The sequence below is a fragment of the Solidesulfovibrio alcoholivorans DSM 5433 genome (assembly GCF_000702665.1).
Lineage (GTDB): Bacteria > Desulfobacterota > Desulfovibrionia > Desulfovibrionales > Desulfovibrionaceae > Solidesulfovibrio > Solidesulfovibrio alcoholivorans.
Window position 1 is genome coordinate 223,422 of sequence record NZ_JNJA01000004.1, and the last position, 55,260, is coordinate 278,681.

Below are 55,260 nucleotides of genomic sequence, written 5' to 3' on the forward strand. Positions count from 1 at the left end.
CTCTGTCCGAGGTCCCGGGCCTGTCCAATGTCAGCGTCAATCTGGAAAAGGGCGAAGCCACCTTCGACGGCGAAGCGCCCGCCGACGCCATCAAGGAAGCGGTGGACAAGATCGGCTTCATTCCCGGCGCCATCAGCTGACACGATGCGCCGACGCCTTTTCGCAACCGGCCGCCGCGGGATTCGCGGCGGCCGGTTTTTCGTGGCGCTCCTCTGCGCATGCCTGCTCACGCCGGGGCTCGCCCGGGCCGGCGGCGGCGAAATGGTGCGCGTGGCGCAGGTCTTCGACGGCGACACCTGCCGCCTGGCCGACGGGCGCACCGTGCGCCTGGCCGGCATCGACGCTCCGGAGGGAGCCCATGGCGGCGTCCCGGCCCAGTACTTCGCCGCCGCGGCCAAGGCCGCGTTTGCGCGGCGCGTCATGGGCCGGGAACTGCGCCTTGTCCGGGCAGGGCAGGGCGGCGACCGCTTTGGCCGCGTCCTCGGCGACTTCCTCCTGCCGGACGGCGCGTCCGTGGCCGAGGCTCTCGTGGCGGATGGCGCGGCCTTCGTTTTCTGGCACCGCGACCTGCCGGCGGCCCTTTGCGACCGCCTGCTCGCCGCCGCGCGTCAGGCCATGGCCACGGGCCGGGGCTTTTGGCCGCGCCTGCTTGCGCTGTCGCCGCCTGCGCGGCCGTATGTCGGCAACGCGGCCTCGCGCCGCTTTCACGACGCCGCCTGCCCCCAGGGCCGCGCCATAAGCCCCCGTAACCGCGTCGCGTTCCCCGATCTGCGCGCCGCGTTCGCCGCGGGTTTCGCCCCGGCCAGGGAATGCACACCCTGGCCTTTCGCCGGCGGCGGGGAAGGGGCAAGCGCCCGGTCGGAAACGGATAAACCTTGACGCGGCGACTTTTTTAGACCATCCCTAGTTGCCGCAAGAGCCCTTGCGGTCCGCCCTCTCCGGAGACCTCGCGTGTTTCCGTCGCAACGGGGGAAGGGCGTAAAACACCACCTGGAGGCAGCATGTTTTTTCCGAGCCTGGCGCATGCCATGGGCGCCGCCCCCGCCGGCGGCGAGGCGGGAGGCAATCCCATCACCGCATTTTTGCCGCTGATCCTGATGTTCGCCATCTTCTACTTTCTGCTCATCCGCCCCCAGCAGAAGAAAGCCAAGCAGCACAAGGAATATCTGTCCTCCCTCAAGCGTGGGGACTACATCCTCTCCGGCGGCGGCATCTACGGGCGGATCATGGAAGTGCACGGCGACAAGCTCACCGTGGAGATCGCCAAGGATCTGAACATCGAGATCAACCGCAACTACGTTTCCGGCCCCGGCGACGCCGCCGCCGCCCCGGCCAAGGCCGAACCCAAGGGCAAGGCCAAGGAATAAGGAATTAACGCATCGGGCGGCTTCCGGCCCGCTGCAGGGCGGAGGGCTGCCCCGGCAGCCCTTCGTTTTGACGTCTCCCCTGACGCGCAATCCTCCCAAGGAGAGCCTGGTCCATGTCTGGAAATCTGCGCTGGCGATTGGCCGTCATCGGTCTTGTGGCCTTTTTAGGCCTGATCTACACGTTGCCCTCCCTGGGGACGGTCAAACAGAGCTTTCTCGGCAAATTCCTGCCCGACGACGTCATCAGTCTTGGCCTTGACCTCAAGGGCGGCATCCACCTGACGCTCGGCGTTGACGTGGACAAGGCCCTGGCTAACTCCCTGAGCCAGATGGGCCGTGACATCCGCGACCAGGCCAAGGAGGACGGCATCGCCGTTCTGCGCCCCCAGTCCACGGCCGATGGCAAGCACCTGGAGCTCATCCTGGCCAGCGCCGACAAGCGTCAGGCCTTCGACGACATGCTGGCCAAGCATTTCAGCGTGCTCACCGTCAATAACGTGGAGAGCGACAAGGACGGCCGTTACCTCTACAAGCTTTCGTTCACGCCGCGCTACGCCGCCGAACAGGCCAAGCTCACCGTGGATCAGGCCGTCAAGACCATCCGCAACCGCATCGACGAATTCGGCGTGGCCGAGCCCGATATCCGCAAGCAGTCCGACAACCGCATCCAGATCCAGCTGCCCGGCCTGCACGATCCCGAACGGGCCATCAAACTCATCGGCAAGACCGCCCACCTTGAATTCAAGGTCGTGGACGACAACGCCGACCTGGACAAGGCGCAAAAAGGCCTGCTGCCGCCCGGCGACGAGCTCTCGGTGCTGCGCCACCGCAATCCCGACGGTTCGTACCTCGAACGTCCCATTGTGCTGCGAGCCGACGCGGTCATGACCGGCGAGAACATTTCCGACGCCCGGGCCAATTTCGACAACACCAACCGGGCCTACGTGGGCCTGTCCTTCACCCCGAGCGGCGCGCGCCAGTTCGAGCGCGTCACCGGCGAGAACGTGAAAAAGCGCCTGGCCATCGTGCTCGACGGCAAGGTCTATTCCGCCCCGACCATCCAGGAGAAGATCAGCGGCGGCCGCGCCAGCATCACCGGCAACTTCTCCACCGAGGAAGCCCGCGACCTGGCCATCGTGCTGCGCGCCGGCGCCTTGCCCGCACCCGTCAACATCCTTGAGCAGCGCAGCGTCGGTCCCTCCTTGGGGCAGGAATCCATCCAAAAGGGCGTCTATTCGGCCTTGATCGGCGGCATCATCGTCATCGCCTTCATGGTCGTCTATTACGGCGTGGCCGGGGCCGTGGCCGACATGGCGCTGCTTTTCAACCTCGTGCTCATCGTCGCGGGTCTGGCCGGCTTCGGCGCGACGCTTACCCTGCCGGGCATCGCCGGCATCATCCTCACCATCGGCATGGCCGTCGACGCCAATGTCATCATCTTCGAGCGCATCCGAGAGGAACTGCGCCTGGGGCTTTCGGCGCGCTCTGCCGTGGACGTGGGCTACAGCCGGGCGACGCTGACCATCCTTGACGCCAACGTCACCACGGTCATCGCGGCCATGGTGCTCTACCAGTTCGGCACGGGCCCCATCCGCGGTTTCGCCGTGACGCTCATCCTCGGCATCGTGGCCTCCATGTTCACGGCCATCTTCTTCACCCGCTTCCTGTTCGATCTGTGGCTGTCCCGGCGGCCGGCGGACGCGGGCATTCGCATCTGATCCGAAGGCCCCCGCAAGGGGGCCTTTTTGCTGTCGTTTGACCGAACTCCCCGGCATCCGTACACTGCGCGTGCTTTTCGTTGCGAGGTGATTTCGTGCCAAGGCGCGTCTTTTCTCCGTTCCTGTGGGGGCTTTTCGCCGTGGCCCTGCTGGGGGTCTTCCGGCCGTGCGAAGACGCCGTTGCCGGCGCGCGCGCCTTTACCATCGACGACATGCTGCGCGTGGCCATGTTCGATGAACTGTGTATCGCGTCCGATGGCAGTCGCCTCGCCTTCACCGTCACCCGCGCCGAAGGCGGCGACCTGCGCTCGCGGATCTACGTGGGCGACGCCGCCAAGGGCGTCGCCCATGTCGTTACGCCCGAAGACGCGCAGTGCGAAAAACCGCGTTTCTCGCCCGACGGCGCACGCCTGGCCTACCTCGTCCAGGGCGACGAGGACACGGACCTCATGCTGACGCGCCCGGACGCCGGCCACGCCAAACGGCTGCTGCACGGCCGGTTCGACATCGCGGACATGGCCTTTTCCCGGGACGGCAAGGCCCTGTTCCTGTCCATGGCCGCCCAGGCCAAGACCGCCAACTCCCGCCTCGACGGCTGCGACGCCGAGGTGGAGGTCCTCGACACCTTCGAGGGGAACACGGGTCTTTACCTGTTGCCCCTGACCGGCCATGCCGCGCCGCGCCTGGTCGTCGGCGACCGGGAAGTCGGGGGCTTTGCCGTCTCCCCGGACGGGCGGCGCGTGGCCTACGAGACCATGCCGCCGGACACGCCGCCGCGCGGCCGGCGCGGTGCGGCCGTGCCGGGCGGGGCGGTCGGCAGGGACGCCGCCCAAAGCGACATTGCCCTCGTGGACGTGGCCACGGGCAAGAGCGTGCTGCTTGCGGCAAGCGACGACTCCGAAACCACGCCGTGTTTTTCCCCGGACGGTGCGACCGTGGCCTATGTGGCCACGCAGGCCCCTGGATTTTATTATAGCGCCGCCCGGGTCATGCTCGTGCCGGCGGCCGGCGGCGCGCCCCACGCCTTGGCGCAAACGCCCAATGCCCGGCCCGAACTGCTCGGGTTTTCCGCGTCCGGCGACGCGGTCTACGTGCGCGAGGCCTCGGGCACCGGCGCGGTAATCCTCTCCCTGCCCGTAAACGGCGGCCCGCCGCGCCCGGTGTCGGACACGCCCCATGTCGTGTCGCAGGCGACGCTTGCCGCCTCGGGCAAGGCCCTGGCCTTCGTGCTCACGGACAGCGACCTGCCGCCCGAGGTCTACGTGAGCCCGGTGGGGCGGTTTGCTCCCCGGGCCGTGTCCGAGGTCAACAAGGCGTTTCGCGACTTCCGCCTGGCCAGGACCGAGGTGGTGCGTTGGCGCGCGCCGGACGGCGTCGAGATCGAGGGGCTCTACACCCATCCGGTCGAACCCGGCGAAGGTCCGCCGCCGCTGCTCGTCGAGCTGCACGGCGGCCCGGCCGTGGCTGCGGACCGGCAGTACCTCGGCGCGCTCAACTACTATCCCCTGGCGGTCTTCGGCGAGCGCGGCTACGCGCTTTTCCAGCCCAACGTCCGGGGCTCCGACGGCTACGGCGCACAATTCCGCAAGGCGAGCCTCGGCGACTGGGGCGGCAAGGATTTCGCCGACCTGCAAAGCGGCCTGGACGCGCTCATCGCCCGCAAGCTGGCCGATCCCGAACGCCTCGGCGTCATGGGCTGGAGCTACGGCGGCTACCTGACGGCCTGGGCCATCGGCCACACCGACCGCTTCAAGGCCGCGTCCGTCGGGGCCGGCATCACCAACCTCGTGAGCCAAAGCGGCAGCATGGACCTGCCGGACTTCATTCCGCTCTATTTCGGCGGCGAGGCCTACGAGCGCTTCGACGCCCTGTTCGACCACTCGCCGCTCAAATACGCCGCCGCCATCAAAACGCCCACGCTGTTCCAGCACGGCGTGGCCGACGAACGCGTGCCCTTCACGCAGTCGCTCGAGCTCTACACCGCGCTTTCCCGCCTCGGCGTCACTACGCGCCTGGCCGCCTATCCCCGCAGCGGCCACGACGTCACCGAGCCGGCGTTGATCCGCGACCTCATGACACGAAACCTCGACTGGTTCACCCGGTTCGTGCCTTCGGGACAGGCCGCCGCCGGCAAGCTGGCCGGCGATGCGCCGCTGCCGGCCCGGAACCCTTCCGGGTCCTGAGCCGTGGACCGTGCCATGGGTGCGCGCCGTCTTGCCTGCCTGATCGCCGTGTGGTGGCTGGCCGTGCTTTCGGCGGCGACAGCGGCGGCGCAGGAGGGCGATTCCCGCTTTACGACGAGCGTCACGGCGCGCTCCCTCGGCTTTGCCGGCATGCGCGAACCCTTAAGTTTCACTCCGTCCGCGGCGTTTACGGCCCAGCATCCGGGATGGACCCGGGACTGGTCCGAGCGCCGCCTTTATGCGAGCCTGGCCTACCGCCTCGTGGACGCGGACGCCGTGGCGCTTTCCCCCGGCTTTCACGTAGGCGTCGCCGTGGGCCGTTTCGAGGCCCGCAACAGGGGGCTTGGCTATTACGAAGCCTGGGACACGCGGCCGGCGTTTCTTTGGGGGCCTTCCTGCGAATTGCTGCTGCGCCGGCAGCGAGCAGGGGGACTTTTCGCGCGCCTGCGCTACGAGCTTTTCCTGGCCGCCGCGCCGGAAGGAGCCGAGGAGGTGCGCACCGCCTCGGGTACGGCCACGCCGCCTTCCGCCCGGGACGCGGTTTTCTCCTGGACGAGCCACGAGGCCACGGTCTCCGTGGGCTATGACCTCGGCAAGGCCTCTTTCGACGCCGGCGTCGCCCTGACCGCCTTTCGCCTGGACAAGCGCCTGAGCCATCACATCGACCCGGCCGGGGCCACGGGCAACGCCCTGGCCGCCATCCTGGCCCTGGACACCCAGACCAGCCGCTACGGCTACGAGCCGCAAAGCCTCGTTTCCCCGTATCTCTCCGCCACGTTCCGCCCCCTTGCCGGCTGCTCCCTGGGAGCCTCTTTGCGATTAAGCTCCCGGCCGGACATCGCCCTCCGCCTCGCCGTATCTTTTTAAGAAATTTTTTGATTGTTGTTCTGCGTACATTGTTTCTTGCGGAATTTCCTCTTTAAGTGTTACGATGTCCTCGTTGTTGTGAATTTCTGTGCCGCAAAAATACATTCTGCTGCCGATTCCTGTCGGCGACATCGCAAGGAGGCTTCATGACCCGCGCCATTTCCACCCTTTCCCTCGCCCTGACCGCGGTCCTGTGGGCCGGCCCGGCCCTGGCCCATTTCGGCATGGTCATTCCGTCCCAGGACGTGGTGACGGACAAGAACAAAGCCAAAATCGCCATCACTGTTTCCTTCTCCCATCCCATGGAAGGCAATGGCATGGACATGGCCAAGGCAAAGAGCTTCGGCGTCGTGGACGGCGGCAAGAAGACCGACCTGACCGCGACGCTCAAACCGGCCAAAGTCATGGACCATGCGGCCTGGACCGCGGAATACGAGTTCAAGCGGCCCGGCGTATCCACGTTTTTCGTGGTGCCCGAACCCTATTTCGAACCGGCCGAGGACAAGTACATCGAGCACCTGACCAAGGTCGTGGTGCCGTCCTTCGGCGAGGAGGAGGGGTGGAGCGAACCGGTCGGGCTTGCCGCCGAGATCGTTCCTCTGACCCGGCCCTTCGGCAACTACGTCGGCAACGTCTTCACGGGCAAGGTGCTCGTAGACGGCAAGCCCGCCGCGGGCGTCCCGGTCGAAGTGGAATTCTACAACAAGGACAAGGCCTACGAGGCCCCAAACGAGTACATGACCACGCAGGTCGTCACCACCGACGCCAATGGCGTGTTCAACTACGCCGTGCCGTTTGGCGGCTGGTGGGGCTTCGCGGCGTTGACCGACGCCCCGGAGACCATCGAGAAGGACGGCGCGGCCAAGAAGATCGAGCGCGGCGCCGTGCTCTGGGCCAAGTTTGTTGAACCCAAACGCAAGAAGAAGTAAGGCATTTCGGTTGCGGCGGGGACGTCGCCGTCCCCGCCGGGTCCTTGCCAGAGGCGAACGATGCATATCTCAGAAGGCGTATTGTCGGGGCCGGTACTGGCCGGAGGCTGGGCGCTGGCGGCCGGGGGCGTGGCGCTTGGGCTTAAGCGCGTGGATTACGACCGGCTCATGACCGTGGCCATCCTGTCGGCCGCATTTTTCGTGGCCTCGCTCGTCCATGTGCCCATCGGGCCGGTGAGCGTCCACCTCATCCTCAACGGCCTGCTCGGCGCGGTCCTCGGGCTCGCGGCCTTTCCGGCCATCTGCGTCGCCTTGCTGCTTCAGGCGTTGCTCTTCCAGTTCGGCGGACTCGTCGTCCTTGGCGTCAACACCGTGGACATGGCGTTGCCGGCCGTTGCCTGTGCGCTCGTTTTCGGGCCGATGTTGCGTGCCGGGGGCAAGGCGCGGCTTGTCGGCGCGTTTTGCTGCGGCTTTCTGGCCGTGCTCGGCGCGGGTTTGCTCACGGCCCTGGCCCTGGCCCTGTCGGGCGAAGCGTTTTTGACGACGGCCAAGCTCATTTTGCTCGCGCATGTTCCCATCATGTGCGCCGAGGGCGTGCTGACCGCCATGGTGGTGGGGTTTCTGGCCAAGGTACGCCCGGAGATGCTCACTTCTTCGGGGCTGGCCGGGTAGGGTTCCCCCGGGAGGCTCTTATGTGGAGAAATTTCGTGCATGCGTGTTGCGTCGCGGCGGGGCTATTGTGCCTCACGGTGGCGCATGGGGCGTATGCCCATCGCGTCAATGTCTTCGCCTATGTCGAAGGCGATACGGTGCATGTGGAATGCAGCTACAGCCGTTCTGACCGCGTGCGCTTCGGCGAGATCGATGTGACGAACGCTGCCAACGGCCAGAGCTACCTGACCGGGAAGACGGACGAGCAGGGCAACTTCTCCTTCGTCGTTCCCGAGGCCGCGCGTAATGCCAAGGCCGATCTGCGTATTCTGCTCAAGGCCGGCGAAGGCCACCAGAACGACTGGACCGTAAAATACGACGAATACGCGGCCGCCGCGACGTCGCCTCCGGCACAGCCCGAGGCCGCTGCGGCTGTGCCCGTGGCTGCGCCGCCGCTGTCTCAGGCACCCGCAGCCGCATCGGCGGGAAAAGCCACGCCTGCCGCCAGCCCGCCAACGGCTGTCGCGCCTGCGGACACGGCCGCCATGCGCGCCATGCTGGAGATGACCGTGGAGGCGGCGGTGGAAAAAAAGATCGCCCCCATTCGCAAGATGCTCCTGGACGAGAAGGAAAGGGGGCCTGGGCTTGCCGAGATCGTCGGCGGCATCGGCTGGCTCGTGGGCATCGCCGGCCTGATTGCCTACGTGAAGAGCCGCCACGGCAAGAACGCATGATCGACGAACCACTTTCCCGGGGGCCGAGCCCCGTGCACCGGCGCGATCCCCGTTTCCGGCTCGTCGCCTGCCTGACGCTCTCCCTTGTCGCCGCACTGGCCGCACATCCCGGCACGCCGCTCGTCATCCTGGCCGCCGGCTTGGTGATGACCGGCCTTGCCCGGCTGCCTCTGGGCCTGGTCGCGCGCCGGTTCGCGGCGGTCAACGCCTTTGTGGCGTTTCTTTGGCTCGTGCTGCCGGTTACGACCCCCGGGGTTGCCGCCACAGCCGCGTTTCACGGCATCGCCGCGACCAGGGAGGGCGTCGCCCTGGCCACGCTCATCACGCTCAAGGCCAACGCGGTTTTCTTCTGCGTCCTGTCGCTTCTGGCCACGATTCCGGCCCCGGCTTTGGGCGGGGCGCTGCGGGCCGTGGGCGTGCCGGACAAGTTCGCATTTCTCTTTCTTTTCACGTATCGCTATTTGCACGTCATCAATGAGGAATATGACCGGCTGGCGACGGCGGCGCGCCTTCGGGGCTTCGCGTCGGCCACGACGCTTCACGCCTACCGCACGTATGCCGCGCTGGTGGCCATGGTGCTGGTGCGCGCCTACGACCGCTCGCGCCGGGTCTACCAGGCCATGCTGCTGCGGGGGTTTTCCGGCCGGTTCGCAAGCCTGGACGGGTATCGCGCCGGACGCGGCGACCTTGCCTTCCTGCTTGCCGCCCTGGCCCTGGCCGTGGCCGGCGGCGCGCTGGAACTGACTTTTCGGAGGGGACATGTCTGAACCGCTGCTCGCCCTGACCGGGGTGCGCTATCTCTATCCCGGCACGGCGCGTCCGGTGCTCGACGGCGTGGACTTCGCCTTTCGCCCGGGCGAGCGCATCGGGCTTTTCGGCCCCAACGGTTCGGGCAAGACAACGCTTCTGCACGTAATGATGGGGCTTTTGCGGCCCGACGCCGGGGAGGTGCGCTTCAAGGGCGCGCTTGCCGTCACGGAGAAGGATTTCCGGGCCGTGCGGCGCGGCATCGGGCTTTTGCTGCAAAACGCCGACGACCAGATCATCTACCCCACGGTCCTCGACGACGTGGCCTTCGGGCCGCTCAACTGCGGTCTGTCCCCGCACGAGGCCCGGGACAAGGCCGAGGCCACGCTTGCGCTGCTGGGTCTCGAGGGATTCGGCCCGCGTCTGTCCCATCGGCTCTCCGGCGGCGAAAAGAAACTCGTCTCCCTGGCCGGGGTGCTGGCCATGGAGCCCGAGGCCCTGTTCCTGGACGAGCCCACCAACGGCCTGGACCCGGAAACGCGCGAGCGCATCGTGTCCATCCTGGAGCACCTGGGCAAGCCATGCATCGTCATTTCCCACGACTGGGACTTTCTGGTCCAGGCGACGGACGTCTATTACAGCATCGAGCAGGGCAAGCTCTGCCGCAACCCCGATTTCGTACCGCACCGCCACGTACACGTCCATCCCCTGGGCGACCACGCCCATCATCATCACAGCTGAGCCTTCCCGCAACGAAAAACGCCGTCCGCGCTTCGGCGTGGACGGCGTCCCAATACGCACCCCCAACTTGGAGTTGGGGAAGAATTCTTCCGCTTATCTGTCGTAAGGTTTTCCCTTTCGGGAGGTCCGGGAGGGGCTTCGCTCTTCCTGGCCGCCGGAAGCGCCTCCCCCCTCAACCCTTCCCCTCAGCCCGCACCCCCCGATCAATCGAGACCGAGCTGGGCGAGAAGGTCGTCGACTTCGCCTTGTTTGACCTTGGTCTGCGGCCCCTTGAGTTCCGAAACCTTCTGTTTGACCTCGGCCTGGAGAACCTCCATGTCCTTTTCCGGCGCTTCGGCCCAGGCCTTCATTTGCAGGCCCGTGGACAGGTAGAGGTCGAGCACGATCTGTTCGACCTTCTTGATGGCCTCGATGATGCGTTTGATGCGCTGGCCGGTGAGATCTTGGAAGCTCAAGGTGGTCATGATGCGCATGAGGTCGTCGCCGAGGGCGGCGTTCCCCACGCGAAGTCTGGCCACGGCCTCGGGCGCGGCCTGTCCTTTTTCCAGGGCGTCCAGGTCGCCTGCGGCGCGCGCCTGCAGGTCCATGTGCTTCTCGACGATGTCCATGATTTCGGTGGTGGCCGATTCCGTGGTCTGGAGGATCTTGTCGAGCTGCTGGGCGGCTTCCTGAAAGAGCAGGTCGGCCTGCTGGCGGTCGCCGCGCGGGGTGTGGCCGTTTTCCGTTTTGGCGGCCTTGTTGATTTCCTTGTAGATGTCCTGGAGCCCTTCGCGCATTTCCTGGTTGAGGCGCTGGTGGAACTCGCTTTCGAGGAGCGCGCGGGAAAGTGTCTTGGCCACTTCGCGTTCGATGGTGGCGCTTATGCTGTCGCGCAGGTCCGGGACAACCTCATGCAGGATCTTTTCCAGCAGCCGTTCCACCAGTTCTTCGTCGTTGACCATAAGCGCTCAGTCCCATTTTTTGCCGCGCAGGTCGTCGCGCTGGCTTTGAAAGACGAATTGCACGATGCTTTCCAGGTCGCGTTCACGGATGCGCGTGAAGTCCAGGGCGTATTCCGTGGCGCCGTCCTGAAGCGGGTCCATGCGGATGATGCGCCCAACCGCGCCGGCCATGCGCAGAGGAAAGCGCGCCAGGACGATGATCGCCTCCACATACTGCTCCAGGGCCAGTTCCGTCTGCGTGATGAAGCGGATGCCCGCGCCGCTGATCTCGATGATGCTGATGGTCACCGGGAACTCGGCGGCCAGCTCGTCGCGGCGTTGCAGGGAAAGCAACATGTCGAGCTTGGTGTCGATGGAGCACAGCAGGCTGTAGAGCCCCTCGCTCATGCCGGCTTCGCGCGCGTCGTAGGGGTTGAGGCTCTGGGAGCCGTAAAAGGGGACCTCCCGGAAGACCTGCATGTCGTCGGGTCCGGGCATCAGGCGCAGATGCCCGGACAGACGCGTGGGGATGCGCATGAAGGCGCGTTTTTCTTCCACGGGATCTCCTTGCGCGTGTTACATGACGCCGTTTTCCAGCAGGATGTCCATGGCCGCCACCGGGCACACCTTGGTGCACATGCCACAGGCCGAGCAGGCCTCGTCGTCGAATATCACGAGGCGGGTTTCGATATCGAGCGACAGGGCCTTGGTCGGACACAGCGCCGTGCACACGCCGCAGTGGATGCAGCTGTCCTCGTCGCGGGAGATGCGGTGGGCGGCGGGGGTCACGCCGATGCCCTGGTCGCGCAGGTAGTTTAGGCCCGCTTCGAAGGCCTCGGCCGGGCCGGACAGTTCGAGGGTCATCTGTCCCTCGTGGCGCGGGGTGATCTGCGCCTTGAGGATGCTGAAGTCCAGGCCGTAGACCCGGGCCAGGTCGCAGACCACGGGCTTGTTCGAGCTTTCCGGCGGAAAGGTCAGGTAGACGACCTTGCGCTGTTTTTTTTCAGAAGAGGCTTGCATAGGGAAACAGGCGCTCCTTGCGGTGCTACTTGGGCATCATGGTTTTGGCCCTGGCGGCGAAGGCGGAGTCGGGATACTTGTCGATGACTTCCTTAAACGACAGCTTGGCCGCACCGGCGTTGCCGAGCTTGGAGAACGCCACGCCGCGCTTGAACAGCGCATCGGCGTGTTTGGCGCTCTTGGGGTATTTCTCGATCACTTCCTGATAGGACAGGGCGGCGTTGGCGAAATCGCCGAGCTGGAAATAGCATTCGCCCATCCAGAACAGGGCGTTCGGCATCAGCGGGCTCGATTTGAAGTTGCGGCCGAACTCCTGGAAGATGCCGAGCGCTTCCTGGTACTGGCGGGCGTTGAAGCTGGCCAGTCCCTTGGCGTAGACGGCGTCGGCGGGATTTTGCGCCGTTGACGGCTGCGCGGCGGGCTGCGCGGCCGGTTGCGCGGCCGGGGCGGCGGGCTGCGCAGGGGCAGCCTGCGCTCCGTAGCCGGTCGGGTTGTAGGGCGGTATTTCCGGCTCGTCGTCGGGGCCGGCGCCGCCGGGGGTGGCCTGGGAACCGGCATAGCCTTGCTGGGCCTGACCGTAGCCGCCCTGGGCCTGGCCGTAGCCGCCTTGCGGCTGCGCAGTGCCGGCCTGAGGCTGGGCGTAGCCTTGCTGGGCCTGACCGTAGCCGCCCTGCGCCTGAGCATAGCCGCCTTGCGCCTGCACGGCGGGGGCTTGCGGCGCGGCGGCGGCCTGTGCGCCGCCCTGGTTGCCCAGGTCGATGGCGAGCTGGGAGGCCATGCGGTTCACGTTGCCTTCGAGCCGCGCCACGCGGCCGGCCAGTTCGGGATCGTTCTTGTTGGCCTGGACCTGTTGGGAAAGCTCTTCGACCTTGGCGTTGATGCGACGGAGTTCGCCCTTGGTGTTTTCCAGTTCGGCCCACATGTCCGCGGGCGTGTTGAGCGGCGCGGGCGTCTTGGGGGCGGGCGCGCAGCCGCCGATGAGGGCGGCGGTCAGCGCGGCGGCCAGGATGGACGTATTGCGGGAGCGGGTCTTCATGACGGCTTGCGACCTCGTTTGCGGCCCCAGATCAGATATGCCAGCCCTCCCAGCAGGGGGACGAAGATGGCCAGGAGGAACCAGAACATCTTTTCCAGGTGGGTTGGAAACTCGCGGTGGAAACTTTGCCATATCGCGATGTAATTGGGAAGGATCGCCAGGAGCAAAACACCGGCCAGCATGGCGAGCTGGCCGGCGGTCAGGGGCGGCAGTTCGGGCAGGAGCGGCATCGGAAACCTCGCGGAAAGGCGGCGCGGCCAGGGGCCGGTTATTTGTCCGAAGAAGGGCGGCGCATGCGGTAAAACGCCGCAAGCAGGCCGAGCGAGCCGAGGAAGATGGCGATGTCCGCCACGTTGAACGCCGGCCAGTGGTAGCTTTTCCAGTAGAAATCCAGGAAGTCCACGACCTCGCCGGTGCGGACGCGGTCGATGAGGTTGCCGATGGCTCCGCCCAGGATGCTGCCCAGGGAAAGGATGAGCAGCGTGTCGCCGTCCCGGGCCATGCGCAGCAGGTGGAAGATGATGAGCACGGCCAGGGCCGTGGCCGCGAAGAAGAAATAGGTCTGCCACTGGATGTCGGAGCGGTTCAAAAAGCCGAACGCCGCGCCGCGGTTTAACACGTAGACGATGTTGAAAAAGCCCGGGATGACCGGCTTGGTCGTGTAGAGCACCAAGTGGTGCTGTATCCAGGTCTTGACGACCTGGTCCAGGACGATCAGCAACAACGCCAGGGGGAGGGCGATCTTGAAACTGCGGCGCATGTCCTAGAGTCCTTGCGCTTTAAGTACGGCGGCGCAGCGTGGGCACAGGTCCGGATGCCCGGCCGATGCACCGAGTTCCTCGCTGTAGATCCAGCAACGGCCGCATTTGCCGCCGGGGGCCCGGGCCACGCCGACGAAAGCGCCCGGGACGGCCTCGCAGGGCGTGGCGTCGGCCGGGGCATCGGCGGCTTTGGCCAGGCTGGCCTTGGACACGATGAACACCTCGCGCAGGTCCATGTCCAGTGAGGACACAGCGGCGTGGATGTCTTCCGGCAGGTAGAGCGTGACGGCCGTCTCCAGGGAATGGCCGATTTCGCCGGCCTTGCGTTTGGGCTCGATGGCCCGCGTCACTTCGCCGCGAAGTGTGGCCACCATGTCCAGGCGCTCGCGCATGGCGGCGTCGAGGGCCCAGGACGCGGCGTCGAGCGGCGGCAGCATGAAGACCGAGGCCCCGTCGCCGCGCTGGCAGGCCGGCGTGTGGCGGAAGACCTCTTCGGCCGTAAACGACAGGATGGGGGCCATCTGGCGCATGAGCACGAGCAGGATGCGCCACAGGGCCGCCTGGGCCGAGCGGCGCTCGAGGCTGTCCGTGGCCGAAACGTACAGACGGTCCTTTAAGATATCGAGGTAAAAGGCCGACAGGTCCGTGACGCACAGGTTGTGCAGGGCGTGGAAGACCTTGTGGAACTCGTAGGCGGCGTAGGCCTCGTCCATGCGGGCGAGCTCCCGGGCGGCCGTGTCCAGGGCGTAGCGGTCGAGCGGCAGCATGTCCGCCGGGGTCACGTCGTTAGCCGCCGGGTCGAAGTCGGACAGGTTGCCGAGGATGAAGCGGCAGGTGTTGCGGATGCGGCGATAGGCCTCCACCAGGCGGGAGAGGATCTCGTCGGAGATGCGGATGTCGTCGCGGTAGTCCACGGCCGACGTCCACAGGCGCAGGATGTCCGCGCCGTGCTTGTCGATGATTTCCTGCGGCTCCATGCCGTTGCCAAGCGACTTCGACATCTTGCGGCCCTCGCCGTCCACCACGTAGCCGTGGGTGAGAACTTGGCGGTAGGGCGCGACGCCGCGCGTGCCGAGGGCGGCCAAAAGCGAACTGTGGAACCAGCCCCGGTGCTGGTCCGAGCCCTCGAGATACATGTCGGCCGGGAAGGCCAGCTCCGGGCGCTTTTCGAGCACGGCGGCGAAGCTCGTGCCCGAGTCGAACCAGACGTCGAGGATGTCCGTTTCCTTGCGCCAGTGCGTGCCGCCGCAGGTCGGGCAGGTGAGCCCGGCGGGCACGATGTCGGCCAGGTCCGCCTCGAACCAGTAATCGCAGCCGCGCTCGTGGCCGGCGAACTTCTCCGCCACGGAACGCATCCAGGCTGGGTCGTTGTAGGCCGTGTCGCAGGATTCGCAGATGAGCGCGAGGATCGGCACGCCCCAGGTGCGTTGGCGCGAGATGCACCAGTCCGGGCGGCCGGCGATCATGTTGTGGATGCGTTCCTTGCCCCAGGCCGGAATCCACTCCACGTCGTTTTCGATGGCGGCCAGGGCGCGTCCGCGCAGGTCGTTTTCTTCCATGGAAATGAACCACTGGGTCGTGGCCCGGAAGATGACCGGCTCCTTGCAGCGCCAGCAGTGGGGATAGGAGTGGCGGATCTTGCGCTCGGCGAGCAGATGGCCGACTTCCTTGAGCTTTTCGATGACCTTGGGGTTGGCCTCCCAGACGGTGAGCCCGGCGAAATAGGGCACGACGTCGAGGAAGCGGCCGGCGTCGTCCATGGGCGAAAGGATGTCGAGGCCGTTGCGCAGGCCCGTGTCGTAGTCCTCGCGGCCGTGCCCGGGCGCGGTGTGCACGAGGCCCGTGCCGGCGTCGAGGGTCACGTAGTCGGCGGTGACGATGGGCGAGGGCCGGTCGTAGAAGGGGTGGCGCGCGGCAAGGCCTTCCAGGGCCGCGCCTTTGGCCTCGGCCAGGACCGTGGCGTCCGCCCAGTCGAAGAGCTCGCGCACGCTTTCGAGCAGTTCCCGGGCCAGCACGTACTGGCTGTCGCCCGCGGCGACGAGGGCGTAGTCGAACTCGGGATGCGCGGCCACGGCCATGTTGTCGGGCAGGGTCCAGGGCGTGGTCGTCCAGATGACGGCGTAGGCCCTGGCCGGGTCGGCCATGGGAAAAATAGCCTTGAGTTTCGGGTCGGGCAGGGGGAAGCGCACGAAGACCGAGGGCGAGGTCTCGTCGGCGTATTCCACCTCGGCCTCGGCCAGGGCGGTCTTGCAGGACAGGCACCAGTGGATGGGTTTCTTGCCCCGGTAGACCGAGCCCTTTTCCACGAAATCGCACAGAGCCAGGGCCGTGGCCGATTCGTAGGAGGGGCGCATGGTGAGGTAGGGGTCGTCCCAGTCGCCGAAGACGCCCAGGCGCTTGAATTCCTTGCGCTGGATATCGACGAATTTGGTGGCATAGTCCCGGCACAGGCGGCGCACGGTGACCGCGGGCAGATTCTCCTTGCCCTTGGCCTTGAGCTCCTGGGACACCTTGTGCTCGATGGGGAGCCCGTGGCAGTCCCAGCCCGGGACGTAGGGGGCTTGCCGGCCCGCCATGTGGCGCGATTTGACGATGATATCCTTTAGAATCTTGTTGAGCGCATGCCCCATGTGCAGGTGGCCGTTGGCGTAGGGCGGGCCGTCGTGGAGCACGTAGCGTCCGGCGTTCTCGCGGGCGGCGAGCATCTTGCCGTACACGTCGTTCTCGGCCCAGAATTTGAGGGTTTCCGGTTCCTTTTCCCTGAGGTTGGCCTTCATGGGAAAGGAGGTCTGGGGCAGCTTCAAGGTCTTTTTATAGTCGGTGCTCATGGGGATCGGGTCCTTGGCTTGTGCGCGCGTGTGTCGCGGCGTGCGATGCCGGAGAAACCGCCTGTTTGAAACAAGGCGCGGGGGAAGTCAAGGAAGGCGCCACTCTGGCCCGCAGGCGCGAGCCGGAGTGGCGCGGCGGGCTACGGGGTCATGCCCAGGTAGAGGTCGTTTAGCGTCTCGAAGAGCTTGACCCGGGTTTCCTCGAATTGCCGCATGAGGTCCTCGGCGGCCCGGATTTTCCCCTGTGCGGCCAATTCGGCGATGGCGCGGGCCAGGGTGTGGACGCGCTCATGGTGTACGCCGATTTCCTTGAACTTCGCATTGCCGCCATACGCCCCCAGCCCCTCTCCGTCGTACCATTTGCCGAACTGGCACTGGTGGTGGTCGGAGACCTGGGAGACGTCGAGTCGGGCATGGCCCAGGATGGCGGACTCGAGGCGGGCGCGCCAGGCGAGATGCGCCGTTTTGACGGCCGCGACGTCGAAAGGCGGCTTGCCCAGACGAAACGCTCCCATCTGTTGCGACAGGTATTCCGTCAGCTGACTCAGTTCCCTCGAGCCGGAATTGACCTGCTGGGTGCCGCCGGCCATGACGCCGATGTGCGCGGCAACGGTTGCGGCCCGTTCGGAAATGGCGCGGGTGGCCTCGCGCCCGGCAGCGGCGCGCTCGCGCATCTTCGCCGCGTTGCGGGCGGTATTGGTCAGGTTCTGGGCGATTTCCGCCGTGGCCTGGGAGTGCTCCTCGGTGGCGCTCGAACTCGCGAACACCATGTCCTTGAGTTCCACGACGGTTCCGGTGATGGCCCCGACCTCGCGGCTGCTGTCGCGCATGGCCTGCATGAGGCTTTCGGTTTCGGCGATTTGCCCTTCGGCCAGACGCATGCTTTCTTCGATGGCGGTCACGGCCTGTTCCGTGGCGTTCTGGTTGTTGCGGGCCATGGACTGTATGGACTTGATCGACGTCTCCACGTCCTTGGTGGCGGCCATGGTTTTTTCGGCAAGCTTGCGCACTTCGTCGGCGACCACGGCGAAGCCTCGGCCCGATTCGCCCGCCCTGGCCGCTTCGATGGCTGCGTTTAGGGCCAGCAGGTTGGTCTGGTCGGCGATGTCGGCGATCACGCCCAGGATCGCGCCGATGGACTGGCTGTCGCGGCCGAGGGCGTCCATGTCCTGCTTGAGCGTGAGGGCTTGTCCGCGGACTGCGGCGATGGAGGCGCTGACCTGCCGCAATCCGGCCACGCCGCCCGCGGCGCGGGAGCCGAGGGTTTCGATGCGGTCGGCGTTGTCCCTGGCGGCCTGGGCGGCGCGTTCGGCGGCAAGGCTGGCGTGTTCCATGTTCTCGGCGATTTCGCTGCTGGCCTGACGCATCTGTTCCACGGCGGCGGCGATATCCGACGTGTTGTCGGCGACCTCCGTGGCTGCTGTGTCCATATGGTCCATTTCGTCGGCCAGGCGTCCGGCGTCGCTGTCAATGGCGTCGGCGTCGGCTTTGGCGGTCAGGGCTTTTGCGTTGCTTTGTTCGGAAAGCGCGATGAATTCCCGTGAAAAGGCCGCGATGGTATCCACCGCATTCCTGTTGTTGACGAGAAACGTCCGGGTGCGCGCGAATGCCGCCGTCGGGGCTGCGGGGGAAGAAGAAAGCAGGTCGCCCTCGGCCAGGGACCGCAGGGCGACGTTTTCCGCCTCGGCCTGGCGGGACAGGGGAAGGATGCGTCGCACGTAATGCCAGGCAACGGCCAGGGCGAAAACGCTCCAGCCGGCGGCCAGGGCGGGCAGTAGCCACGGGGCGTCGGCTAGAACTCCGGGATGCAGGGATAAAAAGAGCGTCAGTCCCCAGTCGAGCAGCAAGAGGCTGAAAAGTGGAAACGAACCAATGGAGACGACCCTGATACGAGACGGGTTGGCCATGCGGATTCCTCTTATTGGTAAACAGATTGAGGAACGAGGAGGAAGAGTAGGCGCGCGACACATGAAGAACATCCTGTGCAAAAAAGCACAGTGTCGCATGCGCAAGAGCCGTAGATAGCGTTTCGTGTTGTGGTTGGAAAGTTGGCTGGGGCTTCATTCTCATAGTATCGGTATAGAAAACCCCCTTGGCGTGTCAAGGCCGTTGCACCGGAAACCGGATGCTGCTGTATGAAAAAAACGCTGGATCGTATGCGACGGCGTAAAAAAAGGCCGCCCGTGCGTCCACGGGCGGCCGGCGTATCTGCGGAAAGGGGACGGCTAGGCCCGGCTGAAGTGCCGGTACTTGATGCGGTGGGGGATGTCGGCGTCCGCGCCCAGGCGCGCCTTGCGGTCGGCTTCATATTCCGTGAAGTTGCCGTCGAAAAAGACCGCTTGGCTTTCGCCCTCGAAGGCCAGGATGTGCGTGGCCACGCGGTCCAAAAACCAGCGGTCGTGGCTTATGACCAGCGCCGAGCCGGCAAAGGCGAGCAAGGCCTCCTCCAGCGCGCGCAGGGTGTTGACGTCCAGGTCGTTGGTCGGTTCGTCGAGCAGCAGCACGTTGCAGCCGCTTTTGAGCATGAGCGCCAGGTGCAGGCGGTTTTTCTCGCCGCCGGAAAGCACCTTGACCTTTTTCTGCTGGTCCTGGCCCGTGAAGTTGAAACGGGCGACATACGCGCGGGCGTTGACGTCCTTCGTGCCCAGGCGGATCGTGTCGTAGCCTTCGCCCACGGCCTCGAACACGGTCTTTTCCGGGTCGAGGGTCTCGCGATTCTGGTCCACGTAGGCCAGCTGTACCGTTTCGCCGAGCTTGATCGTGCCGCCGTCGGGCGTGTCCTGGCCGGTGACGAGGCGAAACAGCGTGGTCTTGCCCGCGCCGTTGGGGCCGATGATGCCGACGATGGCCCCGCGCGGCACGGTCAGCGACAGGTTCTCGAACAGCAGCCGGTCGTCGAAGGCCTTGGACAGCCCCTCGACCTCGACGACGTTCTTGCCCAGGCGCTGTCCGGGCGGGATGTAGATCTCCAGGTCCTTGGCCAGGCGTTCGCCTTCCTGGGAAGCCAGGGATTCGTAGGCGCTGATGCGGGCCTTGGACTTGGCGTGGCGACCGCGCGGGGACATGCGCACCCATTCGAGCTCGCGGGCGAGCGTCTTCTGGCGCTCGCTTTCCGATTTCTCCTCCTGGCGCAGGCGTTCCTGCTTCTGCTCGAGCCAGGACGAATAGTTGCCCTTCCAGGGGATGCCGCGGCCGCGGTCGAGTTCGAGAATCCAGCCGGCCACGTTGTCCAGGAAGTAGCGGTCATGGGTGACGGCGATGACGGTTCCGGGATAGCCGTGGAGGAAATGCTCCATCCAGGCGACCGTTTCGGCGTCCAGGTGGTTGGTAGGTTCGTCCAGGAGCATGATGTCCGGCTTTTGCAGGAACAGGCGGCACAGCGCCACGCGGCGGCGCTCGCCGCCGGAGAGCACGGACACCGGGGTGTCCGCCGGCGGGCAGCGCAGGGCGTCCATGGCCATCTCCAGCCGGCTGTCGAGCTCCCAGGCGTCGCAGGCGTCGAGTTTTTCTTGAACCTCGCCCTGGCGTTCGATCAGCGCGTTCATGGCGTCGTCGTCCATGGGCTCGGCGAACTTGGCGTTGATGTCCTCGAATTCCTTGAGCAGGGCCACGGTCTCGGCCACGCCTTCCTCGACCACCTCGCGCACGGTCTTTTGCACGTCCACGAGCGGGTCCTGCTCCAGGTAGCCGATGGTGTGGCCCGGGGTGAGCACAGTTTCGCCCTGGAAGTCCTTGTCCACGCCGGCGAGGATCTTCAGCAGCGTGGATTTGCCCGAGCCGTTGAGGCCCAGCACGCCGATCTTCGCGCCGTAGAAGTAGGACAGCGAGATGTCCTTGATGATCGGTTTCTTGTCGTGGAACTTGCTGACGCGGATCATCGAATAAATGATTTTATTAGGCTCGGCGGCCATGAAACCTCCTGGGAATGTCTGTGCTGTGGCGGCCGCGACCGGCCACAGGCTTCGGGTATGGCAAAAAACGCCACAGAAACGCAAGCGGCCCTCCGCATCCGGCCGATCGGGGTCGGAGGGAAGGCCGCCTGCCTGTCGCGCCGGCTGGGCCGGCCACGGGATGGACTACTTGTTCTTGCGCGCCAGGGCTTCCTGGAGCTTTTCGCCCAGAAGGCCCAGTCCGCCGCCGCCGCTATTCGCGCGCGTGGCCTTTTCCTTCTTGACGTAGTGCTTCCAGTCGTCGTTTTCGCGTTCGCGCTCGCGCTTGCCTTCACGGACTTCGCGTTCCTGGGTGCCGCCGACCGGGCCCAGGGTGATCTTGCGCCTCTCGGCGTCGATCTCTGAAACGATGACGGAGACCGTGTCGCCGGGCTTGGCCTTGTCATAGGCCGCCGGTTCCAGGGCGTCGCGGAGCTTGGACGCGGGGAGGAGCCCTGTCACGCCGGGGGCCAGATTGACGAACAGGCCGTACTGCTGGCGGTTTTCCACCACGCCCTCGACCGTGGAGTCGAGGACGAAGGTTTCGGGTACTTTTTCCCAGGGATCGCCGGCGGCTTCCTTGAGGCTCAAGGAGATGCGGCGCTTGTCCAGGTCGATGTCCTTGATCGCCACGGTGACGGTCTCGCCGGGGCTGACCACGTCGCCGGGCTTGGCCACGCGGCGGGTATGGCTCATCTCGCTCACGTGGATCAGGCCCTCGATGCCCGGGGCGATCTCCACGAACGCGCCGAAGTCGGCCAGGCGCGTGACCTTGCCTTCGACCTTGTCGCCCGCGGCGAACATCTCGCCGACGCTGTCCCAGGGATCGGGGCCGGCCTGCTTGATGGACAGGGAAATGCGGGGGCGGCCCTTCTTGTCGCGGTCAAGCGAAAGCACCTTGACCGTGACGGCCTGGCCCAGGGCCACGGCGTCCTCGGCCTTTTCGCAACGCGACCAGGAGAGTTCGGACAGGTGGACCAGCCCTTCCAGGCCCGGGGCCACCTCGACGAACGCGCCGAAGGCGGCGAACCGCGCGACCACACCGGGGATGACGTCGCCGGGCTGGGCGGATTCGAGGAAACGCAGTTCGGATTCGGCCCGTTCCTGTTCCTGCAGCTTGCGCCGGGAGACGACGATGTTCTTGCCGTCGCGTTCGAAAGTGGTGATGGCGAAACTGTAGGTCTGGCCCACGTGGACTTCGGGGTTTTCCGTGAAGCCCACGTCGATCTGGCTGACCGGGCAGAAGGCGCGATGATGGAGAATATCCACGTCGAAGCCACCCTTGCGCGAGGCCATGACCTTGCCCTCCACGGGCAGGCCGGCCTCGAAGGCTGCGTGAAGTGCCTCCGCCCCGCCCCGGCCCGAAAGCGCCTTGGACAGAGCCACCTCGTCGCCGCGCAGCGAAACGACGTACAAAGTGACCGTCTCGCCTTCGGCAATGGTCAGTTCGCCGTTTTCGTCGAAAAATTCCGCCTTGTCGGCCACGCCGTCGAGTTTGGTGCCGGTATCCACGACGACGGTGGCGTCAGTTACGGCGATGACGGTTCCGGTGATGCGGTCTCCAACGCTGATTTCGCCGCCACGTTCGGCCAGTGAGGCCTCCATAAGCGCGGCGAATTCGCCTTCGGCCGGCATTTCCTTGTTGTCCGGCGTCTTGTCTGCCATGATCGCTCCGAAAGAAAGGGGGTGTGATTTGGGCGCGAACGCGCCGGGGCGCAATGTAGCGCAGCGGCTGGCCTTGTCAAATGCGAAAAAGGCCCTACCCTAAAACTTTTGAACACAGGGCGCTTGCGGAGACCCCATGGACCCAGTCACACACATCGCTGCCGGCGTGCTCATCGGCCAGGCCGCCAAGGACAAATTCCCGGCCGGCCGGGCGCTCGTGCCCCTGGCCGCGCTGGCCGCCTGGATACCCGACGTGGACAACGTCGTCGGGCTTTTCGGCGCGCAGGCCTACATGCGCTACCACCGCGGCTACACGCATTCGCTTCTTGGCGGGGCGCTTCTCGCCTGGCTGCTGGCGCTCGTCGTCCACCGCTTCTGGGGGGCGGCCAAAACGGGCCGGCTCTTTGCGCTCTTTTACGTCTGCGTGCTCTCCCACCTTTTCCTCGATTGCATCACGACCTACGGCACGGGCGTCTTCCTGCCTTTTTCCGAAGCGCGCCTCTCGTTCGCGTCGGTCTTCATCATCGATCCCGTCTACACCCTGGCGCTTCTGGCGCTCATTGCGGCAAGCTACATCCGGCCCGCCGCACGCCGGGCTTTTGCCGTGGCAGGGCTCGCCGCGATGCTCGGCTGGCCGGCGCTTTGCCTTGGCGTGCGCGCCTTCGTCGCGGACAGGGCCGGGGAGCTTTTCGCCGCGCAGGGACAGAAGGTGGACGCCCTGCACGTGCAGCCCGACGCCTTCGCGCCGTTGTGGTGGAAGGTGATCGCCGAGGAAGGCGACACCTACGTCCTCACGGGCATCGACCTCGCCGCGCCGGGCACACTCCTGCCCGAGCGCCGTTTCCGCAAGGCCGGCCGGGAGGAGCTGGAAAGCCTCGCCCGCACGGCCCCGGTCTTTTCCCAGTACGTCTGGTTCACCGATTACCCGGTCGTGGATTCCCGGACGACGCCCGAGGGCACGACCCTGACCTTTAAGGATCTGCGCTTCATGGCCGTCAATCCCATTGTGGCCAAGGTGCGCGGCGACATGGTGCCCTTCACGCTCACGGCTTACCTCGACCCGGCCGGCAAGCTCGTGCGGGCGCTCTTTTCCCAAGTGGGCAAGGCCGAAGTGATCCTGCCACGGCCCTTGGACAGCGGGCCGGGCGTGGCCCAGGCGGGCGGCCGGGGTTGAGCCGACCGCCCGCGCGCTCCTAAGCTTTCGGTTCGAGCGGCACCCGGATTTCCGTGAGCAGCTCCCCGGGCGGCGTGGTCTTGGGGTCGTTGAGGTATACCTCCATGCTGGGCCCGGCCGCGAACTCCCGCCCCGAATCCGGTCCCCACACGCCGCACAGCCAGGCGTAGGCCGGGCCGAGATTCGTGTACGGCCCCTTGACCACGGCCGTGGCGTAGTCCCCGTCGCCGATGACCGCCACGGGCAGGTCGGGCGTGCCGGCGTACCCCTCGGGCACGGTCAGGCAGGCGTCGTAGCGGATTTTTTCCGGCGGCGTGATGCGCGGATCATCATGCCCTACGCCGATGAACCGGGTATCCGGCCCGAAAAGCCCGAGCCGCCCGGCCATCCCGCACAGCTTCTCCCAGGCCGCCTCGCACCGGTCGTACGGGCCGACATGGCGCACCAGGGCCACACGTAGCGGCGGCACGCGCTTGATCGTCACGGCAAGTTCCATCATCGGTTCCTCCCTGGTCACAGGGGGTAAGAGTTCCGTCAGGTCCCGGGGGCGCGTTTGCTCCCGGAACTCCTCGCGCCAGACGGAGGGCGGCATGCCATACGCGGCACGGAAAGCCCGCGTGAACGCTTCGGGGGCCTCGAATCCCGCCGCGAGCGCCACTTCCGTGACCGGCCGGTCCCCGTAGGCCAGCCGGTGCGCCGCCCGGGCCAGCCGCAGCCGGCGCAGGTAGGCCCCGACGCTCTCCCCGGTCATGCCCGTGAAGATGCGGTGGAAATGGTAGGGCGAAAAATGGGCCTCGCGCGCGATGTCGTCCAGGCGCCATTCCTCGTCCAGCCGCGCTTCCATGGCCCGCATCGCCCGCATGATCCGCCGCTGCCATTCCTTTCTCGTTTCCGCGCTCATGTTCCCTCCGCTTCCCTGACTAGCCGTTCCCGCGGCACTTCGCCTGACGGTTCTTGCGCTTTTTTCGCAGCGGCAATATTTGCTGAGTTGCGACTAAAAATTATTGTTGAACGATAATTCAATCTCGACTATCAGGAGCTTGTCCGGACGATTCCGCCGCCGTGCGGCGGGGAGCGCAAGGGCGCGGCGCGGCCGGCCGCGCCCTTGACAAAGCAAGGAGTCGGTACATGAAATGCTGCATCGCCCTGTTCCTGACGGTCGCGCTGCTTGCAGGCTGCGCCAAGACGGTGTCCACGAATCTTGCGACCGGTCAAGGCCTTGTCGCGGGCCGGCAATTGGGCAGGACCGCCGTGTTGGTGTGGTTCGGCTTCGAGGCGAACGACGCCAAAGGGAAAAAGAAAATCGAGAGAGTTCGGGAGATCGTCACGACCCGGTTTGCCCGTTTGCCGGGGACGACACTCGGCGACGCCGACGTCCTGGCCAAGGCGCTTGAACCCCTTGCCTGGCGCGACGCGGGCGACGTGGAGCTGCTTGCCGCGGCGCGCAAAGCGGGTTGCGACAGCGTGGCCCTGGTCGAAGTGGCCGCCTGCGGCGGCGAGTTGAGCATCGGGCTCATGCCGCTTCCGGTCTGGGCCGTGACCACGCGGTTCTCCTACCGGCTGCGGCTGCTCGACGTGCAATCCGGCACGCTCGTGCAAAGCGCCATGCGCGGCAGGCAAACCGGCGGGGCCTATACCGTGCGGGGCCTCGATGCGCTCATGCGCGACTTTGACGCGGACCTGGCGTCCGTGCTGACCTTCGCCACACCCCAGGCGAGCCTGGAAACGCATTGATCCCGGAGGACGCAATGGAAACGAAAAGCAATCTGGACGGCATCCGGAAATTGGGGGGCGTACTGGAGCGCGTCTGCCTGTTCGGGGCCGTCGCCGTCGTGCCGCTGACCGCCCTGTACTGGGCCGCCTTCAATGTCCTGCCCCAGGAAATGACCGCCTCGGTGGCGCAACTGGCCGTTTCGCCGCTGCTTCCGGCCTGGGTCCGGGCGCTTTGCTTCCTGGCGGCCCTGGTCCCGGCCACGGCGTTCATGGTCACGTTGCTGCGGCTGCGCTGCCTGTTCGCCCTCTACAAGGAAGGCTGCATCTTTTCCCTGGCCAACGTGGTCTGCTTCCGACGCCTTTCCAAGGCGTTGCTCTGGTGGGCCGTGGCCACGATCCTGTACACGCCGCTTTTCGGCATTGCCGTCACCGCCGCCAATCCGCCGGGCAAGCATATCCTGAAGCTCGGCATCGGGACCAATGAACTGGAGCTCTTCTTTGTCGCCGCCATCGCCGTGGTCATCGCCCGCGTCATGGAAGAAGCGCGCCGCCTGGACGAAGAGCAGGCCCTGACGGTATAGGCCGGCCATGGCGATCGTCATCAACCTGGATGTCATGCTGGCCCGGCGGAAAATGGCTTCCAAGGACCTGGCCGAGGCCGTGGGCATCACCGCCCAGAACCTGTCCATCCTCAAGACAGGCAAGGCCAAGGCCATCCGCCTCTCCACCCTGGAAGCCATCTGCCGCGAGCTGGCCTGCCAGCCTGGCGACATCCTGGAATATCGTCCCGACGCCACAAACCCGTCGTAAGGAAGGTCCCATGCCGTATTCCGTCATCCTCGCACACCCCCGCCCCGGCAGCCTCAACCACGCCCTGGCCCAGGCCGCCTGCGCCGTGCTGGAAGAACGCGGCGAGGAGGTGCGCCTTCACGACCTTTACGCCGAAGGCTTCGACCCGCTGCTGCAAGCGCAGGAAGTCGCGCGCGACGCATCCCTGCCCTCCCTCGTGGCCGCGCATTGCCGGGAAATCGCCGAGGCCAAGGGCATCGTCATCGTGCATCCCAATTGGTGGGGCATGCCGCCCGCCATCCTCGCCGGCTGGGTGGATCGCGTCCTGCGGCCCGGCGTCGCCTACGAATTCCTCGAAGGCGACGGGGGCGAAGGCGTGCCGCGCGGCATGCTGAAGGCCACGGCGGCAGTGGTCGTCAATACGTCCAACACCGCCCGGGAACGCGAGGAACGCGTTTTCGGCGATCCCCTGGAACGCATCTGGAAAGACTGCGTCTTCGGCCTTTGCGGCGTGACAAACGTCCGCCGCCGCATGTTCGAAACCGTGGTCACGAGCGACGCCGCGACGCGCCGCGCATGGATCGCGGAAACCGAAGCGCTCGTTCGTGATACCTTCGCCACACCCTAACCCAAGGAGCCCCCATGCCCCTCGTCTCCATCAAGATCACCCGCGACGGTGCGACAGCGGAACAGAAAGCCCGGGTCATCCAGGGCGTCACCAACCTGCTGCGCGATGAAATGGGCAAGAACCCGCAAACCACCGTGGTCATCATCGAAGAAGTCGATACCGACAACTGGGGCATCGGCGGCGAAACCGTCACGGTGCGGCGGGCAAAGGGATAGAGGGCAGGGGGGAAGGGAGGAAGGATGCCTCCGGCGGCCGGGGGGGATCATCCCCCCCGGACCCCTGGACGGGGGGAGCGGCAAGCGGGTGGGAGGACGGTCGGTGGGCGTTGCGTCGGGGTCTGTGGTCGCCAGCGGCGAAGCGCCGCATTTGAAGAGATTCCGTTTAAGGTTTTTTGTCTTAAGAGGCTTCCAAAGCAAAAATTCTAAGAATTCGCTCCGAAGGAGCGACGGCCTGGGGCCGGAATTTTCCCTGGCGAGCCTGCCGCGAAAGCGGCGGCAGCGGCAGGGAAAATTCCGGCCCCATCTTCGTTCCGCCCCCCGCCCGGCCTCCCGGTGCCCGCAGCCTCCCCGCGCCACGACGCCGACCGGGGGGACCGGGGGAAGTGACTCCCCCCGGCGGGGTTCGGGGCAGCGCCCCGACGGGTCCAGGGCAGAGCCCTGGCAGGGTCCGGGACAGCGTCCCGGCTTAAAAGCGTATCAGCCATACGCCGGCGGCGAGGAGGATGCTGCCGAGGAGGCGTTTGCCGTCGAAGGGGATGTGGGGGAAGCCGAGCAGGCCGAAGTGGTCGAGGACCATGGAAGCGGCGAGCTGGCCGGCGAGGGTGAGGGCGACCATGGAGCCTGCGCCGATGCGCGGGGCGAGGATGACGGTTGCGGTGACGAAAAACGCGCCGAGCGACCCTCCGACCCAGTACCACCAGGGCGAGGCGGGCAGCGCGCGGGCAAACGGCACGCCCTGGCCCATGACGGCGAGGACCAGGGCCAGGGCCAGGGTGCCAACCAGAAACGAGACGAAGGCGGCGGGGATGGCTCCGTCGATCATGCCGGCGAGTTTGGCGTTGATGCCGGCTTGTATGGGCATGAACATGCCCGCGGCCAGGGCCAGGATCAGGTAGGCCGATTGCATGGGGGCTCCGGGTCAATACGGCTTGTCGACGACGGTCTTGCCGATGGGGGCCAGGGCCAGCGCGGCCAGTTTGAGGTGTTGCAGGGCAAAGGGGATGCCGATGATGGTGATGAAGTTGGCCACGGCCGCGAGCAGGTGGCCGATGGCCAGCCAGACGCCGGCCAGGACGAACCAGATGATGTTGCCGACAAGGCCCAGGGCGCCGGTGCCGATGTCTTCGCCGGAGACGTGGCGGCGGTCCACGACTTCCTTGCCGAAGGGCCAGAACGACAGGTTGCCGAGCACGAAACAGGCGCGTGTCCAGGGCAGGCCGATGATGGTGATGGCCATGAGGATGCCGGCCAGGTACCAGCCGATGCCCATCCAGAAGCCGCCGAGGATGAGCCAGAGGATGTTCATGAGGAAATTGACGGGTTGCATGGGGGCTCCTTGGGTCAGGGGGTGAGGGTTTTGCGCATGAGGTTGGAGACGGCGCGCAGGTGGGCTTTTTCCTCCTGGGCCAGGGTCGCGTAGAGGGAGGCCGCTTCGGCGTCCTCGGTTTTTTTGGACAGTCGGGAGTAGAGGTCGAGGGCTTGCGCTTCCACGGAGGAAGCCAGTTCGAAGGCTTCCTGGGCGGAGGCGGGCGCGCCGCCGAGCTGGGCCAGGAACGCGTCGCCGGGCAGGCCGCCTTCGAGGCTGGGGGAAGCGCCGGCGAGCAGGGCGGACAGGTCCGTTTCGTCGCCCGTGGCTTTTCGGTAAAGGGTGTGGACGTAGTGGAGGTGGCGTTCTTCGAAGCCGGCCAGGCGTTCGAACACGGCTGTGGTTTCGGCGTCGTCGGCGTCCTTGGCGAGGATTTTGTAGAAGCCGCCGAGCGCCGCTTCCATACCGAGGGCCGTGCGCAGGATTTGCGCCGCCGATTCGTCGCCGCGCAGCAGGGTCATGCCGGCGTCCGGGCTGCCGATCGCGGCCGTGCCCTGCCAGGCCATGGCCCCACCGAGCATGTTGACGATGTCGGGAAAGCCCGCGCCGGCCAGCAGTTTGGCCGCGGCGGCGCTGCGGCCGCCGGAGCGGCAGTAGACCACCACCGGCAGGCTGCGGTCGATGGCGCCCAGCTTGTCCGGGAGATCGGGCAGGGGGAGCAGCGTCGCCCCGGGCAGGTGGAATTCCACGTATTCGGGCTCCATGCGGACGTCGAGGAGCGTCAGGTCGCCCTCGCGGGCGTGGTCCAGCATATGGCGCACGTCCTCGGCCGAGGCGTTCCGGATGGGATCCGGGGCGATTTCGCGCGACATGGGGTTCTCCTGGGTAACGGGTTGCGCAACGGCCTGCCGGTAGGGTAGGAAACGGCCAGCCTGCCCACAGCTTATGCGCGTGGCGGGGAAATCTTGTCAAGGCGGGGACGTATGGCGCGCGCGCGGTTGCTCGTTCCGGTATGGCTGGAACTTTTCTGCATCCTGGTGCTTGGCGGCGGCTTGTCCGTGGCCATGAACATGGCCCGGGAAGCCCCGCTTCCCTGGGTGATCGATTTCGCGGCCATGGACCGGCGCGAGGCCCTGCGCAAGGGGCTCGAGACGGTGGACGCCCACGGCGCGAGGATCATGCTCGGCAAGCCCGGGGTGGTGTTCCTCGACGCCCGGACCCCGGAGGAATTCGCCATGGGCCATGTGTCCGGGGCCAAGAGCCTGCCCCAGGAAACCATGTACGGCGACCTGGACGCGGCGGCCAAGGCCCTGGGGTTGACCGCCGAGGACAGGCTCGTCATCTACTGCGGCAACCTGCTTTGCGACAAGAGCAAAGAGTTGGCCGAGGCGTTGCGCACGGCGGGCTATCCCTACGTCACGGTGGTCACCGACGGGTATGAGGGCTGGACGGCCTCGGGCGGCCCCACGGAGGGCGGCATATGAAGGTGGTGTATTTCCTGCTGCGCTTTGCGCTGGGCTGCGTGTTCGTGGCTGCGGCCTGGGACAAGATCGTCGATCCGCTGGCGTTCGCCAAGATCATCCGCAACTATCAGATCCTGCCGGAGGTGCTCGTCGGGGGCGTGGCGCAGGTTTTGCCCTGGATCGAGGTGGTGGTCGGCATGTGCCTCATCACGGGCCTTTTTTCCCGCGGCGCGGGCTTTTCCGCCACGCTCATGATGGCCGTGTTCCTTGCGGCCATGGCCTGGGCCACGCACAAGGGCATCAGCACCCAGTGCGGCTGTTTCACGACCAAGGCCGACGACGCCATCTCCGCGCGGACCTTCATCCGGGATGGCTCGATCCTGGCAATGGCCCTGCTCGTGACCGTGGGGAGTTTCCTGCGGGCGAGGCAGGCCTGAGGCGTTTCCCCATGTCCGGGGTCAAGATCATTCCCATCGGCCAGCCCCGCACGGTGCGGGAGCGGCTGCTCGAGGCCCTGGGCGACCTGCTCGCCCGGGAGGGCTTCGAGAACATTTCCCTCGAGGCCGTGGCCAGGGCGGCGGGACTCGAGCGCGCCGTCATCCTGCGCCATTTCCAGGACCTCGACGACATGGTCACGACCTTCGGCCAAAGCGCCGTGTTCTGGCCGCCCGTGGCCGAACTGCGCGCCGAGGTCGCCGACCGCTTCGCGTCCATGCCGCCAAAGGCCCAGCTTGCGCACTTCTTCAAGGCGACCATACGGGGCCTGCTCGCGCGGCCGCGTACCCTGGACATCCTGGCCTGGGAGCTCATGTCGCGCAACCGCTTCACGCGGTTGCTCGAGTATCCGCGCGTGCGCTGTTCCCTGGAGTTTTTCGAAAGCGTCACGGGCGAGGTCCCCGATTCCCTGGACCTCACGGCCGTGGTCGCCGTGCTCGGCGGCGCGGCCATCTTCCTCACGGTCCGCTCCCGCCAAAGCGGGGTCTTCGGCGGACTCAACCTGTATGACGACGCGGACCGCGACCGCGTGGACCGGGTGCTCGACCTGATCGTCGCCGGCATCCTGCGCGAGGTCGAAGTCCGCTGAGACGGGAGGCTGCCATGCTCATGCAAGGCAAAAAGGCCCTGGTTTTCGGTGTGGTCAACGAACGCAGCATCGCCTACGGCATCGCCAAGGCCCTGCGCGACAACGGCGCGGAACTGGCGCTCGGCTACGCCGCGGAACCCATCCGCAAGCGCATCGAACCCATCGCCGAAAAGCTCGGCGCGCAGTTCGTCTTCCAGTGCAACGTGTCCCAGGACGAGGAGATCGCATCCGCGGCCGCGCTCGTCGCCGAAAAGTGGGGCAATGTGGACTGCCTCGTCCACTCCATCGCCTACGCCAACCGCGAGGACCTGGCCGGCCGCTTCATCGACACCAGCCGCGAGGGCTTCCGCGTGGCCCTGGACGTCTCGGCCTATTCGCTGGTGGCGTTGTGCCGGGCGTTCGAGCCGCTTTTCGCCCCGGGCGCGTCGGTGATGACCATGAGTTATTACGGCTCGGGGCGGGTGGTCGCCAACTACAACGCCATGGGCGTGGCCAAATCCGCCCTGGAGTCCAGCGTGCGCTACCTGGCCGTGGACCTCGGCAAGCGCGGCGTGCGCATCAACGCCATCAGCGCCGGCCCCGTCAAGACCATGGCCGCCTCGGCCATAAGCGGCTTTCGCACCATCCTGGAAACCATCGAGAACCGTTCGCCGCTTAAGCGCAACGTCTCGCTCGAAGACATCGGCCGTTGCGCGCTCTACCTCGGCTCGGACCTGTCTTCCGGCACCACGGGCGAGGTGATCTTCGTGGATTCGGGTTACAACATCATGGGCGTGTAGCCGTCGTGGCCGGCGAGCGCGAGGTGCTTGCGGCGCTGGGGCGCATTGCGGGCGTGGCCGGGGGCGTCGCAGGGGCCGGTCATGTCGATGTCCATCGGGTGCGCGGTAAGGCCGGTCTGCGCCGGTTCGTCGCGGCCATGTTCGGCGACCGGCCGGCTTGGCTGCGGCCGCTGCCTGGACAATCCGGACAGCCCTATCGCCGCCCATGCCCGGGCCGCTTGCGGCGCGCTGGCGCGCCAACAATGAGCGCATCCGCGAAATGGGGCTTTCCGCCTACGCCGCCTGGCTCGCGACGCAGCCGCGCTACTGAAGCGGGCGCTCCTAACCGCCGCCCACGGGCGGAAAAATCCCGACCCGGTCGCCATCGGCAAGCGCCCTGTCCATGTCCGCGCTGACGCCGTTGACGAACACGATCCTGACCTCGTCGCGGGGGATGCCCAGGCGATCGACGAGGGCGCTTACGGTTTCGCCGGGCGCAATGGGCAGGGCGTCGGCATTGCCGGGCATCTTCGGGGCCAGGGTGGCGTAGCAGCGCAATTCGATGGGCATGGTCTTTTCCTTGTCGCCCGGTCCGGGCGGCGATGTTTCATGACTTCTGTTTTTTAAAGCAGTGTCCATGCTCCTGTCCATCCGTTTGTGTCGAGGTGGCGCGAAAATACGGAGCATGCGTTGCCATCGACGTGGCGAGGGTGTACCACGTCACACAAGGGACCCTCTGCTTGTTGCCGTGCCGGGGGCCAGGGATCGACGGCGGGTGCTTCGCCCCGGACGCAGGGCCAGGGGCGGCATTTTCCAATATGTTTATCGGCGGCTTGGTCATGCGCAACAAGCTGGGATATCTCGTGGTTACGGCACTCGTCGTGATTTGCGGCGTTGCGGCCCTCACCTATGTCCGCCGTGGAGATGCGCCCGCGCGCCATGTCTGGTCGGGTGGGGAAATCACCGTGGGCTATTCGAGCGAACCGCCGTATTCCTTCCGCACCGCAGCCGGGAAAATCACCGGGGCCGCTCCGGAGATGGCCAAGGCCGTGCTCGCGCGCGCCGGGATCGGGCCGATCCAGTGGGTGCTTCTGGATTTCCAGCAGGCGATCCCGGCGCTGCTCGACGGCCGCATCGACATGATCGCCAACGGGCTTTTCATCACCCCGGCGCGCGCCAGGATCGTGCGCTTCTCCAGGCCCTACAGCCGGACGCCGCAAGGGCTGCTGGTCGCGCGCGGCAATCCCCTGGCGCTGCATTCCTACGAGGAAGCGGTGGGAAATCCGGCCGTCAGGGTCGCCGTGCTCGACGGATCCGTGGAACAGTTCGCCCTGGTCGCCATGGGGACGCCGGAGATCCGCCTGTTCGTCGTGCCCGATCCGGCGGGGGGCCTTGCCGCCGTGCGCTCCGGACGCACGGATTGCCTGGCCCTGACCGAACCGAGCGTCGTCTGGCTGGCCCGGGAATCGGCCGGCGAAGCGGAGGTGGCCCGGCCTTTCACGCAGACGCCGGAGCTGCCCCCCGGCCTGAGCGCCTTTGCCTTTCGCCCGGCGGATACGGCCCTGGCCGGGCGCATCGATGCGGCCCTTGCCGGGTTCGTCGGCACAGCGCCCTATCATGATCTCATGCGCCCCTTCGGGTTCGGCCTCGAAGCTGCGCCGCAGTGGAGCCGACAGTGAGGGATACGCCTCGGGTGCGGCGCGGCATGGAGCGTTCCCGCGGTTGGATCGACCTGCATCTGTACGCCATGGCCGCGGCGGCGGCTCTGACCGGCCTGCTCTTGTGGTGGACCAACGCATCCTGGCGGGAAAATTTCGTGATCTACCCGCCCATGCGCGGCAACCTGCGCCAATCCCGGGCCGACATCGTCAAGGGCTATCTGGCAGTGGAGCGCAATCTTGCCGGCGAAACCTCGGTCAGGCTCGCCGATGTGGACGGCTTCATGGAACAGGCGATCCACGGCATGGACAAGCTCCTTGCCTCGTTGCGCAAACCGGAGATGGGCCGGGACGTGCTCGCGCAGCAGTCGCCGGACCTCGACAACGGGCTGCGCGCCTACCGTCACGGCATCGTCCGGTTCCAGCAACTGCTGCGCCAAAGCCTTCTCGATCAGGAGCAGCTTCGTGCGCAACGCGCCGTGGAGCGCCATGCCGTGTTCGCCGAACTGGAAAAACTGGGCGACAGCCTCGATGATGCGATCGAGCGCTGGGTGCTCGCCGTGGCCAAACGCCAGGACCGCCTCAACCGGGTCCTTTTTTTCGTCTGGCTGTCGTTTTTGGCCATCCTTACCCTTACCCTTACCCTTGCCGGAAACAAACGACGCAAGGCCGAGGCGGCCCTGTCCGAAAGCGAAAACCGCTACCGTTCCCTGTTCGACGAGGTCATGGACGTGATCCTGGTCGTGGACGCCGGGACCGGGCGCATCCTGGACTGCAACCAGGCCGTGGCCACGCAGTGGGGATACGACCGCGAAGAGCTCCTCGGCCGCGATCCCTCCTGGCTGCGGCCGCCGCCGGACGGCCGGGCCCATCCGGGCATGTCCGGCGGCGCGGACGGTCCCCGGGCCCCGCTGCGTGAAATCCGTCTGGCCACGCGCTTTGGCGAAATACGGGACCTTTCGGTCAAGGCCGGTTTTTTCACCCTTGGCGACCGCGACGTCCGCCTGGAAATCTACAACGACGTCACGGAGCGCAAACGCAGTGAAAACGCGCTGCTGGAACGCGAGGCCACCCTGCGGCGGCTTGGCGACAACCTGCCCGATGGCGTGATCTACAAAATCGAGGTCCGCCCGGACGGGACGCGGCGCTTCCTCTACGTCAGCCAGGGCGTCGAGCGTTTGTTCGGCCTGGCGGCACCGGAGGTCCTCGACAATGCCGACAGCCTCTTCGCGCGCTATCTGCCCGAGGATCTCGACGTGCTGCGCCGGGCGGAAGCACAGGCCCTGCGCACGCTGGGCACCTTTGACGTCCAGGCCCGCTTCCATGACGCCACAGGCGCGGTCCGCTGGGGGCAACTGCGCGCCGCGCCGCGCCGCACCCCGGAAGGCGGCGTGGTCTTCGACGGTATCCTCGTGGACATCACCGATTACAAGCGTGTCGAGGAGCGGCTGCGCCAGGCCATGGCTGCTGCGGAATCGGCCAGCCGGGCCAAAAGCGAATTCCTGGCCAATATCAGCCACGAGGTGCGCACGCCCCTCAACGGCGTTTTGGGAATGCTGCAACTGCTCGAAGCATCACGACTTTCTCCGGAAGACGCCGACCATGTGGCCACGGCCCTGGCCTGTTGCCGGGGGCTCGTGCGCGTGCTGACCGACATCCTGGATTTCACCCTCATCGAGTCCGGCAAACTCGTGCTGCGAAGCGAGCCCTGCGACGTGCGCGCCCTGGCCGCGGAGGTGCTTTCGGTCTTTACCCTGGAAAGCGTGCGCAAGGGACTCGACGTCGCGGTCGTGGTGGACCCCGCGACCCCGGCGCGGGTCATGACCGATGTCGCCCGGCTGCGGCAGATTCTCTTCAACGTCGTCGGCAACGCCGTGAAGTTCACGTCCCGGGGCGCGGTGCGCCTGGATGTGCGGCAGGCATCTGAAATTGGCGAGGCGGTGCATCTCCTGTTCGCCGTGTCCGATACGGGCATCGGCATCCCCGAGGAGCAGATGGAGGCCATTTTCGAACCCTTCACCCAGATCGACGGCTCCTTTACCCGCAAATACGGCGGCACGGGACTGGGGCTCGGCATCGTCAAGCGCCTCGTCGGACTGCTCGACGGACACATCACCGTGGACAGCGTGCCCGGCCGGGGCACGGAGTTCGCCTTTGCCATTCGTTGCCGGCCGCTTCCGTCGCAGGAGGCCCGGGTCGCGCCCGTTGCCGCGGCCGCCCCGGACCAGGGTGGCCCGGTGCGCGTGCTGGTGGTGGAGGACGAAGCCGTCAACCGCCTGGCCACGGTCTCGATGCTGCGCAAGCTCGGTTTCGCGGCCGATGCCGCGGAGGATGGCGACGTGGCCCTCGAAGCCCTGGAGGAGAGCGACTACGACGTGGTGCTCATGGACATCCAGATGCCCCGCGTCAGCGGCGACGAGGCCACGCGGCGCATCCGGCGCGGCGAGCGCTCCGGCATCGACCCCGGCATCCAGATCATCGCCCTGACCGCCCACGCCATGGCCGGGGATCGCGAGCGCTGCCTGGCCTGCGGCATGAACGACTACCTGTCCAAGCCCGTGGACCTCGCCGCCCTGGGCCAGGCGGTGACGCGCGCCGCCTCCCAGCGCCGCGGCGGCGGGGCCTGACGCCCCGCCCTTGACGGAGCCCCGCGGAAGTGCTTGACCTACACGATGGAAACCCATGCACGGAGGTTTGACCCATGGCTCCGACTGTCATCGAATACCTGACGACACGCCTCAAGCAGAGCGGCATCACGGATGTTTTCGGCGTGCCCGGGGATTTCTCCTTCGCCCTGAACGACGCCGTGGAGAACGACCCGGACATGCGCTGGATTGGCTGTTGCAACGAACTCAACGCCGCCTACGCCGCCGACGGCTACGCCCGCGTGCGCGGCCGCGCGGCGCTATGCACCACCTATGGCGTGGGCGAGCTTTCGGCCCTTTGCGGCGTGGCCGGCTCGTACACCGAGCACTTGCCCGTGGTCCATCTCGTCGGCATGCCGAGCGTCTCCACCCAGCGGGCACGGCGCATCGTGCACCATACGCTCGGCGACGGCAGCTTCGACGCCTATGCCGACATGACCAAACCCGTGGTCGCGGCAAGCGCCGTGCTGACCCCGGAAAACGCGGCCTGCCAGATCGAACGCTGCCTGGAGGCGGCGCTGACGCGCAACCGGCCCGTGTACATCGCGCTGCCCCAGGATTACGCCGACGTGCCCCTGGCCGGGGAACTCGTCTGTGCGCCGGAAGCGCCCCAAAGCGATCCCGGAACGCTCGCCGCCGCCATCGAGGCCGTGGCGGAAATGCTGGACAAGGCCGGCACGGCCGTGGTGCTTGCCGGCTACCTCATCGCGCGCCTCGGGCTGCGCGAGGTGGCCAAGGGCCTGCTTGCCCGCACGGGGTTGCCTTTCGCCACCATGTTCATGGACAAGACGGCCCTGGACGAGACCCTGCCCGGTTACATCGGCCTCTACGACGGCCGTATCATGAATCCGGACGTGCGCGATTTCGTCGAGGGCTGCGACTGCGTGCTCAACCTTGGCGCGCTGTGGAGCGATTTCAACACCGGCGCGTTCACGGCCAAGATCGACCCCTCGCACATGATCGCGGTCATGCAGCACGAAACCCGCGTGGGCCACGCCACGTTCCGGGATGTGGAGATGCGCGACGTGATGGAGGGGCTGGCCAAGGTCGTTTCGCCCAAGCCCCGCAGCGTCGTCGGCCCCAAGGGCCTGGGCGAGCCCAAGGGCGCGCCCGGGGAGCGCATCAGTCCGGACTATCTTTACCCGCGCTTCGAGAAGTTCCTGCGCGAGGGCGACATCGTCATGGCCGAGACGGGCACCATCTCCATGGGGCTCGGGTTCGCGCGCATGCCGACCGGCGCGGAGTTTTTCAACCAGACGCTGTGGGGAGCCATCGGTTGGGCCACGCCGGCGGCTTTCGGCGCGGCCGTGGCCGCGCCCGAGCGGCGCACGCTCCTTTTCACCGGCGAGGGCTCGCACCAGATGACGGTGCAGGAACTCGGCCAGTTCGGCCGCTTCGGCCTCAAGCCAGTGGTTTTCTGCCTGAATAACGACGGCTACCTGATCGAGCGGCTGCTGTGCAAGAATCCGGGCAGTGCCTACAACGACCTCGCGCCCTGGGACTACACGCAGCTCCCGGCCGCGTTCGGCATGCCCGACTGGTTCTGCGCCCGGGCGACCAGCAACGCCGAGTTGGAGGAAGCCATGGCCAAGGCGGAAAGCTGCGGCGCGGGCGCGTACGTCGAGGTGGTCATGGACCGCATGGCGGCCTCGCCCCTGGCCAAGAAACTCGGGGAATCCATCCGTACGCTCTACGGCGACCACTAACCGCCGCGCGCGCCGATCAGGTTAAAGCGACCCCTTGCTAATGCACGGTCCGGCATGTAGAAAAATCCGGCGGTATGCAGCGCAATGCGGTATGCCGCTTGTGGAAAAACCTTGCCGCACACGGTGTGTCGCACCTTTTGCAGTCGCTAGGCAACGCCCAAGGGCGCACGCCGTGCGGAACAAAACAAACCGGACGTCGAAACCATGCCCCAGGCCGATCGCGTACCTTCGTTTCGCGCATTGAAACGCGTCTGCGCGCTGGTCGCGGACGATTCGTCCGTGATGCAGCATGTGTTGCGCAGCATCCTGCAAAAGCTCGGCGTGCCGGAAGTCCATGTGGCCGGCAATGGCGCCCAGGCCCTGGACATGCTCAAGGCCAACGCCGCCATCAACCTCGTGTTCGCCGATTTGAAGATGCCAAGGCTGTCGGGCCTGGGGCTGCTCGACACGTTGCGCGGTTCGGAGGTCTTCAAGGATCTGCCCGTGGTCATTGTCAGCAGCGAAGGCGGCACGGACAGCATTCTCGAAGCCGGCCGCCATGACGCGACGGCCTACATCGTCAAGCCGTTTTCCCTGGAGAAAGTGGCGGGCGTGCTGCGCAAGATCTTCCCCGAAGAAGTTTCGTAAGGCGAAGGGGCGCAAATCCCCGGCGCGGCGCGTCAGGCGGAAGCGTTTTCCCCGGCCTGCCTGAAGCGGGCGATGGCGTCCTCCACGGCGCGTATTTCCCTGCCGAGGGTCATAAGCGATGCCGTAAGGTTCACCGCATTGCCCTGATGGAGGGCGGTCTCGAGGGTTTCGGCGAATGCGGCGATGCGTTCCGCGCCGAGCTGGCGGGCAATGCCCTTGAGGGTATGCACGAACACCAGCAATTCCTTGGGCTCCGGCGCATGCCGGAGAAAGACGATCTCGAATTTGTCGGCGTTGAATTTCTCGAGAAAGCCGTCGCAGACATCCTCATAGAGCTGTCGGTCCATGCCCAGCCGCGCCATGCCGGCCTCGACGTCGAGAACGTCCCGGTCGTCGGCGCCAGCCAGCGCCTGCGCCTGCGCCAGCGCGGCGTCCTCGGGCTGTGAGCAGACGATGACCGCGTGGCTGCCGAGGGGCTGCAACTTCGCGGCAAGGGATTCGAGGTCGATCGGCTTGGCCAGGAAATCCTCCATGCCGGCCTGGAAACACTGCTGCTTGACGGAGTCGAGGGTGTAGGCCGTCATGGCGATGAGGCGCGTTTGCCGGTTGAGCGGCGCCACGCCGCCGCGGATGCTTTTCGCCAGCTCGAAACCGTTCATGCCGGGCATCTCGATGTCGAGAAACACGACGTCGAAGTGTTCCTGTTGCAGCAGGGCGAGCGCCTGTTCGCCGGAAGCGGCGAGGGTCGGGCGCTGCCCGAGCATGGAGAACATCTTCTCGGCGACCATGAGGTTGGTCGGCGTGTCGTCGACCACCAGTATCCGGAGCGCCCCGTGCCTGTCCGGTGCCGTGTCGCGGGCGGACGGCGCCTGTGCGCCGTCGTCGCAACCCCTGCCCTTGGGCAAACGCAGGGCGACGGAGAATTCGCTGCCGACTCCCGGCACGCTGACGACGCTGATGCTGCCGCCCATGAGTTCCACGAGCTGCTTGCAGATAGCAAGACCCAGGCCCGTGCCCCCGTACTTGCGGCTCATCGAATTGTCGGATTGGGTGAACGGTTCGAAGATGTTGGCGAGTTGGCTGGTTTCGATGCCGATTCCGGAATCCTTCACGGCGATGGATACGGCGTAGAGGCCGGCGATTTCCACCTTGTCCACGCGCACGGCGATGCGGATCTCGCCGAGCTGCGTGAACTTGATGGCGTTGTGCGTGAGGTTGAAGAGGATTTGCCGGATTCGGGACGGGTCGCCGCTGCACACGATGCCGGCGTCCCCCGTGTAATCGATGTGTATTTCGAGTTTCTTGCGCGCGGCAATGGGGCGCAGGATCTTGACGGTCGCGGTGATCAGGTCGCTCAGGTTGAAGTCGATGCGCTCCAGTGTGAGCTTTCCGGCTTCGATGCGGGAAAGGTCGAGCAGGTCGTTGACGATATCGAGCAGATGCAGGGAAGAATCCTTGATGATGCTCGCGCACTCCTTTTGCTCTTCGTTGAGGGATGTGTGCAGGAGATAGTCGTTGAGCCCCTTGATGGCGTTCATCGGCGTGCGTATTTCGTGTGTCACCTTGGCCAGAAAGTCCGTCTTCATCCTGTTCGCCTGTTCCGCGGCATCCTTCGCGGATTCAAGCTGTTGCTGGATGTGCTCTTTTTTGATGATTTCATTGTTGAGATCGTTGGTTCGTTCGAGAACAAGATTCTCCAGGTCCGTCTTGTAGTGATTGATTTCGTCGATGAAGGAATTGATCTGGTTGGCCATGGTCGTGATTTCGTCGGTTCCCGAAACGGAAATATGCGGCATGCAATCGCCTACGGTGTTTTGCTGCTTGATCTGCGTGATCTGGGACGTAATGCGCAACAGCCTGCGCAGGATGCGCTTTTCCACGAGAAAGACGATGGCGGCCAACAGGAGGAGGCCGCCGACGGCAAGGTAGACAGCGGCGCGCTTGTTCATGGCGATGCCGGCATGGACGATGTCCTTGTTGCCGTAGACGATCAGGCGAAGCTGTTTGCGGTTTGCCAGGTCGCGCAACAAGGTCACGGCCGCTGTCTCATTCTCGCCGATGTCGAAGATGGTGACGACTTCTTGTGCCTTCGTATGAAATGTCTTTTTGTCGGCACGTGCGATCCGATGCGGCAGTGTCATCGAGTCCGGTTCGACGTGGAATGGAATCTGTATTTTTTCCGAAAGATTTTGCATCATTCCCGGCGAAAACAGCCTCCCCATGACCAGCATGCCTTGTTGGGGCCCCTCGCCGTCGCTGGTGTGGATCGGGCAGCTCGCAATGATGGCAAGACCCTTGTCGAGAAGGGCGATGCCATGGACCCTGTTGTTTATTGACGATTCAGTCAGTATCTTGCTGTCCTTGAAAATGGCGTTTTTTATGTCTTGTGGCAGTTCGAAGGTATATTTGTTCTCGCCTGTATTTGTGTTGCTCCAGACAATATTCCCTTTGTTGTCTATGAACGCAATAAAATAGAGTGATAGCCTTTCTATGGTCCGTTCGTTAAGATTTGATTCTATGTAGTCTTTTGTCTTCCCTTGCATGAACATTGCGCTGTCATCCCAGACAGCCCAATCGACAACGGTCTCATCGAGCTTATGCGCTTCCTCATGCACCGTATTGGTGGCGCGAAGGACATCGGTCATAAGCGACGCGTACTCGAAATCGGTAAAGGCCCGGTCGAGGAGGTAGCTGTTGATGGAGATGTAGGAAGCGAACAGCAATACGGAGCCGAGGCAAATTCCCAACAGGGTGAACTTCCGAATGGACGCGCGCATAAACTATCTTCCACCTCTCCCGGACGAAGGCAATCGGTTCTTTGGAATGATTTTGGTATTGTATGACGATGCCCGGAAAATGCAACGCTTCGAATGCTGTCGGGAATGAATGGATGCGCTTTGAAAATATTCCCGAGAAGGCCTGGGCAGGGCGCCGATTTTGTCGCCAGAGGACTTTGTTGCGAGCGGCACGCGTCTTTTGGGGTCCTGCTGCGAGATGAAATGCGCAGAATGTAAAAATGCTGGCAGAGGCCCCGGCGCACGCATGTGGCGCGGTGGCCGGGGACTTTTCCTGCGGCGGGAAGCGGCGTTACTCGCCGATGATCTTGACCAGGACCCGCTTTTTGCGGTGGCCGTCGAATTCGCCGTAAAAAATCCGTTCCCAGGTCCCGAAATCGAGGCGGCCCTCGGTCACGGCCACGACCACCTCACGGCCCATGATCTGGCGCTTCATGTGCGCGTCGGCGTTGTCCTCGCCGACGTTGTGGCGGTAGCCGGACACGGGCTCGTGGGGGGCGAGCTTCTCCAGCCACACCTCGTAGTCGTGGTGCAGCCCGGATTCGTCGTCGTTGATGAAGACAGAGGCCGTGATGTGCATGGCGTTGACCAGGCACAGCCCCTCGCGGATGCCGGATTCGGCCAGGCAGGCTTCCACTTCGCGGGTGATGTTGACGAAGGCCCGGCGGGACGGGATGTTGAACCAGAGTTCCTTGCGATAGCTTTTCATGGCGCGGCTCCAGGGCGTTTTCGCCCTTGTAGCGCAGACCGGGACGCCTGTCCCGGTTTCCCCGGAGCCGCGCCGTCGCAGCCGTTACTTCTCGAGCGTGTACGGCCAGGCCACCAGCCCGCCTTCCATGACTGTCACGTTGTCGTAGCCGTTGGCCGCGAGCACGCGCTGGGCTTCGTAGCCGCGCATGGACACCTTGCAGTAGGTGATGATCGGGGTGTGCTTGTCGGCCGGCATCTCGCCCAGGCGCTTGCGCAACTGTCCCAAAGGAACGAGGGTTTCGCCCAGGCCCAGGCGCATCTCATCGTATTCCTTGGGGCCGCGCACGTCGAGCAGGAAGGGATGTTCCCCGTTGCTCACGCGCGCCTTGATCACGGTGCTCGGTTCCCCGCGCATGAGGCCGCGCATTTTGTTTTGCAGGATGTGGGCCGTGGCGATGGCATGGTCGATGGCCAGGGAAAAGGGAGGCGCGTAGGGCAGGTCGGCCATGGCCACATCGTCCACGGTGAGGTTGCCGAGGATGGCCATGGCCATCTCCGCGGTCTGGCGGTTGACGTCGCCCGGACCCACGCAGGCGAACCCGAGGATACGGCCGGTGCCCGCCTCGGCGATAAGCTTGGAGATCACGGGGTTGGCCCCCATGAAACCGGGCTTGTCGGGGCTGGCGTTGATCGCGGTGACAACGTCGAAGCCGGCCTCGCGGGCGCGCCGCTCGGACAGGCCCGTGCTCGCGGCGGCGAAATCGAACACCTTGCAAATGCCGCTGCCGATGGTGCCGGGGAAACTTGCCACGTCGCCGAGCACCGCGTTTTCGCCTGCCACCCGGCCTTCCAGGTTGGCCAGGTCGCCGAAGGGGGCGTGCATGGGCTTGCCCGTCAAGCGGTTGAGCACCTCCACGCAGTCGCCGGCGGCGTAGATGTCCGGGTCGGAGGTGCGCATGCGGGAGTCGGTGACGAGCCCGCCCGTGGGGCCGAGCGCCAGCCCGGCGGCCTTGGCCAGGGCCGTGTTGGGGGCCACGCCGATGGCCATGACCACGAGGGACGCAGGCAACTCGCGACCGTCGGCCAGGCGCACGCCGGCCACCTTGCCGTCCTTGCCCAGAATTTCAGTTATGCCGATGCCGGTGAGGATCTTCGCGCCCTTGGAGCGGGCGTGTTTCTCCATGACAAGCGCGAGTTCGAGATCGAGAAAACCCAGAATCTGTGGCAGGGCCTCGACCACGGTCACGTCCATGCCGGCTGTGACCAGCGCCTCGCAGGTCTCCATGCCGATGAGCCCGCCGCCGACGATGACCGCCGCCTCGCCCTTGTTTGCGGCGGCCACGGCGCGCAGGCCGTCGGCGTCGGCCAGGCTCGACAGCGTGGTGACGCCATGAAGCTCGCGGCCGGGGATGGGCGGCACCTTGGGTACGGAACCCGTGGCCAGGATCAGCTTGTCGTAAGGGAGTTCGCCGGCTTCGCCCGTGGCCGTCCGTTTCCAGGCGACGGTCCTGGCCTCGCGGTCGATGGCCGTGACCTCGGTGCCGACCAGGGCCGTGATGCCCTTGGCGCCGCCGAAAAAGGCCGGATCGCGCACCACGCCGGCCGGGGTGCACAGAAGCATGTCGCGGCCCTTGACCTCGCCGGCCACGTAATAGGGGTAGCCGCAGGAGGCCATGGAGAGTTCCGGGGCCTTCTGCACCAGGGTGACTTCCGCCTGTTCGTCCAGACGTTTGGCCCGGGCAGCGGCCTTGGGACCGGCTGCCGTGCCTCCGATGACGACGATGCGCTTGCTGGGCATGGGTGTTTTCCTCCGTATTCGGTTTTTCGTGTATGGACAGGCCGCTGCCGCGACCTTGCGGGCGGTCGAATTCACGGAATGGTTCATACCGTAAATCAAATTTGGCCGCAATGACGGAGCCGGGGAAATTTCAAAAAGAAAGAATAGAGACGAGAAAAATAGGGAATCCTAGCGGGGGGTTCTGGCGGCGGCGGTCAGGGCGTCGAGGGTCAGGCGGGCGGTTTGCGCCCAGGTGAAGCGGGCTTCGTTGGCGAAGCCGCGCCGGATGAGGTCGGCGCGCAACGCGGCGTCGGCGAACACGCGGACAAGCGCGTCGGCCCAGGCGTCGGCGTCGGCGGGCGCGACGAGCAGCGCGCCGTCGCCGGCCACTTCGGGCAGGGACGTAGCCGCCGCGCACACGACCGGCGTGCCGCAGGCCTGCGCCTCGAGCACCGGCAGGCCGAAGCCCTCGAAAAGCGAGGGAAAGGCCAGGGCCAGCGCGCCGTGGTAGAGAAGCGGCATCTCGCGCCGCGCCACGTGCCCGAGCCGTCGCACGCGTCCGGCAAGGCCCAGCTTCGCGACCGTTTCGCTGAAATCCTCGCTCCAGGCGAGGCCGCCGGTCACGGCCAAATCGCACGGCAGGCGCGACCCGGCCCGGGCAAAGGCCGCAAGCAGCGTGCCCAGGTTTTTTCGCGGCGAGATGTTGCCGGCGTAGAGGATGTAGGGCTTCGTAAGACCCTGGCGCTCCCGGAAGGCGGCGACGTCCGCAGGCGCGACCGGCGCTTTGTAAAGGGGGTCGCAGGCCAGCGGCGTGACCGCCACCTGCTCGGGCCGGGCCCGGGTCAGGCGCAGCACGTCGGCGCGCGTGTGCTCGGAGATGGCCACAAGGCGCTCGGCCCGGCGCGCGGCGTAGCGGATGAAGCGGCGCATGTAGAGGGTGTCGCCGCGCTTGTACATGCGCAGTGTCGGGTGGAAATAGCCGAGGTCGAGCATGGCCACCACGGCCGGGCAGGGGATGCCCGCGGGCATGTTGGAGGAAGGGAAGAAGACGACGTCGGGCTTGTCCTTTTTCAGCGCCCGGGGCAGGGCCAGCCAGTCGAAGGCGAGGCGGTTTCGCGTCGGCAGCACCCGCTCCGTCGCTTCGGGAAACGTGCCCACATGGCGTTCGTCGGGGTAGTAGAGCAGGCATTCGTGCCCGCCGGCGTCGAGGATCGCGCGCACAAGCCCCAGCAGGTATTCCTTGGGGCCGCCGGAGGGATAGTCCAGGGTGCGGGCGTTGACGGCGATGCGCATGGCGGCCTCAGCCGATCAGGCCGTGTTTTTTGCGGGCCAACGCGCGCAGGGGCTCGATGCGCGCGTTGACGCACGACGGCAGGTGGCGGCCGCGAAGGAGCGCGCCGCACTGGGCCGCAAGCGATTGCACGCGGATTTCCACGCCCACGAGCTTGATGAGGAACTCGTGCCACGCGCCCGTGCCGTGGCGGTGCTGGCAGGCGTATATCTCCCGTTTGAACACCTCGCGCCAGGTGGCGGTCTTGGCCGAGGGATGCAGGCGGAAGGTGGCGACGAGACGGGGGATGCGCACGATTTTCCCTTGCCGGCTGATGCGCTCGAACAGGTCGTAGTCCATGCAATAGGTAAAGCGCGTGTCCATGCCCCCGGCGGCGCGGTAGGCGTCGCGCCGGAAAAAGGTCGATTGCTGCGGCACGGCCATGGCGTAGCGCATCTGGCGGTGGGAGGGGGCGAGCACGGTGTCGAGCATGACCGGCCGGCCTGCGGGGTCGGTCAGGAGCGTGTCGCCCGTGACCATGACCGCTTCGGGGTGGCGGGCGAAGGCTTCGGCCACGGCGGCCAGTACGTCGTTGTCGCACAGCGTGTCGTCGGAATTGAGCCAGCCCATGACCTCGCCCGTGGCCATGGCGAAGCCCTCGGCCAGGGCCGCGGTCTGGCCCGCGTCCGGGGCCGAGCGCCAATACGCGAGCCTGCCGTCCCATTGTTGCAGGATGGACGGCGTTTCGTCCGTGGAGCCGCCGTCGAGGACGATGTGTTCGACGGCCACGCCTTTTTGCGCGGCCACGCTTTCAAGCGTCTCGGGCAGGAATGCCGCCTGGTTGAAGGACGGCGTGACCACCGTGACCTTGGGCAGGCGCAGGGGAGCCCTACCCGAGGCCTCATGCAGGGCGTCGTAGACGTTTTGCGCGCAGGCCGCCCAGGAAAACGCCGCCGCGCGCATAAGGCCCAGGGCGACCTGCCGCTCGCGAAGCGCGTCGTCGGTGCGCAGGCGACGCAGCAGGGTGGCAAGGGCCGCGTCGTCGTCCGCCGGGAAGGGCAGGCCGGCGATGCCGGCGGCTTCGGGCAGGGAGGCGGCGTCGGCATAGGCCACGGGCACCCCGCTGGCCATGGCCTCGAGCAGCGGCAGGCCGAAACCCTCGTAGCGTGAAGGGAAAAGGAAGGCCGCCGCGCCCCGGTAGGCCAGGGCCACGTCGTCGTCCGGCAGATAGCCCAGGGGAATGACGCTCTCCGGGGGCGTGCCGGCCGGCAGCAGCGTAAGCAGCGCCTGCGGGTCGCCGTGGCCGATAAGCGCAAGCTGCGGCCGGGGGCCGTCCGCGTCCCGGTGCAGCCGGGCCAGGGCGCGCAGGGCGACGCCGAGGTTCTTGTGGGGCATCAGGTTGCCCACGCACAGGAGATAGCCTTCCCGCAGCCCGTGCCGTGCACGGAAAGCGTCCAGGAGAGCGGCGTCCCCGGATGCAAGCGGCCGGAAGCGGCCGTGGTCCACGGCGCAGAGGTCCGTTGGGCGCGTGCGCGCGGCCATGGGGCCGTAGACGCGCAGCATTTCCCGGCGGGTGAAGGCGGAGAGCGTCAGCGGAATCGTCAGGCGCTTGAGGCTCGCCCGCTGGCGCAGGGCGAAGACCCAGCGGATGTGCCGGGCCAGGGTTTCGGGATGGCGCTTCCACAGGACGTCGTTGACCACGCCCACGCTACGGCCGCGAAAGGCCAGCGGCAGCAGGCCGTCCGGGGCGTAGTGCACGTCCGCGCCGGCTTGCAGGATTTGCCAGGCCATGCCCGTCTGCTGCCAGGCGTAGAGCGACGGCACATTGACCGTCCGTGCCGTCAGGCGTCCGTCCGCGACAAGCCCGCACGCCGTGGCGTTCACCAGCGGCTTGCCGGAAACGAGCGTGATCGTGTCGCCGCGCGCGGCGGCAAGCGCGGCCAGATGCGGCAGAATGGATTCCAGGCAGCGGCCGATGCCGGTGCGCTGGGGATGGGAAAGGGTGCTGGCGTCGATGGTGATGCGCATGGGTATCCAGGGAGTTGGCAGCGCCGGAAAGGCGGATGCGTTGACATGCGTCAATTCCATCGAATATGCAACCGGCGGCATGCAGGCGTCAAAAATGGTCATGGTCGTGCGGCGGCCGCGCCCCGGCTCTTTCTGGTCGGGTCTTTTCGCCGGCCTTTCCCCCGTGGCCTTTGCCCGGCATTTCTGGAAACGCCGCGAGGTGCTGGCCACCTTTGCCCGCATCGAATTCCTTTCCCGCTACCACGGCGCGCAGCTCGGCGTGCTCTGGGGCCTGGTTTCCCCGCTGGCCACCCTTGCCGTCTACACCTTCGTCTTTTCCGTGGTCTTCAAGCCGTCCTGGGCCGGCGGCGGGCAGGGCGGCGTGGCCGGGTACGCGCTCATCCTTTTCACCGGGCTGGCCGTGTTCGAGGTTTTCGCCGGCTGCGTGAACCGCACGCCAAGGCTGCTTTCGGAAAACGTCAATTTCATCAAGAAGGTCCTCTTTCCCCTGGAGATCTTGCCCGTCGGCATCCTCTGCGCCGCGGCCATGGAATCCCTGGTCAGCCTCGCGCTTGTCGCCCTTGGCGTGCTCGCGACCACGGGGACGCTCCACTGGACTCTTTTGCTTGCGCCGCTGGCCTATCCGCCGCTTTGCATGCTCACGCTCGGGGTGTGCTGGCTGCTCGCGCCGGTCGGCGTCTTTCTCAAGGACCTCGGCAACATGGTCGGGGTCATCGTGCAGCTCTATTTCTTCGCCACGCCGATTCTCTATCCGCTCACCGCCGTGCCCGAGCCTTACCGGTCGTTGTTGGCCTTAAACCCCCTGCATCCCGTGGTCGATCACCTGCGCCGCACCATCCTCTGGGGCCAGATGCCGGACTGGGCCGCGCTCGGCTGGGTCACCCTCGCCTCGGCTGCGGTCATGCTCGTCGGGTATGCGTTTTTTTCAAGCGTCAAGAGGCTTTTCGCCGATGCCGTCTGATGCCGTGACCCCGGTCATCGCCGCCCGGGGCGTCTCCAAGATGTACGAGCTCTACAGCCGTCCCCAGGACCGGCTGCGCCAGCTCCTTTTCCCCGGCGGCAAGCCGCTTTTCCGCGAGCACTGGGCCCTTCGCGACGTCTCCTTCGAGGTCATGCCCGGCGAGGCCTTCGGCATCATCGGCAAGAACGGGGCCGGCAAATCCACCCTGCTGCAAATCCTCGCCGGCGTGCTCGAACCCACGGCCGGCGAGGTGGTCCTGCCCGAGCGCACCACGGCGCTTCTCGAGCTCGGCTCCGGCTTCAAGCCGGAATTCACCGGCCGGCAAAACGTCTACGTCAACGCCGCCGTGCTCGGCATCCCGCGCAATATCGTCGAGACGCGCATGGACGATATCGCCGCTTTCGCCGACATCGGCGTCCACTTCGACCAGCCGGTCAAGACCTATTCGAGCGGCATGTTCCTGCGCCTGGCCTTTGCCGTGACCACGAGCCTCGAGCCCGAAGTCCTCATCATCGACGAGGCGCTGGCCGTCGGCGACGTCTTTTTCCGCCAGAAATGCTACCAGCGCCTGGAAGGGCTGCTCGCGCGCGGCACCGTGGTCGTGCTCGTCTCCCACGCCATGAACGACGTGGCCCAGTTCTGCCACCGCGCGCTTTTTCTCGAACGCGGGCGCACGATCTTTTGCGGCGACGCCGCCGCGGCGGTCAAACGCTACATGGTCGGCCCCGGCGCCAAGTCGGCCACGGCGGCTGTCGCGGCGCAGCCGATAGACCACCTGCCGGCCGAGGATGCCGACGCCGGCTTCTGGCCAGCGCCCGAAGCCTTCCTCGACCTCGCGGCCGTGGCCGCCGCCGAAAACGGCTTCGCCACGCTCACCCACGTGGCCGTGTGCGACGCCGCGGGCAATCCCTGCCGCGCCTTCGAGCAGGGCGAGACCGTGTCCATCTTCTGCCGCTACGCCGTCACGACCGATATCGAGGTGGCCGTGGCCGGGGTGGAACTCATTAACGACAAGCGCATCATCGTCTTCGGCAAGAACACCCTGCAATTCGACTGTGAACACCCGACCGCGACGCCGGCCGGCGCCATCGTGCGCGTGCGCTTCGACCTTTCCCTCGACCTCGCGCCGGGCGAATACACGTTCAACCTGGGCTTTTCGACGATAAGGCGCGAGGATTTCGCGCGCCGGGCGGCGCTTTCCCACCAGGAACTGGAAAGCCGCACCACGGTCATCTCGATCCTGACCCGGGCCGGCGATTTCATGGTCACCTTCCGCAGCCGCGACACCACGCCCGTGCAGCTCACCCACCACGGCGTGGCGAACCTGCCCGGAAGCGCGACGATGCAGTTGTATGGGGAATGGAGAGGGGAGGAAGACGCCTCCGGCGGCCAGGAGGGGCCCTGCCCCTCCTGGACCTCCCGAAAGGGGTAAATTCCCTGGCGGCCGCAATGACGAATGCGCTCCGTTGCGCCGGCGGCCAAGGCTCCGCCTCGGACCCCCGACGTTTTTTCCCCTTTGGGGCTGATGGTACAATCTACTGTTCATGATATTACCCCCCTTTTAAAATTTTTGGGGAAGGAGGGGGCTCGGGGGGAGGGAACCCCTTTTTTCAAAAAGGGGTTCCCTCCCCCCGATTCTTTCTCCCCTGGAGCGCGCAATGCGGCAATGCTGGTGTGGAGTGGGCGGGCTCGAGCCCTTCAGCGACGGGTACATGCTGTGTCCGGCCTGCGGCACGTTGGTGTCGCGGGAGGAGCGCGCCGAAGGCTACGGCCGCGACTACTGGTACGGCCATCAGGAGGCCGACCTGGGCCAGCCGTCCATCGAGGCCCGGGCGAGGCTCGATTTGCCGGAGCGTTGCGTCTACTGGCTGCGGCGGTTCTTGCGCGCCTGCCTGCCCCCGGGCGACGTGCTGGAGCTTGGCTGCGCCCACGGCGGCTTCACGGCCCTGTTGATGCGGGCGGGATTTTCCGCCCGGGGCCTGGAGCTCGACGCCTCCGTGGCCGGGCTTGCCCGGGACACCTTCGGCGTCTCCATGCTGACCGGCCCCCTGGAGGAGCAGGACATCGCGCCGGGGAGCCTCGCCGCCGTGGTGCTCATGGACGTGCTCGAACATCTGCCCGATCCCGTGGGCCTGCTGCGCCGGGTGATGGGCCTTTTAGCCCCCGGCGGCGTGGTCTTCGTCCAGACGCCGCGCTTTCCGGCGGGCATGACCCACGGCAGCCTTGTTGCGGCGGAAGATCCTTTCCGGAGCATGCTGCTGCCCGCCGAACACCTCTATCTTTACAGCGAAAAAGCCGTACGCGAGCTTTTTGCTTTCGCCGGCATGGACCATTTGCGCTTCGAGCAAGCGCTTTTTCCGTATGACATGCTGTTTACGGCAAGCCGCGCGCCGCTTGCCGACCATGGCCGCGAGGCAATGGCGCAGGCGCTTTTGCGCACGCCGGACGGCCGGTTCGTCCTGGCCATGCTCGATCTGGCCGCGCGGGCCGAGGCGGCCGAGGCCCAGGCCGCGAAGCTGTGCGGCGACGACGCGGCCGCGCGCGGCGGGCTCGAGGGCGTCCTCCGCGAGACGACTTCGGGCTGGGTGAGCCAGGGGCGCTTGCCCGAACTGGTGAATAAGGCGCTCCTGCGCGTCGGGCGCGTGGCCTGGATGTACAACAAGGCCGTCAAATACGTGCTGGCCAGGCGCATGGCCCGAAGCGAGCTTCCCGCGCGCGCGTCAGACGGCGAAGCGCTCGTGCTCGTGGACCTGACGCCGGTGCTCCCCGGCGGGGACAACGGCGGGGCCAAGCTCATGACCATATTGCTCCTGCACGAGCTGCGCGCCATGCGGCCGGACTGGCGCTTCGTGTGCGTCGTTTCCGACGCCGCCTACGAGGAGCTCGCGCACCTGGACGCGCCGAACGTGGAGCGGGTGCGCGCCGGCGTCATCGGCATGGTCCGGGGCATTTCAACCTGGCGGGGCAGGAAGGTCGATCTGCTTTTTTGTCCCTTCACCATGCCCTATTACCAGCACCCCGACGTGCCCGCCGTTTCCGTGATTTACGACCTGCAATACGCCTATTATCCGCAGTTTTTCACACCCGAGGAGGAAGCGGGGCGGGAGCGGACGTTCCTGACCGCCGCGAGGGCCTGCGAGCGGCTGGTGTGCATCTCGGACTTCGCCCGCGATACGGTGCTGGAGCAGGGCAACGTGCCGCCGGGCCGCACGGCGACCATCCACATTTCCCTGCCGCGCCGGCTCTCTCGCACCGCACCCGAGGCCGTGGCCGCCGCGCGGGCGCGCCTGGGCCCTGGAGACGATCCCTATTTCCTCTATCCCGCCAATTTCTGGCCCCACAAGAACCACCGCATGCTGCTGACGGCGTTCGGCATGCTCTGCGCCGCGCGGCCCAAGGATTCGGTGCGCCTCGTGCTCACCGGCGCGGACACGGGCCTGCGCCAGGAGCTCGGTCGCGCCGTGGCGCACCTCGGGCTCGAAGGGCGCGTGGTTTTTGCCGGCTACGTGGCCGACGAAGAGCTTTCAGCGCTTTTGACCGGCGCGGCTGCACTGGTTTTCCCCTCGCTCTTCGAGGGCTTCGGCATGCCGCTCGTCGAGGCCATGGCCGTGGGCACGCCCATCGTCTGCGCAAACGTCACGAGCCTGCCCGAGGTCGGCGGCGAGGCCGCGCTCTACTTCGACCCGCGCCGCCCCGACGACATGGCGCAGGCCATGGGCCGCATCCTGGACGAGCCGGTGCTCGCCGCGGCGCTTGTGGCCAAGGGGCGCGAACGCCTGTCCGTCTTCGGCGGGCCCGAGGACATGGCGCGCAAGTACCTCGCGGTCTTTACGGACGTGCTCACGCGCCCCGTGTCCCAGAGCACGGCCGTGCGCGGGCTTTACGGCGACGGCTGGTGCGGCGCGCGGCTCTTCGTCGCCTACGGTCCGGCCGCGCACCGCCAATGGCTGCGGGCGCGCTTCGCCTTGCCGGCGGAGGCTCCTTCTGGCCGCGTGCGCATCGAGGCCTTTCTCGACGGCAAGCGCATCGGCCCGGCACGCACACTTGCCCGGGGCAAGGAAACGTCCTTTTCCATCGATCTCGCGCCCCACGGCGGCTATGTGGAATTCTTCTTCGACGGTGCGCGCCGGGGGGAAGGCGCGGACCGGCGCAAGCTGGCCGCGCGCTGCCTGGAGCTGCGCCTGACCGACGGCGCGCGCGAGGTCGATCTGCGCTACGACGAGGCGGCCCATGGCTAGGCCGAGCATCAGCGTCGTCACGCCCTCGTACAACCAGGGGCGCTTCATCGGCCGCACCATCGAAAGCGTGCTCTCCCAGGGCGTCGACGGTCTGGAATACGTGGTCATGGACGGCGGCAGCACGGACGAAACCGTAAGCATCCTGGAACGCTATGCGGCGGCGGGGAAGCTGCGCTACGTGAGCGAACGCGACAAGGGCCAGCCCGACGCGGTCAACAAGGGCATCGCCGCGACCTCGGGCGAGGTCATCGCCTGGCTCAATTCCGATGACGTCTATTTCTCGGGGGCCTTTGAAGCGGTACTTGAAGTTTTCGAAAAGAATCCTGAAGTGGATGTCGTTTACGGCGACGGGGACCACATCGACGTGGACGATGCCGTGATCGAGCCGTACCCGGCCGAGCCCTTCGACCTGGAGCGCCTGAAAAGCCGCTGCATCCTTTGTCAGCCGGCGGCGTTTTTCCGGCGACGCATCGTGGAGCGCCTGGGCGTGCTCGACCTGCGCTGGCAGTACACCCTCGATTACGAGTTCTGGCTGCGTCTGGCCAAGGGCGGCGCGGTCTTTGCCTATCTGCCGCGAAAGCTCGCCGGGTCTCGCTTTTACCCGCAGACGAAGACGTCTGGCGCAAAGCTTAAGGTGCACGCGGAAATAAACGACATGCAGGTCGCGACCTTCGGCCGCGCGCCGGACCGCTGGCTGGCCAATTACGCCCATGCCCTGGTGCGTGAGAAGTGGCGGCTTCGGGAGGGGGGACCGCTTTTCACCCCGGCCGTGGCCCTGGCGTCCCTTGGCGCTTCCCTGCGCTGGAACCGGGGCGTTTCGCCGGCCCTTTGCCGCGCGGCGGCGTCCTGGCTTTCACGCGGACTTCTTTTCCCGGACGCGTCCTTATGAAGATCGGCTTCGACGTCTCCCAGACCGGCGCGGGCAAGGCGGGCTGTGGCTACTTCGCCGCCGGGCTGCTCGATGCGCTTTCCCGCGTGGATGAACGCAACGAGTATGTCCTCTATCCCGCGTTCGGCGATTTTTTCTGGGAGCCGCGCCCCAAGGCCTGCCTGCGCCCGGCCGGCGGGCGCTTCCGCACGGGGCCGACGTTTCGCCAGTTCACGTCCCAGAAGCGCTTCTTTCGCCAGCCGCCGCCGGATTTCGAAGCCCGCCTCGGCGCGCCGGACATCATACACGCCAACAATTTCTACTTCCCCACGGGGCTTTCCCGGGCGCGCTGCGTCTACACGCTTTACGACCTGTCGTTTCTGGTCGAGCCGGCCTGGACCACCGAGGGCAACCGCACGGGCTGCTTCGACGGCGTGTTTCGCGCCGCGACTGCAGCCGACTGGATTGTTTCCATTTCCGAATATTCCCTTAAGCACTTCTTGAAGGTTTTCCCGCGCTATCCCCGGGAGCGGACAACGGTCGCGCCGCTGGCCAGCCGCTTTTGCGAAACCTCGCCGCGCGAGAAACCGAAGGCCGTCGGCGACCTTGCGCCGGGCGGCTTCTGGCTGTGCGTGGGCACCATCGAGCCGCGCAAGAACCACGAGCGCTTGTTCGCGGCCTATGCGGCCTGGCTGCGCGAGACGGGCGGGGACATGCCGCTGGTGCTGGCCGGCGGCAAGGGCTGGCTCATGGACGACGTGGCGCGCACGGTGCGCGAGCTCGGCATCGCGGACAAGCTCGTTTTCACGGGCTACGTCTCCGACGCCGAACTGGCGTGGCTCTACGCCTCGTGCCACGCCTTCCTTTATCCGTCGCTCTTCGAGGGCTTCGGCCTGCCGGTGCTCGAGGCCATGAGCCTGGGCGCGGCGGTTGTCTGCTCCGACGCGACTTCGCTTCCCGAGGTCGCCGGCGACGCGGCCGTGCTGGTCGATCCCCTGGACGTCGGCGGGCTGTGCCGGGCCATGGCCGCGGTCACGGACGACGCGGCCCTGCGCGAGGGCCTGCGGCGCAAGTCGCTCAAGCGGGCGGGGCTTTTTTCCTGGGAAAAAACGGCGGGCGCAGTGTTGGCCTGCTATAACAGGTTGTGTTCTTGCCCGTAGAGGCGGCGTTGCACGGGCAAGGCCGTCGTCACGGGAAATTCGGGCGTCCATTACCGTCGTCGCACTGTTGCCTGACAGGGGAGCCGATCAATTGTTGGCTGCGCATGCTGCAAGGTTATAAGCTTTGTATGTGTTTAAGATAAATTCGATTTCTTCTTGTGTTAGAATAGAGGAGAAAGACGTGTCTGTACTATCTTTCTGGTGACAATGCGACATCACATAGCATGTCTTTGTGTAAAATTTAATTAAATCAATAGGAAGTTCAAAAATATCGAGGATTCTTCCTTTCCTGTACGCTTCAAGGACAGGCTGCGGGCAAGGAGGCTTGACTAGAGCAATTACTTCCATGCCTAGGCGTCCATAGCGGTATATTTGCTGAATGGATGCTTGCATGTCTGAACTTATTTCTACATAGGCCAGGCGAATTTTTTTATTTTTTTCAAACAACGGGACAGCTTCGTTGATATTGCGTGCCAGAATGACATCGTAAATCGAAGAGATGGAGATGGCCATTGCTGAAAGTTCAGTGTTGTCTGAACATAAAATGAATACACTTTCGGGCAACGCTTTCGCCTTTATTGCTAAGTTGAAATGGAATGATTTTTGATTATAAAGTCGCTACTCCTTCTTTGCGGTTACAACTCATTCGCTGAGGATGCTCGGGACACACAGGGGCGGAGCGCCCCGGAAACGCGCGATCGCTCCCCGGGGCTTTTTGAAAAACCGCATTGTCCTCGCATCGCAGGGGAGCCCCCTTACGGTGCGGGGAAATCCTCAGGGGTATTTGGTGGGATTGTCGCCGGGGCGTACTGTCCGACGAATTTGCCGGCGGTTATGCGGGGGCGGCCCGTTATTCCCGCTTGCGCACGTCGCCCCGCCAGCGATTGAGCGGCGCGCAGCAGCCGTGCCCGATACCAAGCAGAAACCTCATGTGTTCGCCGCGTGCAGGGTCTTCGGCCAGGCGACAGCGGTAGCGGCCGCTTGCAGCGTCCCAATACAGGTCGGGGCAACGCTTCAAGTAGCCGTAGAGGATGTGCGACTCCACGCACGGGTCCGACAGGCAACACCAGCCGCACCCGACGCAGGGCAGGGAACTCAGGTTCGAGGCAGACGGGCTGCCTGGCCGGTAACCGGGCCAGGCAGTGCCGGAGGCGTCATGGATGGCATGGCGTCGTGGCTCCTGTGGCGGCCCCGTGACCGAAGCGGGACCTTGTTGGCGTTGCGTTTCCCCGGCACCGTATGCCGCTTCGGCTGCCTGGCCAAGCGATTTCGGGTCAATTCATCTTGCACGATTCCCGGCTTGACATCTTGATGCAACTCTGTTGCATCAAGCCATCGGTCGCGCCCGCAACATGTGGCGCGCCAAGGGAGTAGTCATGAAGAAACTCTTTGCCTTGATTGTGGGAATCGTTTTCGCCTGGAGCGCGCCGGCGGCGGCGAAAACGCTCGTAGCGGTGAGCATCGCGCCCCAGGCGTATTTTCTCAAGCAAATCGCCGGCGACCGGGTGGACGCGCTGGTCATGGTGCCGCCCGGCGCCGACGCCCACACCTACGAACCCAAGCCCCGCCAGCTGGCGGAACTCGGCAAGGCGGCCCTCTATTTCGGCA

At 66.0% G+C, this 55,260-nt stretch carries 54 protein-coding genes (2 of these 54 running past the window's edge); 31 read left to right on the plus strand and 23 right to left on the minus strand.

The genetic code is table 11. From position 1 onward, the window contains the following. The 11 genes from Q368_RS0109485 to Q368_RS0109535 all read left to right on the plus strand — a co-directional run. On the plus strand, positions 1–140 hold the 3' portion of the coding sequence (locus Q368_RS0109485) for a heavy-metal-associated domain-containing protein (RefSeq protein ID WP_029458830.1). It extends 61 nt beyond the left edge of the window; the window shows 140 of its 201 coding nt (coding positions 62–201); the start codon falls outside the window, past its left edge; the stop codon is at positions 138–140. Positions 141–144: 4 nt separating this feature from the next. Beyond that, positions 145–879, plus strand: coding sequence for a thermonuclease family protein (locus Q368_RS0109490; RefSeq protein ID WP_084158724.1), 735 nt, complete (start codon positions 145–147; stop codon positions 877–879). Between the two features lie 122 nt (positions 880–1,001). After that, positions 1,002–1,367: a preprotein translocase subunit YajC gene (gene yajC, locus Q368_RS0109495; protein WP_029458832.1), complete on the plus strand. Its 366-nt coding sequence runs from the start codon at positions 1,002–1,004 to the stop codon at positions 1,365–1,367. A gap of 113 nt (positions 1,368–1,480) precedes the next feature. Then, on the plus strand, positions 1,481–3,085 hold the full coding sequence (gene secD, locus Q368_RS0109500; RefSeq protein ID WP_029458833.1) for a protein translocase subunit SecD: 1,605 nt from the start codon (positions 1,481–1,483) through the stop codon (positions 3,083–3,085). Positions 3,086–3,180: 95 nt separating this feature from the next. Beyond that, positions 3,181–5,268, plus strand: a complete 2,088-nt coding sequence (locus tag Q368_RS0109505; protein ID WP_245611313.1) for a S9 family peptidase — start codon at positions 3,181–3,183, stop codon at positions 5,266–5,268. A 15-nt stretch (positions 5,269–5,283) separates the two neighbouring features. Beyond that, complete coding sequence (locus tag Q368_RS0109510; RefSeq protein WP_052360093.1) at positions 5,284–6,135, plus strand: hypothetical protein; 852 nt, start codon at positions 5,284–5,286, stop codon at positions 6,133–6,135. 146 nt (positions 6,136–6,281) lie between these two features. Beyond that, complete coding sequence (locus Q368_RS0109515; RefSeq protein ID WP_029458836.1) at positions 6,282–7,064, plus strand: DUF4198 domain-containing protein; 783 nt, start codon at positions 6,282–6,284, stop codon at positions 7,062–7,064. 60 nt (positions 7,065–7,124) lie between these two features. Beyond that, the gene (gene cbiM / locus Q368_RS0109520) at positions 7,125–7,736 is read left to right on the plus strand and encodes a cobalt transporter CbiM (protein WP_029458837.1); all 612 of its coding nucleotides are present in this window, start codon (positions 7,125–7,127) and stop codon (positions 7,734–7,736) included. 35 nt (positions 7,737–7,771) lie between these two features. Continuing rightward, the gene (locus Q368_RS0109525; protein ID WP_245611314.1) at positions 7,772–8,449 is read left to right on the plus strand and encodes a hypothetical protein; all 678 of its coding nucleotides are present in this window, start codon (positions 7,772–7,774) and stop codon (positions 8,447–8,449) included. Continuing rightward, positions 8,446–9,216, plus strand: coding sequence for a cobalt ECF transporter T component CbiQ (gene cbiQ, locus Q368_RS0109530; protein WP_029458839.1), 771 nt, complete (start codon positions 8,446–8,448; stop codon positions 9,214–9,216). Before Q368_RS0109525 ends, cbiQ begins: the two co-directional genes overlap by 4 nt. Continuing rightward, complete coding sequence (locus Q368_RS0109535) at positions 9,209–9,937, plus strand: energy-coupling factor ABC transporter ATP-binding protein (protein ID WP_029458840.1); 729 nt, start codon at positions 9,209–9,211, stop codon at positions 9,935–9,937. The genes cbiQ and Q368_RS0109535 overlap by 8 nt, the downstream gene beginning before the upstream one ends. Positions 9,938–10,140: 203 nt before the next feature. On the opposite strand, the gene Q368_RS0109540 is transcribed toward Q368_RS0109535, so the two are convergent. The 10 genes from Q368_RS0109540 to Q368_RS0109585 all read right to left on the minus strand — a co-directional run bounded on the left by Q368_RS0109540 (position 10,141) and on the right by Q368_RS0109585 (position 22,096). Next, entirely contained in the window at positions 10,141–10,878 is a 738-nt protein-coding gene (locus Q368_RS0109540) for a protein phosphatase CheZ (RefSeq protein ID WP_029458841.1), read from the minus strand. Between the two features lie 6 nt (positions 10,879–10,884). Next, positions 10,885–11,415: a PilZ domain-containing protein gene (locus Q368_RS0109545; RefSeq protein WP_029458842.1), complete on the minus strand. Its 531-nt coding sequence runs from the start codon at positions 11,413–11,415 to the stop codon at positions 10,885–10,887. A gap of 18 nt (positions 11,416–11,433) precedes the next feature. Next, the gene (locus Q368_RS0109550; RefSeq protein WP_029458843.1) at positions 11,434–11,877 is read right to left on the minus strand and encodes an NIL domain-containing protein; all 444 of its coding nucleotides are present in this window, start codon (positions 11,875–11,877) and stop codon (positions 11,434–11,436) included. Between the two features lie 25 nt (positions 11,878–11,902). After that, a complete protein-coding gene (ybgF, locus tag Q368_RS0109555; protein ID WP_029458844.1) occupies positions 11,903–12,913 on the minus strand; it encodes a tol-pal system protein YbgF in 1,011 nt (336 codons plus the stop codon). Then, positions 12,910–13,143, minus strand: a complete 234-nt coding sequence (locus Q368_RS0109560) for a PLDc N-terminal domain-containing protein (protein WP_029458845.1) — start codon at positions 13,141–13,143, stop codon at positions 12,910–12,912. The genes ybgF and Q368_RS0109560 overlap by 4 nt, the downstream gene beginning before the upstream one ends. Before the next feature lie 38 nt (positions 13,144–13,181). Further along, the gene (gene lspA, locus Q368_RS0109565; protein WP_029458846.1) at positions 13,182–13,673 is read right to left on the minus strand and encodes a signal peptidase II; all 492 of its coding nucleotides are present in this window, start codon (positions 13,671–13,673) and stop codon (positions 13,182–13,184) included. A gap of 3 nt (positions 13,674–13,676) precedes the next feature. After that, positions 13,677–16,502 carry an isoleucine--tRNA ligase gene (gene ileS / locus Q368_RS0109570; RefSeq protein ID WP_029458847.1) on the minus strand — a complete coding sequence of 942 codons (2,826 nt, stop codon included), beginning with the start codon at positions 16,500–16,502 and terminating at the stop codon, positions 13,677–13,679. A 140-nt stretch (positions 16,503–16,642) separates the two neighbouring features. Beyond that, a complete protein-coding gene (locus Q368_RS0109575) occupies positions 16,643–18,409 on the minus strand; it encodes a methyl-accepting chemotaxis protein (RefSeq protein ID WP_029458848.1) in 1,767 nt (588 codons plus the stop codon). Positions 18,410–18,727: 318 nt separating this feature from the next. Beyond that, positions 18,728–20,413, minus strand: a complete 1,686-nt coding sequence (gene ettA / locus Q368_RS0109580; protein ID WP_029458849.1) for an energy-dependent translational throttle protein EttA — start codon at positions 20,411–20,413, stop codon at positions 18,728–18,730. A 165-nt stretch (positions 20,414–20,578) separates the two neighbouring features. After that, positions 20,579–22,096 (minus strand): 30S ribosomal protein S1, encoded by a 1,518-nt coding sequence (locus Q368_RS0109585; protein ID WP_029458850.1) that lies wholly within the window; start codon positions 22,094–22,096, stop codon positions 20,579–20,581. A gap of 136 nt (positions 22,097–22,232) precedes the next feature. Here Q368_RS0109585 and Q368_RS0109590 point away from each other — a divergent pair, with 136 nt between their 5' ends. Further along, a complete protein-coding gene (locus tag Q368_RS0109590; RefSeq protein WP_029458851.1) occupies positions 22,233–23,270 on the plus strand; it encodes a metal-dependent hydrolase in 1,038 nt (345 codons plus the stop codon). 19 nt (positions 23,271–23,289) lie between these two features. Here the strand turns inward: Q368_RS0109590 and Q368_RS0109595 are convergent, their stop codons facing one another. Next, on the minus strand, positions 23,290–24,171 hold the full coding sequence (locus tag Q368_RS0109595; RefSeq protein WP_029458852.1) for an AraC family transcriptional regulator: 882 nt from the start codon (positions 24,169–24,171) through the stop codon (positions 23,290–23,292). 227 nt (positions 24,172–24,398) lie between these two features. Between Q368_RS0109595 and Q368_RS0109600 the strand changes: the two genes are divergently transcribed. The 5 genes from Q368_RS0109600 to Q368_RS0109620 are packed head-to-tail and all read left to right on the plus strand — an operon-like array spanning position 24,399 to position 26,615. Further along, entirely contained in the window at positions 24,399–25,004 is a 606-nt protein-coding gene (locus Q368_RS0109600) for a hypothetical protein (RefSeq protein ID WP_052360094.1), read from the plus strand. A 14-nt stretch (positions 25,005–25,018) separates the two neighbouring features. Then, complete coding sequence (locus tag Q368_RS0109605; RefSeq protein WP_029458854.1) at positions 25,019–25,564, plus strand: DUF2975 domain-containing protein; 546 nt, start codon at positions 25,019–25,021, stop codon at positions 25,562–25,564. Positions 25,565–25,571: 7 nt separating this feature from the next. Beyond that, the gene (locus Q368_RS0109610) at positions 25,572–25,793 is read left to right on the plus strand and encodes a helix-turn-helix domain-containing protein (RefSeq protein WP_029458855.1); all 222 of its coding nucleotides are present in this window, start codon (positions 25,572–25,574) and stop codon (positions 25,791–25,793) included. A 10-nt stretch (positions 25,794–25,803) separates the two neighbouring features. After that, a complete protein-coding gene (locus tag Q368_RS0109615) occupies positions 25,804–26,400 on the plus strand; it encodes an NAD(P)H-dependent oxidoreductase (RefSeq protein WP_029458856.1) in 597 nt (198 codons plus the stop codon). 14 nt (positions 26,401–26,414) lie between these two features. Continuing rightward, entirely contained in the window at positions 26,415–26,615 is a 201-nt protein-coding gene (locus tag Q368_RS0109620) for a tautomerase family protein (RefSeq protein ID WP_029458857.1), read from the plus strand. Positions 26,616–27,084: 469 nt separating this feature from the next. On the opposite strand, the gene Q368_RS0109625 is transcribed toward Q368_RS0109620, so the two are convergent. Genes Q368_RS0109625 through Q368_RS0109635 form a run of 3 tightly spaced genes read right to left on the minus strand, consistent with a single transcriptional unit; the run spans position 27,085 to position 28,796 of the window. Continuing rightward, complete coding sequence (locus Q368_RS0109625) at positions 27,085–27,525, minus strand: DMT family transporter (RefSeq protein ID WP_029458858.1); 441 nt, start codon at positions 27,523–27,525, stop codon at positions 27,085–27,087. Positions 27,526–27,537: 12 nt separating this feature from the next. Continuing rightward, a complete protein-coding gene (locus Q368_RS0109630; RefSeq protein ID WP_029458859.1) occupies positions 27,538–27,945 on the minus strand; it encodes a YccF domain-containing protein in 408 nt (135 codons plus the stop codon). A 14-nt stretch (positions 27,946–27,959) separates the two neighbouring features. Further along, on the minus strand, positions 27,960–28,796 hold the full coding sequence (locus tag Q368_RS0109635) for a rhodanese-like domain-containing protein (RefSeq protein WP_029458860.1): 837 nt from the start codon (positions 28,794–28,796) through the stop codon (positions 27,960–27,962). 111 nt (positions 28,797–28,907) lie between these two features. On the opposite strand from Q368_RS0109635, the gene Q368_RS0109640 reads away from it, so the two are divergent. From Q368_RS0109640 to Q368_RS0109655, 4 genes are read left to right on the plus strand one after another with little or no spacing between them, the layout of a single operon-like run. Continuing rightward, the gene (locus Q368_RS0109640; RefSeq protein ID WP_029458861.1) at positions 28,908–29,408 is read left to right on the plus strand and encodes a rhodanese-like domain-containing protein; all 501 of its coding nucleotides are present in this window, start codon (positions 28,908–28,910) and stop codon (positions 29,406–29,408) included. Continuing rightward, positions 29,405–29,824 carry a MauE/DoxX family redox-associated membrane protein gene (locus Q368_RS0109645; protein WP_029458862.1) on the plus strand — a complete coding sequence of 140 codons (420 nt, stop codon included), beginning with the start codon at positions 29,405–29,407 and terminating at the stop codon, positions 29,822–29,824. The genes Q368_RS0109640 and Q368_RS0109645 overlap by 4 nt, the downstream gene beginning before the upstream one ends. A gap of 11 nt (positions 29,825–29,835) precedes the next feature. Continuing rightward, positions 29,836–30,471 carry a TetR/AcrR family transcriptional regulator gene (locus Q368_RS0109650; RefSeq protein ID WP_029458863.1) on the plus strand — a complete coding sequence of 212 codons (636 nt, stop codon included), beginning with the start codon at positions 29,836–29,838 and terminating at the stop codon, positions 30,469–30,471. Between the two features lie 14 nt (positions 30,472–30,485). Continuing rightward, positions 30,486–31,250, plus strand: a complete 765-nt coding sequence (locus Q368_RS0109655; protein WP_029458864.1) for an enoyl-ACP reductase FabI — start codon at positions 30,486–30,488, stop codon at positions 31,248–31,250. Here Q368_RS0109655 and Q368_RS0109660 read toward each other — a convergent pair. Together Q368_RS0109660 and Q368_RS0109670 are read right to left on the minus strand one after the other, a co-directional pair. Continuing rightward, positions 31,229–31,432: a hypothetical protein gene (locus Q368_RS0109660; protein ID WP_029458865.1), complete on the minus strand. Its 204-nt coding sequence runs from the start codon at positions 31,430–31,432 to the stop codon at positions 31,229–31,231. The genes Q368_RS0109655 and Q368_RS0109660 overlap by 22 nt on opposite strands. A 139-nt stretch (positions 31,433–31,571) precedes the next feature. Continuing rightward, entirely contained in the window at positions 31,572–31,799 is a 228-nt protein-coding gene (locus Q368_RS0109670) for a MoaD/ThiS family protein (RefSeq protein WP_029458866.1), read from the minus strand. A 269-nt stretch (positions 31,800–32,068) separates the two neighbouring features. On the opposite strand from Q368_RS0109670, the gene Q368_RS0109675 reads away from it, so the two are divergent. The 4 genes from Q368_RS0109675 to Q368_RS0109690 all read left to right on the plus strand — a co-directional run bounded on the left by Q368_RS0109675 (position 32,069) and on the right by Q368_RS0109690 (position 37,865). Then, positions 32,069–32,908, plus strand: coding sequence for a transporter substrate-binding domain-containing protein (locus Q368_RS0109675; RefSeq protein WP_029458867.1), 840 nt, complete (start codon positions 32,069–32,071; stop codon positions 32,906–32,908). Between the two features lie 26 nt (positions 32,909–32,934). Further along, positions 32,935–35,514 carry an ATP-binding protein gene (locus Q368_RS0109680; RefSeq protein ID WP_029458868.1) on the plus strand — a complete coding sequence of 860 codons (2,580 nt, stop codon included), beginning with the start codon at positions 32,935–32,937 and terminating at the stop codon, positions 35,512–35,514. A 74-nt stretch (positions 35,515–35,588) separates the two neighbouring features. After that, positions 35,589–37,238 carry an alpha-keto acid decarboxylase family protein gene (locus Q368_RS0109685; protein ID WP_029458869.1) on the plus strand — a complete coding sequence of 550 codons (1,650 nt, stop codon included), beginning with the start codon at positions 35,589–35,591 and terminating at the stop codon, positions 37,236–37,238. A 204-nt stretch (positions 37,239–37,442) separates the two neighbouring features. Beyond that, a complete protein-coding gene (locus Q368_RS0109690; protein ID WP_052360095.1) occupies positions 37,443–37,865 on the plus strand; it encodes a response regulator in 423 nt (140 codons plus the stop codon). Positions 37,866–37,897: 32 nt separating this feature from the next. On the opposite strand, the gene Q368_RS0109695 is transcribed toward Q368_RS0109690, so the two are convergent. The 5 genes from Q368_RS0109695 to Q368_RS0109715 form a co-directional block, all read right to left on the minus strand. Next, positions 37,898–40,642: a CHASE4 domain-containing protein gene (locus tag Q368_RS0109695; RefSeq protein WP_029458871.1), complete on the minus strand. Its 2,745-nt coding sequence runs from the start codon at positions 40,640–40,642 to the stop codon at positions 37,898–37,900. 310 nt (positions 40,643–40,952) lie between these two features. Then, the gene (locus Q368_RS0109700) at positions 40,953–41,369 is read right to left on the minus strand and encodes a secondary thiamine-phosphate synthase enzyme YjbQ (RefSeq protein ID WP_029458872.1); all 417 of its coding nucleotides are present in this window, start codon (positions 41,367–41,369) and stop codon (positions 40,953–40,955) included. An 84-nt stretch (positions 41,370–41,453) separates the two neighbouring features. Then, the gene (locus Q368_RS0109705) at positions 41,454–43,148 is read right to left on the minus strand and encodes an FAD-dependent oxidoreductase (protein ID WP_029458873.1); all 1,695 of its coding nucleotides are present in this window, start codon (positions 43,146–43,148) and stop codon (positions 41,454–41,456) included. Between the two features lie 168 nt (positions 43,149–43,316). Then, a complete protein-coding gene (locus Q368_RS0109710; protein ID WP_029458874.1) occupies positions 43,317–44,420 on the minus strand; it encodes a glycosyltransferase family 4 protein in 1,104 nt (367 codons plus the stop codon). A gap of 7 nt (positions 44,421–44,427) precedes the next feature. Further along, positions 44,428–46,425 carry a glycosyltransferase gene (locus Q368_RS0109715; RefSeq protein ID WP_029458875.1) on the minus strand — a complete coding sequence of 666 codons (1,998 nt, stop codon included), beginning with the start codon at positions 46,423–46,425 and terminating at the stop codon, positions 44,428–44,430. A 40-nt stretch (positions 46,426–46,465) separates the two neighbouring features. Here Q368_RS0109715 and Q368_RS0109720 point away from each other — a divergent pair, with 40 nt between their 5' ends. The 5 genes from Q368_RS0109720 to Q368_RS0109740 all read left to right on the plus strand — a co-directional run bounded on the left by Q368_RS0109720 (position 46,466) and on the right by Q368_RS0109740 (position 53,652). Further along, positions 46,466–47,386 carry an ABC transporter permease gene (locus tag Q368_RS0109720; RefSeq protein ID WP_245611315.1) on the plus strand — a complete coding sequence of 307 codons (921 nt, stop codon included), beginning with the start codon at positions 46,466–46,468 and terminating at the stop codon, positions 47,384–47,386. After that, positions 47,376–48,818: an ABC transporter ATP-binding protein gene (locus tag Q368_RS0109725; RefSeq protein ID WP_052360096.1), complete on the plus strand. Its 1,443-nt coding sequence runs from the start codon at positions 47,376–47,378 to the stop codon at positions 48,816–48,818. The genes Q368_RS0109720 and Q368_RS0109725 overlap by 11 nt, the downstream gene beginning before the upstream one ends. Positions 48,819–49,044: 226 nt before the next feature. Beyond that, on the plus strand, positions 49,045–51,624 hold the full coding sequence (locus tag Q368_RS0109730) for a glycosyltransferase (protein WP_029458878.1): 2,580 nt from the start codon (positions 49,045–49,047) through the stop codon (positions 51,622–51,624). After that, positions 51,617–52,513, plus strand: a complete 897-nt coding sequence (locus Q368_RS0109735; protein ID WP_029458879.1) for a glycosyltransferase family 2 protein — start codon at positions 51,617–51,619, stop codon at positions 52,511–52,513. The genes Q368_RS0109730 and Q368_RS0109735 overlap by 8 nt, the downstream gene beginning before the upstream one ends. Continuing rightward, entirely contained in the window at positions 52,510–53,652 is a 1,143-nt protein-coding gene (locus Q368_RS0109740; RefSeq protein ID WP_029458880.1) for a glycosyltransferase family 4 protein, read from the plus strand. The genes Q368_RS0109735 and Q368_RS0109740 overlap by 4 nt, the downstream gene beginning before the upstream one ends. Positions 53,653–53,739: 87 nt before the next feature. Here the strand turns inward: Q368_RS0109740 and Q368_RS25610 are convergent, their stop codons facing one another. Both Q368_RS25610 and Q368_RS24495 read right to left on the minus strand, forming a co-directional pair. After that, positions 53,740–54,165, minus strand: coding sequence for a hypothetical protein (locus Q368_RS25610; RefSeq protein ID WP_156955678.1), 426 nt, complete (start codon positions 54,163–54,165; stop codon positions 53,740–53,742). A gap of 337 nt (positions 54,166–54,502) precedes the next feature. Beyond that, positions 54,503–54,751 carry a hypothetical protein gene (locus Q368_RS24495; RefSeq protein WP_084158725.1) on the minus strand — a complete coding sequence of 83 codons (249 nt, stop codon included), beginning with the start codon at positions 54,749–54,751 and terminating at the stop codon, positions 54,503–54,505. Positions 54,752–55,028: 277 nt separating this feature from the next. On the opposite strand from Q368_RS24495, the gene Q368_RS0109745 reads away from it, so the two are divergent. Further along, positions 55,029–55,260, plus strand: partial view of a metal ABC transporter solute-binding protein, Zn/Mn family gene (locus Q368_RS0109745; protein WP_029458881.1) — the 5' end (the start) only. 710 nt of this gene lie beyond the right edge of the window; the window shows 232 of its 942 coding nt (coding positions 1–232); its start codon is at positions 55,029–55,031; its stop codon lies beyond the right edge, outside the window.

What these genes read in the sequence shown, in the direction of transcription:
- Q368_RS0109490 (WP_084158724.1), top strand. Translation starts at nt 145, where the DNA reads ATGCGCCGACGCCTTTTCGCAACCGGCCGCCGCGGGATTCGCGGCGGC.
- yajC (WP_029458832.1), top strand. Translation starts at nt 1,002, where the DNA reads ATGTTTTTTCCGAGCCTGGCGCATGCCATGGGCGCCGCCCCCGCCGGC.
- secD (WP_029458833.1), top strand. Translation starts at nt 1,481, where the DNA reads ATGTCTGGAAATCTGCGCTGGCGATTGGCCGTCATCGGTCTTGTGGCC.
- Q368_RS0109510 (WP_052360093.1), top strand. Translation starts at nt 5,284, where the DNA reads ATGGGTGCGCGCCGTCTTGCCTGCCTGATCGCCGTGTGGTGGCTGGCC.
- Q368_RS0109515 (WP_029458836.1), top strand. Translation starts at nt 6,282, where the DNA reads ATGACCCGCGCCATTTCCACCCTTTCCCTCGCCCTGACCGCGGTCCTG.
- cbiM (WP_029458837.1), top strand. Translation starts at nt 7,125, where the DNA reads ATGCATATCTCAGAAGGCGTATTGTCGGGGCCGGTACTGGCCGGAGGC.
- cbiQ (WP_029458839.1), top strand. Translation starts at nt 8,446, where the DNA reads ATGATCGACGAACCACTTTCCCGGGGGCCGAGCCCCGTGCACCGGCGC.
- Q368_RS0109535 (WP_029458840.1), top strand. Translation starts at nt 9,209, where the DNA reads ATGTCTGAACCGCTGCTCGCCCTGACCGGGGTGCGCTATCTCTATCCC.
- Q368_RS0109540 (WP_029458841.1), bottom strand. Translation starts at nt 10,878, where the DNA reads ATGGTCAACGACGAAGAACTGGTGGAACGGCTGCTGGAAAAGATCCTG.
- Q368_RS0109550 (WP_029458843.1), bottom strand. Translation starts at nt 11,877, where the DNA reads ATGCAAGCCTCTTCTGAAAAAAAACAGCGCAAGGTCGTCTACCTGACC.
- ybgF (WP_029458844.1), bottom strand. Translation starts at nt 12,913, where the DNA reads ATGAAGACCCGCTCCCGCAATACGTCCATCCTGGCCGCCGCGCTGACC.
- Q368_RS0109560 (WP_029458845.1), bottom strand. Translation starts at nt 13,143, where the DNA reads ATGCCGCTCCTGCCCGAACTGCCGCCCCTGACCGCCGGCCAGCTCGCC.
- lspA (WP_029458846.1), bottom strand. Translation starts at nt 13,673, where the DNA reads ATGCGCCGCAGTTTCAAGATCGCCCTCCCCCTGGCGTTGTTGCTGATC.
- ileS (WP_029458847.1), bottom strand. Translation starts at nt 16,502, where the DNA reads ATGAGCACCGACTATAAAAAGACCTTGAAGCTGCCCCAGACCTCCTTT.
- Q368_RS0109575 (WP_029458848.1), bottom strand. Translation starts at nt 18,409, where the DNA reads ATGGCCAACCCGTCTCGTATCAGGGTCGTCTCCATTGGTTCGTTTCCA.
- ettA (WP_029458849.1), bottom strand. Translation starts at nt 20,413, where the DNA reads ATGGCCGCCGAGCCTAATAAAATCATTTATTCGATGATCCGCGTCAGC.
- Q368_RS0109585 (WP_029458850.1), bottom strand. Translation starts at nt 22,096, where the DNA reads ATGGCAGACAAGACGCCGGACAACAAGGAAATGCCGGCCGAAGGCGAA.
- Q368_RS0109590 (WP_029458851.1), top strand. Translation starts at nt 22,233, where the DNA reads ATGGACCCAGTCACACACATCGCTGCCGGCGTGCTCATCGGCCAGGCC.
- Q368_RS0109595 (WP_029458852.1), bottom strand. Translation starts at nt 24,171, where the DNA reads ATGAGCGCGGAAACGAGAAAGGAATGGCAGCGGCGGATCATGCGGGCG.
- Q368_RS0109600 (WP_052360094.1), top strand. Translation starts at nt 24,399, where the DNA reads ATGAAATGCTGCATCGCCCTGTTCCTGACGGTCGCGCTGCTTGCAGGC.
- Q368_RS0109605 (WP_029458854.1), top strand. Translation starts at nt 25,019, where the DNA reads ATGGAAACGAAAAGCAATCTGGACGGCATCCGGAAATTGGGGGGCGTA.
- Q368_RS0109610 (WP_029458855.1), top strand. Translation starts at nt 25,572, where the DNA reads ATGGCGATCGTCATCAACCTGGATGTCATGCTGGCCCGGCGGAAAATG.
- Q368_RS0109615 (WP_029458856.1), top strand. Translation starts at nt 25,804, where the DNA reads ATGCCGTATTCCGTCATCCTCGCACACCCCCGCCCCGGCAGCCTCAAC.
- Q368_RS0109620 (WP_029458857.1), top strand. Translation starts at nt 26,415, where the DNA reads ATGCCCCTCGTCTCCATCAAGATCACCCGCGACGGTGCGACAGCGGAA.
- Q368_RS0109625 (WP_029458858.1), bottom strand. Translation starts at nt 27,525, where the DNA reads ATGCAATCGGCCTACCTGATCCTGGCCCTGGCCGCGGGCATGTTCATG.
- Q368_RS0109630 (WP_029458859.1), bottom strand. Translation starts at nt 27,945, where the DNA reads ATGCAACCCGTCAATTTCCTCATGAACATCCTCTGGCTCATCCTCGGC.
- Q368_RS0109635 (WP_029458860.1), bottom strand. Translation starts at nt 28,796, where the DNA reads ATGTCGCGCGAAATCGCCCCGGATCCCATCCGGAACGCCTCGGCCGAG.
- Q368_RS0109640 (WP_029458861.1), top strand. Translation starts at nt 28,908, where the DNA reads ATGGCGCGCGCGCGGTTGCTCGTTCCGGTATGGCTGGAACTTTTCTGC.
- Q368_RS0109645 (WP_029458862.1), top strand. Translation starts at nt 29,405, where the DNA reads ATGAAGGTGGTGTATTTCCTGCTGCGCTTTGCGCTGGGCTGCGTGTTC.
- Q368_RS0109650 (WP_029458863.1), top strand. Translation starts at nt 29,836, where the DNA reads ATGTCCGGGGTCAAGATCATTCCCATCGGCCAGCCCCGCACGGTGCGG.
- Q368_RS0109655 (WP_029458864.1), top strand. Translation starts at nt 30,486, where the DNA reads ATGCTCATGCAAGGCAAAAAGGCCCTGGTTTTCGGTGTGGTCAACGAA.
- Q368_RS0109670 (WP_029458866.1), bottom strand. Translation starts at nt 31,799, where the DNA reads ATGCCCATCGAATTGCGCTGCTACGCCACCCTGGCCCCGAAGATGCCC.
- Q368_RS0109675 (WP_029458867.1), top strand. Translation starts at nt 32,069, where the DNA reads ATGCGCAACAAGCTGGGATATCTCGTGGTTACGGCACTCGTCGTGATT.
- Q368_RS0109680 (WP_029458868.1), top strand. Translation starts at nt 32,935, where the DNA reads ATGGAGCGTTCCCGCGGTTGGATCGACCTGCATCTGTACGCCATGGCC.
- Q368_RS0109685 (WP_029458869.1), top strand. Translation starts at nt 35,589, where the DNA reads ATGGCTCCGACTGTCATCGAATACCTGACGACACGCCTCAAGCAGAGC.
- Q368_RS0109690 (WP_052360095.1), top strand. Translation starts at nt 37,443, where the DNA reads ATGCCCCAGGCCGATCGCGTACCTTCGTTTCGCGCATTGAAACGCGTC.
- Q368_RS0109695 (WP_029458871.1), bottom strand. Translation starts at nt 40,642, where the DNA reads ATGCGCGCGTCCATTCGGAAGTTCACCCTGTTGGGAATTTGCCTCGGC.
- Q368_RS0109700 (WP_029458872.1), bottom strand. Translation starts at nt 41,369, where the DNA reads ATGAAAAGCTATCGCAAGGAACTCTGGTTCAACATCCCGTCCCGCCGG.
- Q368_RS0109705 (WP_029458873.1), bottom strand. Translation starts at nt 43,148, where the DNA reads ATGCCCAGCAAGCGCATCGTCGTCATCGGAGGCACGGCAGCCGGTCCC.
- Q368_RS0109710 (WP_029458874.1), bottom strand. Translation starts at nt 44,420, where the DNA reads ATGCGCATCGCCGTCAACGCCCGCACCCTGGACTATCCCTCCGGCGGC.
- Q368_RS0109715 (WP_029458875.1), bottom strand. Translation starts at nt 46,425, where the DNA reads ATGCGCATCACCATCGACGCCAGCACCCTTTCCCATCCCCAGCGCACC.
- Q368_RS0109725 (WP_052360096.1), top strand. Translation starts at nt 47,376, where the DNA reads ATGCCGTCTGATGCCGTGACCCCGGTCATCGCCGCCCGGGGCGTCTCC.
- Q368_RS0109730 (WP_029458878.1), top strand. Translation starts at nt 49,045, where the DNA reads ATGCGGCAATGCTGGTGTGGAGTGGGCGGGCTCGAGCCCTTCAGCGAC.
- Q368_RS0109735 (WP_029458879.1), top strand. Translation starts at nt 51,617, where the DNA reads ATGGCTAGGCCGAGCATCAGCGTCGTCACGCCCTCGTACAACCAGGGG.
- Q368_RS0109740 (WP_029458880.1), top strand. Translation starts at nt 52,510, where the DNA reads ATGAAGATCGGCTTCGACGTCTCCCAGACCGGCGCGGGCAAGGCGGGC.
- Q368_RS25610 (WP_156955678.1), bottom strand. Translation starts at nt 54,165, where the DNA reads ATGGCCATCTCCATCTCTTCGATTTACGATGTCATTCTGGCACGCAAT.